Origin of the sequence: Pseudomonas sp. NPDC089406 (genome assembly GCF_044900265.1) — a bacterium.
Taxonomy (GTDB): domain Bacteria; phylum Pseudomonadota; class Gammaproteobacteria; order Pseudomonadales; family Pseudomonadaceae; genus Aquipseudomonas; species Aquipseudomonas fakonensis.
Genome location: NZ_JBJDNC010000032.1, coordinates 1 through 57,149, shown reverse-complemented (window position 1 = coordinate 57,149; position 57,149 = coordinate 1). Strand labels below are relative to the sequence as shown.

44 protein-coding genes (1 of these 44 running past the window's edge) are annotated in these 57,149 nt (G+C 65.0%); 22 read left to right on the top strand and 22 right to left on the bottom strand.

Translation table 11 applies throughout. The features are described from left to right. From ACI2KK_RS21145 to ACI2KK_RS21135, 3 genes are all read left to right on the top strand, one after another. Positions 1–1,821, top strand: the final stretch of a protein-coding gene (locus ACI2KK_RS21145; protein ID WP_404670443.1) for a neuraminidase-like domain-containing protein. 2,709 nt of this gene lie to the left of the window's left edge; only the last 1,821 of its 4,530 coding nucleotides appear in the window; its start codon lies beyond the left edge, outside the window; the stop codon is at positions 1,819–1,821. Positions 1,822–1,863: 42 nt separating this feature from the next. Further along, complete coding sequence (locus ACI2KK_RS21140; protein WP_404670442.1) at positions 1,864–4,443, top strand: hypothetical protein; 2,580 nt, start codon at positions 1,864–1,866, stop codon at positions 4,441–4,443. Positions 4,444–4,556: 113 nt separating this feature from the next. After that, on the top strand, positions 4,557–9,425 hold the full coding sequence (locus ACI2KK_RS21135; RefSeq protein ID WP_404670441.1) for a SpvB/TcaC N-terminal domain-containing protein: 4,869 nt from the start codon (positions 4,557–4,559) through the stop codon (positions 9,423–9,425). A gap of 107 nt (positions 9,426–9,532) precedes the next feature. On the opposite strand, the gene ACI2KK_RS21130 is transcribed toward ACI2KK_RS21135, so the two are convergent. The 3 genes from ACI2KK_RS21130 to xthA all read right to left on the bottom strand — a co-directional run bounded on the left by ACI2KK_RS21130 (position 9,533) and on the right by xthA (position 13,779). Continuing rightward, entirely contained in the window at positions 9,533–12,457 is a 2,925-nt protein-coding gene (locus ACI2KK_RS21130; RefSeq protein ID WP_404670440.1) for an RHS repeat-associated core domain-containing protein, read from the bottom strand. Positions 12,458–12,567: 110 nt separating this feature from the next. After that, on the bottom strand, positions 12,568–12,885 hold the full coding sequence (locus tag ACI2KK_RS21125; RefSeq protein WP_369991719.1) for a DUF2388 domain-containing protein: 318 nt from the start codon (positions 12,883–12,885) through the stop codon (positions 12,568–12,570). Between the two features lie 81 nt (positions 12,886–12,966). Beyond that, positions 12,967–13,779, bottom strand: a complete 813-nt coding sequence (xthA, locus tag ACI2KK_RS21120; RefSeq protein WP_217884973.1) for an exodeoxyribonuclease III — start codon at positions 13,777–13,779, stop codon at positions 12,967–12,969. A gap of 163 nt (positions 13,780–13,942) precedes the next feature. Here xthA and ACI2KK_RS21115 point away from each other — a divergent pair, with 163 nt between their 5' ends. Genes ACI2KK_RS21115 through ACI2KK_RS21105 form a run of 3 tightly spaced genes read left to right on the top strand, consistent with a single transcriptional unit; the run spans position 13,943 to position 20,050 of the window. Continuing rightward, positions 13,943–14,584 (top strand): GNAT family N-acetyltransferase, encoded by a 642-nt coding sequence (locus ACI2KK_RS21115; protein ID WP_404670439.1) that lies wholly within the window; start codon positions 13,943–13,945, stop codon positions 14,582–14,584. A gap of 52 nt (positions 14,585–14,636) precedes the next feature. Further along, positions 14,637–16,379 carry an autotransporter assembly complex family protein gene (locus tag ACI2KK_RS21110; RefSeq protein WP_404670438.1) on the top strand — a complete coding sequence of 581 codons (1,743 nt, stop codon included), beginning with the start codon at positions 14,637–14,639 and terminating at the stop codon, positions 16,377–16,379. After that, positions 16,376–20,050, top strand: coding sequence for a translocation/assembly module TamB domain-containing protein (locus ACI2KK_RS21105; RefSeq protein ID WP_404670437.1), 3,675 nt, complete (start codon positions 16,376–16,378; stop codon positions 20,048–20,050). The genes ACI2KK_RS21110 and ACI2KK_RS21105 overlap by 4 nt, the downstream gene beginning before the upstream one ends. Positions 20,051–20,135: 85 nt before the next feature. On the opposite strand, the gene alkB is transcribed toward ACI2KK_RS21105, so the two are convergent. Together alkB and ACI2KK_RS21095 are read right to left on the bottom strand one after the other, a co-directional pair. Further along, positions 20,136–20,780 carry a DNA oxidative demethylase AlkB gene (gene alkB, locus ACI2KK_RS21100; protein ID WP_404670436.1) on the bottom strand — a complete coding sequence of 215 codons (645 nt, stop codon included), beginning with the start codon at positions 20,778–20,780 and terminating at the stop codon, positions 20,136–20,138. A gap of 135 nt (positions 20,781–20,915) precedes the next feature. Next, on the bottom strand, positions 20,916–21,353 hold the full coding sequence (locus tag ACI2KK_RS21095; RefSeq protein ID WP_217843360.1) for a carboxymuconolactone decarboxylase family protein: 438 nt from the start codon (positions 21,351–21,353) through the stop codon (positions 20,916–20,918). Positions 21,354–21,562: 209 nt separating this feature from the next. Between ACI2KK_RS21095 and ACI2KK_RS21090 the strand changes: the two genes are divergently transcribed. Both ACI2KK_RS21090 and ACI2KK_RS21085 read left to right on the top strand, forming a co-directional pair. Next, a complete protein-coding gene (locus ACI2KK_RS21090) occupies positions 21,563–22,021 on the top strand; it encodes a nucleoside deaminase (protein ID WP_404670435.1) in 459 nt (152 codons plus the stop codon). Then, positions 22,018–23,214 carry a CynX/NimT family MFS transporter gene (locus ACI2KK_RS21085; RefSeq protein ID WP_404670434.1) on the top strand — a complete coding sequence of 399 codons (1,197 nt, stop codon included), beginning with the start codon at positions 22,018–22,020 and terminating at the stop codon, positions 23,212–23,214. Before ACI2KK_RS21090 ends, ACI2KK_RS21085 begins: the two co-directional genes overlap by 4 nt. Here ACI2KK_RS21085 and ACI2KK_RS21080 read toward each other — a convergent pair. After that, entirely contained in the window at positions 23,207–24,640 is a 1,434-nt protein-coding gene (locus ACI2KK_RS21080; RefSeq protein WP_404670433.1) for a PLP-dependent aminotransferase family protein, read from the bottom strand. The two genes, ACI2KK_RS21085 and ACI2KK_RS21080, sit on opposite strands and share 8 nt — an antisense overlap. A 158-nt stretch (positions 24,641–24,798) precedes the next feature. After that, positions 24,799–25,122, bottom strand: a complete 324-nt coding sequence (locus ACI2KK_RS21075; protein WP_404670432.1) for a hypothetical protein — start codon at positions 25,120–25,122, stop codon at positions 24,799–24,801. A gap of 250 nt (positions 25,123–25,372) precedes the next feature. Here ACI2KK_RS21075 and ACI2KK_RS21070 point away from each other — a divergent pair, with 250 nt between their 5' ends. Further along, entirely contained in the window at positions 25,373–25,954 is a 582-nt protein-coding gene (locus ACI2KK_RS21070) for a flavin reductase family protein (RefSeq protein ID WP_369991735.1), read from the top strand. 6 nt (positions 25,955–25,960) lie between these two features. On the opposite strand, the gene ACI2KK_RS21065 is transcribed toward ACI2KK_RS21070, so the two are convergent. After that, positions 25,961–26,683, bottom strand: a complete 723-nt coding sequence (locus ACI2KK_RS21065; RefSeq protein WP_404670431.1) for a DUF899 domain-containing protein — start codon at positions 26,681–26,683, stop codon at positions 25,961–25,963. Between the two features lie 516 nt (positions 26,684–27,199). After that, positions 27,200–27,859 (bottom strand): HAD family hydrolase, encoded by a 660-nt coding sequence (locus tag ACI2KK_RS21060; RefSeq protein ID WP_404670430.1) that lies wholly within the window; start codon positions 27,857–27,859, stop codon positions 27,200–27,202. A gap of 93 nt (positions 27,860–27,952) precedes the next feature. Here ACI2KK_RS21060 and lexA point away from each other — a divergent pair, with 93 nt between their 5' ends. Genes lexA through ACI2KK_RS21040 form a run of 4 tightly spaced genes read left to right on the top strand, consistent with a single transcriptional unit; the run spans position 27,953 to position 33,686 of the window. Continuing rightward, positions 27,953–28,570 carry a transcriptional repressor LexA gene (lexA, locus tag ACI2KK_RS21055; protein WP_404670429.1) on the top strand — a complete coding sequence of 206 codons (618 nt, stop codon included), beginning with the start codon at positions 27,953–27,955 and terminating at the stop codon, positions 28,568–28,570. Then, the gene (gene imuA / locus ACI2KK_RS21050) at positions 28,570–29,184 is read left to right on the top strand and encodes a translesion DNA synthesis-associated protein ImuA (RefSeq protein WP_404670428.1); all 615 of its coding nucleotides are present in this window, start codon (positions 28,570–28,572) and stop codon (positions 29,182–29,184) included. Before lexA ends, imuA begins: the two co-directional genes overlap by 1 nt. A gap of 6 nt (positions 29,185–29,190) precedes the next feature. Further along, complete coding sequence (locus ACI2KK_RS21045) at positions 29,191–30,609, top strand: Y-family DNA polymerase (protein WP_404670427.1); 1,419 nt, start codon at positions 29,191–29,193, stop codon at positions 30,607–30,609. Next, the gene (locus tag ACI2KK_RS21040; RefSeq protein ID WP_404670426.1) at positions 30,606–33,686 is read left to right on the top strand and encodes an error-prone DNA polymerase; all 3,081 of its coding nucleotides are present in this window, start codon (positions 30,606–30,608) and stop codon (positions 33,684–33,686) included. The genes ACI2KK_RS21045 and ACI2KK_RS21040 overlap by 4 nt, the downstream gene beginning before the upstream one ends. Positions 33,687–33,710: 24 nt before the next feature. Here the strand turns inward: ACI2KK_RS21040 and ACI2KK_RS21035 are convergent, their stop codons facing one another. Both ACI2KK_RS21035 and ACI2KK_RS21030 read right to left on the bottom strand, forming a co-directional pair. Continuing rightward, entirely contained in the window at positions 33,711–34,268 is a 558-nt protein-coding gene (locus ACI2KK_RS21035; protein WP_404670425.1) for a TetR/AcrR family transcriptional regulator, read from the bottom strand. A 216-nt stretch (positions 34,269–34,484) separates the two neighbouring features. Next, the gene (locus ACI2KK_RS21030) at positions 34,485–36,485 is read right to left on the bottom strand and encodes a U32 family peptidase (RefSeq protein WP_404670424.1); all 2,001 of its coding nucleotides are present in this window, start codon (positions 36,483–36,485) and stop codon (positions 34,485–34,487) included. 183 nt (positions 36,486–36,668) lie between these two features. Here ACI2KK_RS21030 and ACI2KK_RS21025 point away from each other — a divergent pair, with 183 nt between their 5' ends. Beyond that, the gene (locus ACI2KK_RS21025; RefSeq protein WP_404670423.1) at positions 36,669–38,405 is read left to right on the top strand and encodes a dsDNA nuclease domain-containing protein; all 1,737 of its coding nucleotides are present in this window, start codon (positions 36,669–36,671) and stop codon (positions 38,403–38,405) included. Between the two features lie 35 nt (positions 38,406–38,440). Here the strand turns inward: ACI2KK_RS21025 and ACI2KK_RS21020 are convergent, their stop codons facing one another. After that, positions 38,441–38,821: a RidA family protein gene (locus tag ACI2KK_RS21020; protein ID WP_404670422.1), complete on the bottom strand. Its 381-nt coding sequence runs from the start codon at positions 38,819–38,821 to the stop codon at positions 38,441–38,443. 167 nt (positions 38,822–38,988) lie between these two features. On the opposite strand from ACI2KK_RS21020, the gene ACI2KK_RS21015 reads away from it, so the two are divergent. Then, positions 38,989–39,684: a tRNA (adenine(22)-N(1))-methyltransferase gene (locus ACI2KK_RS21015; RefSeq protein WP_404670421.1), complete on the top strand. Its 696-nt coding sequence runs from the start codon at positions 38,989–38,991 to the stop codon at positions 39,682–39,684. 19 nt (positions 39,685–39,703) lie between these two features. Here ACI2KK_RS21015 and ACI2KK_RS21010 read toward each other — a convergent pair whose 3' ends face one another. Then, complete coding sequence (locus ACI2KK_RS21010) at positions 39,704–39,961, bottom strand: DUF2790 domain-containing protein (RefSeq protein WP_404670420.1); 258 nt, start codon at positions 39,959–39,961, stop codon at positions 39,704–39,706. Positions 39,962–40,076: 115 nt separating this feature from the next. Between ACI2KK_RS21010 and ACI2KK_RS21005 the strand changes: the two genes are divergently transcribed. Both ACI2KK_RS21005 and ACI2KK_RS21000 read left to right on the top strand, forming a co-directional pair. Then, positions 40,077–41,009, top strand: coding sequence for a LysR family transcriptional regulator (locus tag ACI2KK_RS21005; RefSeq protein WP_404670419.1), 933 nt, complete (start codon positions 40,077–40,079; stop codon positions 41,007–41,009). A 276-nt stretch (positions 41,010–41,285) separates the two neighbouring features. After that, a complete protein-coding gene (locus ACI2KK_RS21000) occupies positions 41,286–42,002 on the top strand; it encodes a DNA-binding protein (RefSeq protein WP_404670418.1) in 717 nt (238 codons plus the stop codon). 116 nt (positions 42,003–42,118) lie between these two features. Here ACI2KK_RS21000 and ACI2KK_RS20995 read toward each other — a convergent pair whose 3' ends face one another. From ACI2KK_RS20995 to ACI2KK_RS20985, 3 genes are all read right to left on the bottom strand, one after another. Further along, a complete protein-coding gene (locus ACI2KK_RS20995) occupies positions 42,119–42,673 on the bottom strand; it encodes a YbhB/YbcL family Raf kinase inhibitor-like protein (protein WP_404670417.1) in 555 nt (184 codons plus the stop codon). Positions 42,674–42,719: 46 nt separating this feature from the next. Beyond that, on the bottom strand, positions 42,720–43,046 hold the full coding sequence (locus ACI2KK_RS20990; protein WP_404670416.1) for a hypothetical protein: 327 nt from the start codon (positions 43,044–43,046) through the stop codon (positions 42,720–42,722). A gap of 111 nt (positions 43,047–43,157) precedes the next feature. Further along, a complete protein-coding gene (locus ACI2KK_RS20985; protein ID WP_217885002.1) occupies positions 43,158–44,468 on the bottom strand; it encodes an MFS transporter in 1,311 nt (436 codons plus the stop codon). Between the two features lie 576 nt (positions 44,469–45,044). Between ACI2KK_RS20985 and ACI2KK_RS20980 the strand changes: the two genes are divergently transcribed. Further along, the gene (locus tag ACI2KK_RS20980) at positions 45,045–45,920 is read left to right on the top strand and encodes an AEC family transporter (protein ID WP_404670415.1); all 876 of its coding nucleotides are present in this window, start codon (positions 45,045–45,047) and stop codon (positions 45,918–45,920) included. A 65-nt stretch (positions 45,921–45,985) separates the two neighbouring features. Here the strand turns inward: ACI2KK_RS20980 and ACI2KK_RS20975 are convergent, their stop codons facing one another. Together ACI2KK_RS20975 and ACI2KK_RS20970 are read right to left on the bottom strand one after the other, a co-directional pair. After that, entirely contained in the window at positions 45,986–46,180 is a 195-nt protein-coding gene (locus ACI2KK_RS20975; RefSeq protein ID WP_404670414.1) for a hypothetical protein, read from the bottom strand. Positions 46,181–46,276: 96 nt separating this feature from the next. Continuing rightward, positions 46,277–46,882 carry a hypothetical protein gene (locus ACI2KK_RS20970; protein WP_404670413.1) on the bottom strand — a complete coding sequence of 202 codons (606 nt, stop codon included), beginning with the start codon at positions 46,880–46,882 and terminating at the stop codon, positions 46,277–46,279. A 454-nt stretch (positions 46,883–47,336) separates the two neighbouring features. Between ACI2KK_RS20970 and ppk2 the strand changes: the two genes are divergently transcribed. Together ppk2 and ACI2KK_RS20960 are read left to right on the top strand one after the other, a co-directional pair. Further along, complete coding sequence (gene ppk2, locus ACI2KK_RS20965; protein ID WP_404670412.1) at positions 47,337–48,155, top strand: polyphosphate kinase 2; 819 nt, start codon at positions 47,337–47,339, stop codon at positions 48,153–48,155. Between the two features lie 14 nt (positions 48,156–48,169). Then, positions 48,170–49,900, top strand: a complete 1,731-nt coding sequence (locus tag ACI2KK_RS20960; RefSeq protein WP_404670411.1) for a SulP family inorganic anion transporter — start codon at positions 48,170–48,172, stop codon at positions 49,898–49,900. A 184-nt stretch (positions 49,901–50,084) separates the two neighbouring features. Here ACI2KK_RS20960 and ACI2KK_RS20955 read toward each other — a convergent pair whose 3' ends face one another. Further along, entirely contained in the window at positions 50,085–51,044 is a 960-nt protein-coding gene (locus ACI2KK_RS20955; RefSeq protein WP_404670410.1) for a ribonuclease Z, read from the bottom strand. Between the two features lie 182 nt (positions 51,045–51,226). Here ACI2KK_RS20955 and ACI2KK_RS20950 point away from each other — a divergent pair, with 182 nt between their 5' ends. Next, the gene (locus tag ACI2KK_RS20950) at positions 51,227–51,577 is read left to right on the top strand and encodes a hypothetical protein (protein WP_404670409.1); all 351 of its coding nucleotides are present in this window, start codon (positions 51,227–51,229) and stop codon (positions 51,575–51,577) included. Positions 51,578–51,941: 364 nt separating this feature from the next. Here the strand turns inward: ACI2KK_RS20950 and ACI2KK_RS20945 are convergent, their stop codons facing one another. Beyond that, the gene (locus ACI2KK_RS20945) at positions 51,942–54,077 is read right to left on the bottom strand and encodes a TonB-dependent siderophore receptor (protein WP_404670408.1); all 2,136 of its coding nucleotides are present in this window, start codon (positions 54,075–54,077) and stop codon (positions 51,942–51,944) included. A 220-nt stretch (positions 54,078–54,297) separates the two neighbouring features. Between ACI2KK_RS20945 and ACI2KK_RS20940 the strand changes: the two genes are divergently transcribed. Next, a complete protein-coding gene (locus tag ACI2KK_RS20940) occupies positions 54,298–55,311 on the top strand; it encodes a transporter (protein ID WP_404670407.1) in 1,014 nt (337 codons plus the stop codon). Here ACI2KK_RS20940 and ACI2KK_RS20935 read toward each other — a convergent pair. Both ACI2KK_RS20935 and ACI2KK_RS20930 read right to left on the bottom strand, forming a co-directional pair. Beyond that, positions 55,262–56,092: a phosphatase PAP2 family protein gene (locus ACI2KK_RS20935; protein WP_404670406.1), complete on the bottom strand. Its 831-nt coding sequence runs from the start codon at positions 56,090–56,092 to the stop codon at positions 55,262–55,264. The genes ACI2KK_RS20940 and ACI2KK_RS20935 overlap by 50 nt on opposite strands. A gap of 2 nt (positions 56,093–56,094) precedes the next feature. Further along, the gene (locus ACI2KK_RS20930; protein ID WP_404670405.1) at positions 56,095–56,775 is read right to left on the bottom strand and encodes a histidine phosphatase family protein; all 681 of its coding nucleotides are present in this window, start codon (positions 56,773–56,775) and stop codon (positions 56,095–56,097) included. Positions 56,776–57,149 lie beyond the last annotated feature (374 nt).

Below are 57,149 nucleotides of genomic sequence, written 5' to 3'. Positions count from 1 at the left end.
GCGGCGCACCCTGCATTTCGCCTGCCGGTCAACCGCCAGTTGCTGGACACCTGGAGCCTGCTGGAGCAGCGCTTCGCCAACTTGCGGCACTTCCTGACCATCGATGGCGTGCCCATGCGCCTGCCGCTGTATGCGCCAGTGGCCAACCCGTTCGACCTGCTCGCGACGCGCATGGGCGGGCAGGCCAACCTGTCGCACCTCATGGGGACCATGGCCAGGGTACCGGCCTACCGCTTCCGTACCTTGCTGGCCAAGGCGCAGGATACGGTGAACACCTTGATCCAGTTTGGCGAGATGCTACGGGGCTACCTGGAGTTGGGGGAGCGTACCCAGCTTGAAACACTGCAGTTCAAGCAGGCTGCGGAAATTGCGCATTACACCATCGACGTCCAGCAGCAGTTTCATCAGCAGCAGCTCATGCAAGAGCAAGCCTTGGGCGTGCAGCGCAAGGCCATCGAACAGCGCCAAGAGCATTATGCAGCGCTTTACGACGGCAATATCTCGGATGAAGAACTGGCCGCGATGTCGTTACAAGGGGTCGGCCGCCTACTGTCGGGTGTCGCCAGTGGCTTGATCGGGGCAGGTTATACCAGTGATGCGGTGCCGAACGTGTTCGGCCTTGCCAATGGCGGGTCGCGCATTGGTGGCCCGATGCGGGCTGCAGGGCTGGCCATCGAGTCCACCGCCATCGCCTCGCTTGGCGCCGGCGAAGTGGTGAGGGAGCGGGCCGGGTATGAGCGCCGCCGACAGGAGTGGCAACTGCACGCCAGGCAGGCTGAAAGGGAGCTTGATGCGATCGACAAGCAACTGGATGTTCAGCGGCTGGCCACGCAGGGCGCCGCAAATGCCTTGGCGCAGAGCCAGAAAGCGTTCAAGCATGCCGAGCAGTTGCATACCTTCTACTGCAACAGAACCAGCAGCGAGGCCCTGTATGGCTGGTTGCGGGCCCAGGCATTGGCCTGGCACCGGAGCCTGTTCGGCATGGCCTGCGAGCTGTGCTACAGCACCGAAGCTTGTTGGCAGTACGAAACCGGCAATTTCGCTAAGCCGATCATTCGGCCAGTGGCCTGGGATGACGGTCGCCATGGTTTGAACGCCGGGGGCAGTTTGAAGCTGGAATTGCAACGGCTGGAGGCCGAGTCGTTGTTGCGCAACGAGCGGCACCTGGAGATTCGCAAGACCGTCTCGCTGCAGGCGTTGCTTGAACAGGGACTGGTCAGCGACCACAGCGGCAGTGTGCTCGACGATTGGCAAGCGCTGCGCCAGGCGCTGCTGGAGCATGGCGAGCTGAGCTTCCGCTTGACCGAAACCTTGTTCAACAAGGATTACCCCGGCCATTACCTGCGCCGCCTGCACTCGGTAGCACTGACCCTGCCGGCCTTGCTCGGGCCCTACCAGAACGTGCGCGCCATGCTCACCCAGACGGCCAGCCGGCTGTTGGTCAAGCCGGACTTCGAAGGTGTGCTGCTGTTGTCACCGGACCTGGCAGGTGACAACGAAACCACCAGCGAAACCCATGTGAAGACCAGCTTGCGCCCCTCGCAGCAGGTTTGCCTGTCGGTGGCAAGCCACGACAAAGGCTTGTTCACCGGCGCTGAAACCGACGATCGCTACCTGCCCTTCGAGGGCACCGGCGCAGTCTCCGACTGGCGGCTGCGGTTCCCCCGTCACCAGGGGCAGGCCGAGCTGTTCGAGGGGCTGAGCGACATCATCGTCGACGTTTACTACTTCGCCCTGCATGGCGGGGAGCTGTTCGAAACGCAAGTCGAAGAGCTGCTCGCCAGGGGCGAGGCACTAAAGCAACCGCGCTCGCTTGCCTGAGCCGGTTGCATCACTTGAATACCCTTGCATACGGAAATGATCATGAACAAGAACACTGCACTGGCGGGCGCTGATACGCCTGGCCACCATTTACTCGAAGCACCTTCGTTCCCTGAAGGCAGCATCAAGCAGGACGGTAGCGGCGCCTGGCGCTGTAGAAACCTGGATTTCGCGCACTACCGGTCTGACGACGGTGGCACCTATGTAGGGCTGCGCGCGACCCAGCGTATCTGGCAGGATGTCGAGCTGCCGGTGGGCGCGCCGGCTGACGAGGAGCGTGCGGACTGCGTGCTGGGCTGCCGCTATAACGCCAGTTGGTTCGACGAGTGCACCTTGAGCGTCTACCAGCTCGAGGGCGATCAGGAACAGGCCGAGTTGTACCGCAAGCCGATGCGGGGCGACCCGCCAGGCCCGCAGGCGCCGACATTGGCAGACCCGACCTGGCACGAACTGACCCCGGATGCTGTTGCGATTCCATCTGGCGTGAAGCGTATTCGCGTTGCCCTGGAGACTCCCAGCACACCCCAGGCGGCCTTGCTGTACGTGCGTGATGTGCGGCTGACCTGGCGCCTGCCGGCGTTCGACAGTGCCGGTGAGATACGCCTGATCGTCGACCCGCAGGGCGCCAATATCCAGCAGGTGGCACCTCCATTCACACTGTGCCATGGCGCGACACATCGGTTGGAGGTCAAAGCGTCAGCGGGTGATACCTGGGACGGGCAGAAGGCAAGCCTGCTCTGGCGTAGCGAAGGCGTCGGGCTTCCGGTCGAGTACGGGGTTGAAGCTGACCCGGTGCTGAATATCGATGACTCCGACCAGGAGGATCGCTACCAGGTGCTGTCCAACGCAGCGCCTGCCAGCTGGCAACTGACTGCCGACAGCGACCCGCAAGTGTTGTCGGGGGCGTTGCCTGTCGGCCTGGGCAGCTACTGGCATGCACCGCTGCACGGCCTTGACTTGAGCATCGGCGATGGCCGGTATGAGGTGGTCAAGGCGGCCTGGGATGGCGTGGTGCCAATTGTCGGGGAGCAGAACAGTACGGTATTGACCGCCACCTTGGGCAACCCCTTCGTGCCTGCGCGGCTACCGCAGGGCAGGGAGGTGGCCTGGCTGCTCGATGGCCGCGAGTACCAGCGCACCATCACTGATGCTGACGGCGAGGCGAAGCTGGTTTATGCCCCCAAGGCCGGCGAGCAGGGGCCTGACAACCGGGTTGAGTTTACCGTGGCTTGTGTTGACGAATTGGGGCAGCACAGTCAACAGGTACTTGGCTTCCCGGTATTCGAAAAGGCGCCCTGGCTGGAGGAACTGGAGGTGTGGTTCGATGGCAAGCCAGTCAGCGAACTCGATGAGGCTGCATTGCACCTCAAGATGGCAGGTTCACACACACTAATGCTCAAACCCAGGCGTGCCGACAACTACTTCGACGGTAAGCCGATCAAGCTGCAATGGCCCGACGGCAGCGCAGCGCAACTGGGGGTAAGTTTCACGCCCGTCAGCGAGCAGACCATGACTTCGCAGGGCATCAGTTGGACGCTCCAGGGTGGCGACAGCCGTGGGCGTTTCGACTTGGCTCTGGTCCAGGCCAGACTGGCGATGCCTTTGACTTTGCATGGCACTCAGATGTCGGCAAATCTGCGGGAAGAGACTGAATTGCTGCTGGATGGCCAGCCCATCGAGCACGAATCGTCGCCGTGGTTCCGACGCAATACGCAACACCAACTGCAGATAGTTCCCAAAGATGGCGAACTTTGGGCCGGTCGTTGGCCAGCGGCCTGGATCACCTTCGAAGAAGGGAGTTTGGACGAGGCCAGTTTGAAAGCCGTGCCCAACTATGGCACCCGAAGAGTGTTGAATGACGATGGGCTCGGTTGGTCGCTGACGGGGGGCGCGTTGAGTGGCAAGTTTGGGCTGCAAGTCCACGTGGAAGGCTTCGCGCAAACCTGGCAACTGAGCGATAGCATGCTGGTATCTCTCAACATCAGCGATGAATACAAACTCAGTACGGTCTCGGGTGACCCACCTGTTTGTTTGACTGGCCAAGTCGATATCCGTATTACGCCCACTGAGGGGAGCCCGCTTCCAAACAAAATACCGGGGGCACAACTCCATCGAGGGTTGCCTGCCGATGTTCCAGTGGTTGCCTTACCCATTTTTGGTGCTGAGAACCCGTTGGCTTACTGGCTAGTCAATACTGCTGACCAGACCGGGGTCTTCGCGGTGTCGGTCTCGGTGCCTGGTTTTACCGAACATCTTGGCGTTACTGCCGTGGCGGTTCGCAGAAACCTGAACAGTGATGGATGGTTCACTTTCGACGGGGCGCGTGTGGCACCGGGGCAGCCGCTGACGTTCATTCGCGGCCGCCGGCATCAGATAGGTATTGTGTTGAACCCGAGCAGCAAATTGGGGCTTGCCAGGTTGCGTACCAGCCTCAGTAGTTGGCCAAGTGTCGGTGTCAGCATGGTGCCTGGTGATTCGGTTCAACGTGAACTGACTGCGCAAGGGATGACCTGGGATGTCACCGCAACGGGGAACGATTTCTCCCTGCGTTTTCACCTTCCGCCCATGAACGATTTACCGGACTTCCCGGTAACTGTTCGAACGGCTTCGATCAATATCTAACTCTACCCTTCGCCTCAACTTGAAGTTGCATGCCCAGGGGCGTCAGTGGTTGCTTGTTGACGGGTGACCGGAAGCTATTTGCCCCGTGGGCGTGCATCGCACGGGAACATTTTATGCCCGAACAAATGCATGCATTGGATTCACAACACCCTCGCACACCGTTTTACACCGCCCCCTCGCTGCCCAAGGGCGGCGGTACGGTGGCCATCGGCGCTGGCATGTTGTCCGCCGGCGGGCCTGATGGCGCCGCTGGCTGGCAACTGCCGCTGCCATCCCCGGCTGGCAGGGCCCTGTCTGCCAGCCTCGAGCTGCACTATTCATCCTCTGGTGGCAACAGTGCGTTCGGCGCTGGCTGGGACTGCCCGCTGCCTGCCGTGGCGCGCATGACCCGTTTCGGCTTCCCGAATTATGATGCCAGTGACCGCCTGCTGGGGCCGACGGGTGAGGAAATTCTGCTGGCCGGGCCCTCGCGAAGGGTCACCGGGTTGCCCTTTTCCGGGGGTGACCTGAGTTACACCGTCACCCCCTGGCGGGCACGCTTGGGCAGCCTGGCCTATCGCCTGGAACATTGGGTGGCAGAAGGCGCCGCTGGCGAGCCGGGTTTCTGGTTGCACTTTCTGCCCGATGGCAGCCTTTCGCTGTACGGCTGGTCGGCTGCTGCCCGGCTGCATGACCCGGCCAACCCTGGCCATGTTGCGCAGTGGTACCTCGAAGAAACCGTGTCTGCCCGCGGCGAACATGTGGTGTATCGCTATCGTGGCGAGGACGGCAGCGGCTGCAGTGCCCAGGAGCTGGCAGACCACCCCCTGGTGACCCATGTTTACCCGCAGGCGGTATACGCCATGAACACCATGCCCTCAGAGGCGCTGCTGATTCCGCAAGGTGCGTTTCGTGAGGCCGATTTTCTCACCTTCACCCTGTTCGACTACGGTGAGCGGGGCGCCGACCCGTCCAAGCCACCTGCGTTGGAGCCCATTCAGGAGTGGCCGGTGCGCAAGGATTGCTGTTCGTTCTGGCGCCTGGGTTTCGAGGTTCGCTTGCGCCGGTTATGCCGCGATGTGCTGCTGTGGCACCGCACGGCGCGCATGCAGGGCCTGGACGACGACACCCCCGAGCTGGTGTCGCGCCTGCACCTGGCTTATGACAGCAGCGAGGTGGCCAGTGTCCTGGTGTCGGCATCGCAAGTGACCCATGACCCTGCCACGGTCATGCCGCCCCTGGAGTTCGAGCTGAGCCGCCCGGGCGGTGTTGCGCCCGGCTGGGAGCAGGTGGCGGCGCTGGAGGGCTTCTGGTCGCCGGCCTGGCAAATGGTCGACTTGTATGGCGAAGGGCTGCCGGGCTTGCTGTACATGGATGACAGCGCCTGGCGCTATCGTGCCCCGCAGCGTCAACAACCTCACAACCCCCGGCAGCCGGACGCCGTGACCTGGGGCGAGCCTGCGGTGCTGCCGCTGCGCCCTGGTGATGCCAGCGGTGCGCTGGTCGACCTGGACGGCGACGGCCGGCCTGAATGGCTGGTTACCCGCAATGGCCTGCGTGGCAGTTTCACCCTGGCCCCGGATGGTAGCTGGGGCGGATTGGTGCCGTTGTCGGCGCTGCCTGCCGAGTTCGAGCACCCATTGGCACAACTGGTCGACCTGGGGGGGGATGGGCAGCAGGATGTGGTGCTGATAGGGGCTTCGGGTGCCGACAGCCTGCGCCTGTACCCCGCTGCCGGCCTGAAGGGCTGGCCTACCGTGGTGACGCGCCAGTACCAGGGGCGCGAGCCACTGCCGTCGCTGGCCGACGGGCAGCACCAACTGGTGACCTTCAACGATCCGTTCGGTAGTGGCCAGTCGCACTTGCTGCGCATTTGCGGCAGCGGGGTGACCGCGTGGCCATCGCTGGGGCACGGGCGTTTCGGCGAGGCGATCAGCATTGCAGGTTTTGCCGTGAACGATTTTTCTGCCACGCGGGTGTTGCTGGCGGACACCGATGGCGCCGGCAGCATGGACATTCTCTACCTGCAAGCCGACGGCATCCGCGTGTTCGTCAGCCAATGCGGTAACCGCTACGCAGAGGGCCCATTCATCCCGGCGCCGCCCGGGGTGGTGCTCGACAGCACATGCCAGTTGCAGGTAGCGGATTTGCGCGGGCAGGGTACGGCGGACCTGCTGCTGACCGTGCCCCATGGCAAGTCGGGCAATGCACCGCGCAGTTGGTCGTACCGTTTCAACGATACCCGGCCTTGGTTGTTGAGCCGCATCACCGACAATGCCGGCACTTGCACCCTGCTTGAGTACCGCAGTTCGGCCCAGGCCTGGCTCGACGAAAAGGCCGAGGTGCTGCGGCGCACCGGGCAAGTGCCGGTCAGTTACCTGCCGTTCCCGGTGCATACCCTGAGCCGGGTCACCACGCTGAACCAGATCACCGGGCAGTGCCTGGGCAGCCAGACCAGCTACGCAGGAGGCGTCTGGGATGGCCAGGAGCGTGAGTTCGCCGGCTTTACCCGGTTGGTGCGCACCGATACCCACCAGCGCGCCGGGCAGAGCGCCGCTGAGCTATCGCCACCGGCGCGCACCTGCATGTGGTTCCATTCGGGCGTCGAGGCGCACGACGGGCAGGCGCAAGGCGCTTTTACCGACATGGACCAGGGGTTCGCCGCAAAGCCTGTACGCTTCACCCGCTGGACCGATGCCGGTGAGCAGCCGTTCGACCCTGAGCCAGCACTGCGCACCTGGCTGTACCGCGGCTTGCGTGGCCAGCCGATGCGCAGCGAAGTGTACGGCGAGGATGGCCAGGCACTGGCCGGCGTGCCTTACCAGGTGACCCGGCCGCGACTGCAGGTGCGGGCCTACGCCAATGCCGACAGCCAGCGCCCTTCGGCGCTGGCCAGCGTCGCCGAGACATTGACCTTCGCCTGCGAGCGTATTGCCCAGGACCCCGTGGTGGCACAGAGCCTGGTACTGGAGACAGACGGCTATGGCAACGTGTTGCAGAGCGTCGATGTTCATTACCCGCGCCAGTTGAGCCCGCAGGCACTGAGCCAGGAGGAGGGCGCGCGGCGCATCTACCCCGAGGCTTTGCCAGCTGGCCTTATCGATGCGAGTTGCGACCCGCAGCAGTACGACTGCTGGGCCAGGCTGACCCGCACCACCCTGCATAACCTCGATAGCGGGGATGACTTCGTTATCGGCTTGCCAGCCACTGTACGCACCGACGCGATCCACTTCAGTGAGGCGCAAGTCCCTGAGGACGGGTTCAGCGTTGAGGCACTGCTTGACGTGGGCTTGCCTTTGGATGAGCCGGAGCGGGTTACCCTGGCGGGCTTCGAAAAAGTGATCTGGCGCGGTGTGGACGGTATCAGCGTGTCACCCGTGCCGTTGCGCCAGGCGCTGGTGGCCTGGACGCGTACGGCGATGCTGGACGATGCCTCGCTCGATGCGTTGCGCCCTGGTTTCGAGCAGACCCTTGGCGCGCTGGTCGAACGGGCCTTGGACGATCAGGTTGCGGACCTGCCGCTGTTGACCCGGTTGCGCAGGCGTTTGCCCGATCCCCCCAGTGCGGCCGCCCTCTATCAGGTGATAGTGGCCTACCTGGAGGCGGCGCCGCAGGATGAGGCAGGCTGTCAGGCGTTGTGCGGCGAGTTGGAGCGCCCGGCGGCGCAGCCGGCATTCTGGCGTGCATTGCTGTGGGCTGTGCGCCAGCCTGGCATATGGCCTGGCGACCTTGAGGCGTGGCTGGATAGTGTCCGTTCGGCACTTGAAGGGCGGCTGCAGGAGGAGTCGCTGGAAGCACTGCTGGCCCGTGGCGGCTATATCGCCATGCGCCGCCCGGCCGACGCGCAGGAGTTGTCTGACCCCCATGATCCCGAGGGGCTCGGCGCGCCCGGGCTGCCTCACAGCCCTGTGGTCGAACAGGTATACGCGGGGCACCATGGCATCAGCCTTTATCAGGGGGAAGCGCACTTCTGGTTGCCCATGAGCGTGCAGGAAAGCACGCTCATGGGGCCTAACCAACTGCGTTACAGCGCTCATGACATCACCGTGCACGGTGTAACAGATGCCGCAGGCATTGTTTTGAGCGTAGAGGCTCATGACTGGCGGTTCCTGCAGCCGGTGCGGCTGGTCGATGGCAACGACAACGTCAGCGAAGTGACGCTGGATGCCTTGGGGCGGGTGCGCCATATGCGTTTTTTCGGCAGCGAAACACCGGCAGGCAGCGATACCCCGGTAATGACCGGCTACCACCCGGATACGCTCTTCGAGCCACCTGCCACGGTCGAGCAGGCGTTGGCGCTCAATGAACACAAGGGCGTGCCGGTGGCCGAGGCTTTCACTGTGGTCGCCGACAGCTGGATGCCCCTGGCGCTGCGCGCCGACGGCAGCGTAGAGCCTGAGCGGCGTTGCGGCGAACTGGCCTGGCAGCGTGACGTGCAGCGCTTGCGCGCCGATGGCCTGGTGTTGGAGGCCGTGATGGCGGGCCGTACGCCGCCGCATGTCATACAGGTATCGACCGACCGCTACGACAATGACCCGCAGCAGCAGGTGAGGGTGCAGGTCACCCTGACCGGTGGCGGGCAGTTGCTGCAGGCGGCCATCCTCAACCCTTCCGGTGATGCGCTGGTGCGCACCGAGGCGGGTGGGCTGAAAACCGATGACCAGGGCAGGGCGGTGATAGAGCCTGCGCCGGTGCGCTGGGCGGTGAGCGGCAAGACCGAGTTCGATGACAAGGGGCAGCCGGTGCGTACCTGGTTGCCGTTCTACCTCGATGACTGGCGCTGGGTGAGCGACGACAGCGCCCGGGAAGGCACCTATGCCGATACCTATGTGTACGATGCACTGGGGCGCCAGACCAAGGTGGTGCGGGCAGCAGGCGAGGAGGTCGACGGCCAGTGGGTTCATTATGAACAGCGGGTGCAGGTGTATCCCTGGTTCACGGTGGCCGAGGACGAGAACGATACCTGGCAGCAAGCCAGTGAGCCGGTGTCGAGTGTCAATTAAACGAGTAATGGCCAGCGCCGGCTGGCCGTGAGCCCCTCCCCGGCGATGGCCTGCCTGATTGGCCGGGCCGTCACCGGGGAGGGCTTTGAGCGCGTGTCCCGGACAGTTCAGGCAGCTCGTTTTGCCTCGGCTGCCGAGCGTTGTCTGACCAGGTCCAGCGTTGTCATCTTCAGTTTCTCCAGTTCGCCCCTGGCCATTGCCAGGTGTTCATTGAATCTCGCCTGGGACTTGATCTTTTTTCTAAAGGGCAGGTGAGAGTTGACCGTGATCACATGATCCCTCTGCTCCAGGGGCTTGTTGATTTCACCTTTCGGGTACGAGCCGATCGTGTGGAAAGCACCGTTGACACTTTTCTCCATGTCGTCGAGTGTCCGATGTACTGTCTCTATCGCTGCGGGCAACTGGGCAAGGATATCGTCCTTACCAACGTTCTTTGCATCCTTCAGTGCTACCCCAAGCTTTGCCATAGCCACAACCGGGACGGGTACGGGAATACCCAGACCCAAGTGTCCAACGGCAGCGTTTGCCACTTCATTCATGAAGGTATCGGCAGTGAGAGCCTTGAGGTTCCCGGCTGAGAGCTGGTCCTTGAAGTACGCCTTGATACGTTCGCGCTTGCGTTGTTTTTTCTCGAGGATTTGTTCGTTCATGTCAAGCCTGGGCGCCAGATCGCCGTCTGCTATCAGCCCGCCAATCAATGAGCCGGCTGCTGCGCCCGCTGCGGTGCCCACTGCCCAACCGGCGATCGACCCAGACCCCGGGAAAACAGCCGTACCGGCGACCGCGCCAAGCTCGCCGGCGAGCTTGCCAGCGGCCATGACTAGCGTTTCCTTGGCGACCGTTTTCATGACCCCTTGAAACACTGCCAGCTTTTTCGATTCGATGAATGCTGTGAGGTCTTCAAGCGTATTCTGAATGACCAGGCTGGCGCTCTGGACTGCACGATAGTTGCGATGGAACTGGTCCTGCGCATCCAGCCCGGTGGCGTCGCTGAGGGTCACGGGGTTGTTGTGCACCATCCGGTAGAGGTTCAGGCCGTCCAGTGCCCCTGCCGGGTCGGCGTTCAGCCAGCGCCCGCTCCAGGGTTGGTAGTAGCGATGGCCGTAGTAGTACAGGCCTGTGGCGTCCTGTTCCTTGCCGGCATAGCGCACGGTTTTGTATGCAGCTTCCACCTCGCTGCGCGCCTGCCATACCGCAGTGCCGCCAAAGGGGTAGTACTCCTCCTGGCTGATGACCTGCCCCTGTGCGTCCAGCTCCAGGCCGCTGCTGTCGATCAAGTCGCCGTAGCTGTAGCGTGGCGCGCCGTTATCGAGGCCCTCGGGCAGCCCGGATTCCCAGTACAGCACGCGTACCTGGGCTCGCCCTGCTGCGGCGAAGGTCACCACATGCAGGGTTTGCTGTACGGTTTCGTCGTTGAGCCAGGTGCGCACCTCCAGGCCTGGCAGGTACACCACCTGCTGGTGCAGCGTGCTGTTGGCAGCCAGGCGCCGGGCGGTCTTCTCGACGCGCTGGCCGCCGGCGTCGTAACGGTAGCTTTCGTGGTCGTCATCTGGCCCGTTGCGCGATACCAGAGCCACCTGCTGCAGCTCGTCGCGCGGCGTCCAGGCCAGGGCTTGGCCCGGTTGCAGCTGCCTCAAATTGCCGGCGGCATCGAAGAAACCATCGACCGCGTCCGGGTCTTCGCTCAGGTTGGCCGGTACGGCGCGGTTGCTGCGCTGCGAGACGGTCATGGTCACGCTGTGGCTGGCACCCGAGGCGGTGGCACCATGGACGATACGCGTCAGGTTGTCGGCGCGGTCGTAATGGTAGGTGCGGGCATAAGGTGTGAGGCTGTTGTCGTTGGCGGGGAGTTGCAGGGCAGGTGGGCGTTTGCCGATGCCGTTGGCGAGGGCGGCCATTTCGCGGCCACTGGCAGCCACCAGTTGGTAAAGGCTGTCGTAAACATAGAGGTTCTCGGGCACCACCTTGCGGTTGCGCCAGAAGCGCGTCGCCTCGGCATCGTTGTGCACGCCGAGCACGTTGCCCACCGGGTCGTAGCGGTAGCGCAGGTCCTGCAGCACGCGGGCGCCGCTGGCGTGCCCGGCGGGGCGCTGCACATGGATACGGGCCAGGCGTGTGGTGCGCGGGTCGTAGCTGTAGGTGGTGACCACGCCATTGCCCTGTTGCTCGCGCAGGGCCTGCCCGCTTGCACTGTAGGTGGCCGATTGCAGGATCACCTGTTCCACGCCGTTCTTGAGGGTAAGCCAGCTGCCGCACAGACGCCCGGCCAGGTCGTAGGCCATGCGCTGCGCATGGCCTTGGGCATCGCGCTGCACAATCAGCGCGCCGGTGGCGTCGGTCAGGCTCTGGGTGGTGAAACGAGGCGCCGCCAGCTGGGCTTGCCAGGCGCTGATGTCATCGCCCTGCCAGTGCGCTTCGCGGCCAGGCTGAAGCAGGCTTCGGCCCTGCTCCAGCACCGCGCCGGCAAGCCCGATGCTGAGGGTTTCAGCAAGGCCGGCAGTATCGAAATGGCTGGTGCACACCCCGGCCAGGTTACGCCCCCTGGCGGCAGCGCTGTTGTCGCCGTACAGCAGGCGCTCGGTGACTTGCGCGGTTGCGCCCGGGGTTTGTTGCTCCTGAGCGGTCAAACGCCCGGCGAGTGGCGCCTGTTCATAGTGCCAGCGGCGCAGTACGCCGCTGGCGCCGACCCTGGACAGCGGCCGGCCATTGATGTCGCCGAGGGTATAGGTAGTGCCGGCATCCACGCTGTCGGTGCGCAGTATCTGCCCGGCAAGGCTTGGGTGGTAGGTGAAGTTGGGCGCGATACCCGGCTGCGCTTGCTGGCGTTCATGCAGGCGCGGGTCGATGCTGCAGACCAGCTGGCCGCGGGGGTCGAATTGATGGCGGGTGATGCGCGGGTCGGTAAGGGTGGGGGTGTCGGGGTGGCGATGGTAACGGACTTGCCGAATGGCCAGGCCGCGGTTGTCATTGATCGACACCGTGGGGGTGCCGCTGTGCAATGAGCGGTGTAATGAATTGACGCGTGAGGTCATGCTGATGGTTCCTTGAGCATGCTGGGGTTGGGTTTACCTGAGGTTCTTGCAAACCTAGTGGCAAACCCTTGCGCAGCACACTCAAGGAACGACGGGTTGACGCCTTGGTATCAGTGGCCTGCCACCGGGTCGTCCTGCGACAGCAGCGCCCTGGCCAGCTCTTCATCGCTGACCTGCATGCCAGGGTTGGCCTGGCGCGCCTGTTCCAGCGCCGACTCAAGGTAGGCACCGCGAATGGCGCCACCACTGGCAACGAAGGCACTCAGCTCGTCACGGGCAGGGATGATCCGTTTGTCGTCCTTGAAGGTCGAATACAGCGAGGCGGAAACACCTGCCGACGTGGCGACGTCACCGGCATCGACACGAGCCAGCGCGGCACCGGCGGGGAGCAGGAGCAGTAACGACGGAACGAGCAGTAAGTGGCGCATGGTGTGACCTCCGGTAGGGTATTGCCCAAGGGAACTACTGCATGTTGGTTGGAGCAGCATGCCGGCCCTTGAGTTCCATGCTCAGCTTAGTTCCAGCCAGATCGGAGCGTGGTCCGAAGGTTTTTCCATGCCGCGCAGCTCGTAGTCCACGCCTGCGGCCTTGACCCGTGGCAGCAGCCCTTGCGAGGCCATGATCAGGTCGATGCGCAGGCCGCGCTTGGGTTCGTCCTCAAAGCCCCGGCTGCGGTAGTCGAACCAGCTGAAGCGGTCGGCCACTTCCGGGTGCAGGTGGCGGAAGCTGTCCACCAGGCCCCAGCCCTTGAGGCGTTCCATCCATTCGCGCTCTTCGGGCAAGAAGCTGCACTTGCCGGTCTTCAGCCAGCGCTTGGCGTTGTCGGCGCCAATGCCGATGTCGCAATCTTGCGGCGAGATGTTCACATCGCCCATCACCAGCAGTGGCTGGTCATTCTTGAATTGGCTTTCCAGCAAGGCCTGCAGGTCGGCGTAAAAGCGCTGCTTGGCAGGGAACTTGGTGGGGTGGTCGCGGCTCTCGCCCTGCGGGAAGTAACCGTTCATCACGGTGATCGGGGTGCCGTTGGCGTCGGCGAAGGTACCCCAGATGAAGCGCCGCTGGGCATCTTCTTCATCGGTGCTGAAGCCCTTGTGAATCTCCAGCGGCGCCTGGCGCGACAGCAGGGCCACGCCGTAGTGGCCCTTCTGGCCGTGGTAGTGCACGTGGTAGCCCAGCGCCTGAACATCGGCGAGGGGGAACTGGTCGTCGCTGACCTTGGTTTCCTGCAGGCCGATCACGTCCGGCTGGTGCTTGTCGATCAGCGCCGCCAACTGATGCGGGCGGGCGCGCAGGCCGTTGATGTTGAAAGAGACGACTTTCATGGAAAGGCATTCCTGGTAAAAGCCACGGATGCTAGCCGACATCGGCCGTCGCGGCCAGCATGGCAGGCCAGTATGGGCGCTGCTAACGTGCTGGAGGAGGTGAACGATGCACGGTTCAAAACCTCCAAGGCCCTGTATGCCCATTCCAGGAGGACTGCCTGCCATGCCCGACGCCCCGGCTCGTATCTGCCAGCTCGACGAGGGCTATGCCCGAGAAGCGCGTTCGCTGCTCTACCACGCCTACCGGCATGAGCCGACCTACGCCTGGCTGTTCGACGCCCAGCGCCCAGGTTATGAGCGGCGCCTGCGGGTGGTGATCCGCGAGTGGCTGCGCCAGCATTTCTACCTGCAGTTGCCCGCCATCGGCTTGCTGGTGGAGGATCGCCTGGTGGGCGTGGCACTGATTGCGCCGCCGCTGCGCCGCCTGGGGGTGGCCGACAGCTGGGCCTGGCGCCTGCGCATGATCCTCGGCACCGGCCTGCGCTGCACCCGGCGCTACCTGGACTACCAGGCGGCGCTTACCGGCTGCCTGCCCAGCGAAAAGGTGCATGTACTGCCGTTTCTGGCGGTGCACCCGCAGTTCCAGGGCCGGCACCATGGCGAGCAACTGTTGCAGGCGGTGCACGACTGGTGCGCCGAAAGCCCGGATACCCAGGGTGTGGTGCTGGACACCGGCAACGAGCACTACCTGGCGTTCTATCAGCGCCAGGGCTACGAAGAAATCGGCGAAGTGGCCATAGGGCCCGTACGGGAGCGTGTCTTCTTTCATCCCAACCCTTTGTCATCCAAGGTGACAACAGTGTGACCGAAGGTTCCGACGGCCCCCTGGGCCGCTTCGCTCTGGTAGCATGCGCGGCATGACGTACAAAGGACGACTTGGCTGGGGCCTGCTGTTACTGGCCGCCAGCTCCATGACATGGGCCCAGAGCGAACTGCTGGTGCGGGTAAAACCCGCCAACAAGGCGCTCAAGGGTAATATCGAAAACTACATTGGCAGCCTGGGCGAGCGCGACGAAGACGCCTTGCTGCGCTTTAGCCGTGGTGCCGAGGAGCAGGCGCGCAAGGCCGCGCAGGCGCTGGGCTACTACCAGGCGCAGATCGAAACCCAGGTGAACCCGCCGGCCGAGGCGGGCAAGGCGCCGCAACTGGTGATTCGGGTCGAGCCCGGTGAGCCGGTGCGCCTGCGCAACGTCACCGTGCGCATCGACGGCCCGGCCAGCCAACTCAAGGCCTTCCGCATCCCCGACAGCCGCGCCCTGCGCCCTGGCGAGCCGCTCAACCACGGCCATTACGAAGATGCCAAGCGGCTGATCCAGAACCAGGCCTCGCGCTATGGCTTCTTCAGCGGGCGTTTCGAGCGCCAGCGCCTGGCGGTAGACCCGCGTGCCGGTGTCGCCGATATCGAACTGGTCTACCAAAGCGGCCCGCGCTACACCCTGGGCGCGGTCAGGTTCGCTGGCGACACGCCGCTGGACGAGGACCTGCTGCAACGCATGGTGCAGTTCAAGCCAGGCACCCCCTACGACTCGGAACTGATCGCCGAGCTGAACAACGACTTGCAGTCGAGCGGCTATTTCGAAGGTGTGCGCGTGGATGCCGCGCCAACCGCCGCGGTGGCGCAGGTGATTCCGGTCGATGTCCAGCTGGACACCCGCAAACCGCGCACCATGGGCCTGGGCCTGGGTTTTTCCACCGATGTGGGGCCGCGGGCCAAGGCCAACTGGACCCGCCACTGGGTGAACGCCCAGGGCCACAGTTATGGTTGGGAAACCGAGCTGTCGGCACCGCGGCAGAACGTCGGCCTGTGGTACGACGTTCCGCTGGACCCGCCGCTGACCGACAAGCTGCGCTTCGCTGGCGGCTACCAGAACGAAGACATCGCCGGCACTGACACCGTGAGCAAGCTGCTCACCGTGGGCCCCGAATGGCACAGCAAGCTGCCCAGTGGCTGGCAGCGGGTGGTCTCGCTCAAGTACCAGCGCGAAGAGTACCGCCTGGGCGATGACTCGGGCCTGAGCAACCTGCTGATGCCGGGGGTGAGTTTCAGCTACCTGCGCAGCGACAACCGCATTGACCCGCACCATGGCTACCGCCTGCAGTTCGACCTGCAGGCGGCCAAGGAGGGCCTGGGCTCGGATACCAACCTGATTCATGGCAACGTACTGCTCAAGGGCCTGACCACCCTCGGCGAGCGTCACCGCCTGCTGGGCCGTCTACAGTTCGGCGGCAGCGCCACCAACGGCTACCAGCAGAACATCCCGCCATCGCTGCGCTTTTTTGCCGGTGGCGACCAGAGCGTGCGCGGCTACGACTACCAGTCGCTGTCACCGGAAAACAACAAGGGCGACAAGATCGGCGGCCGCTATCTGGTGGCCGGCAGCGCCGAATACCAGTACTCGATTGCCGAAAAATGGCGCGTGGCAACCTTCATCGACCAAGGCAACTCGTTCAACTCGCTGGAGCTGCCCAGCCTCAAGACTGGCGTCGGTATCGGCGTGCGCTGGGTTTCGCCGGTGGGGCCGCTGCGCCTGGACCTGGCCCGGGCACTGGACGATGACGGCGGTTTTCGTTTGCACTTCTCCATGGGGCCCGAGCTGTGATGCGAGTGTTCAAATCGACCCTGCTCGGCCTGGGCGTGTTGCTGCTGTTCATCGCCCTGGCGCTGGCCTGGGTGTTGGGTAGTCAGGCGGGTAGCCGCTGGGCCCTGGGGCTGGTGCCCGGGCTTGAAGTGAGTGATTTCAGTGGGCGCCTGGGCAGCAGTTGGCAAGCCAGCCAGTTACGCTGGCAAAACGGCGATGATCAGGTAGTGCTCGAGGCACCACAACTGAGCTGGTCGCCCGCCTGCCTGCTGCGTGGCGCCTTGTGCATCGACCGCTTGCAGGCCAGCCGTATCGACATGGCATTCGCCCCCGGCCAGCAGCCAGCGGACAACACCCCGTTCAGCCTGCCGGCCATCAACCTGCCGCTGGCCATCGAGCTGGGCGAGGTCAAGGTCGGGCAATTGCGCCTGGACGGCAACGACCTGCTGGGCGACCTGCAACTGGCGGCGCACTGGACGGCGACCGGCCTGCGGGTGGACAACCTGCAACTGCGCCGGGACGATTTGCAACTGAACCTGCAAGGCGAGCTGCAACCCCAGGGCGACTGGCCATTGCAGCTGCAAGGTTCGTTGCAACTGCCCGAAGTGGATGGCCAGGCCTGGCAGTTGGCGCTGGCCCTCAAGGGCGAGTTGCAAAAGACTCTGCTGCTGGACGCCACCAGCAGTGGTTACCTGGCGGCGCGGCTCAAGGGTGAAGTGCAGGCCCTGGCCGAGCACCTGCCGGCGAAGCTGAGCATCCGCGCAGAGGCGTTCAAGCCGGCGGCGAGCCTGCCGGACACCCTGCAGCTCAACCAGTTGCAGCTGGACGCCGAAGGCGACCTGGCCGCAGGCTATCGGTTGTCCGGTAACGCATCGCTGCCGGCTGAACAGGGGCCGGTCGCGCTGCAACTGGCAGGCAAGGTGGATGCCAAGGGTGCGCGCCTGGAGGCGCTGGATCTGACCGCCAGCGACACCCAGCACCTGAAACTGCAGGCCAGCGCCGACTGGCAACAAGGCCTGAGCGCCGAGGCCACGGCCGACTGGCTGGACTTCCCCTGGCTGCGCCTGTACCCGTTGCAGACGCCGCCGCAGGTAACGCTCAAACGCTTCACTGCACAGGTGAAGTACCGCGATGGCAACTATAACGGCGCCTTTGAGGGTGACCTCGATGGCCCGGCCGGTGCATTCAAGCTGGCCAGCCCGTTCGACGGTGACCTTGCCCAGGTGCGCCTGGCGCAGCTGGCGTTGACTGCAGGGCAAGGCAAGGCCGCCGGCAGCGTGGCATTGCGTTTTGCCGACAGCCTGGCCTGGGATGTCGACCTGCAACTGTCGGCGCTTGACCCGGCCTATTGGCTGGCCGAGCTGCCCGGCACCCTGGCCGGGCCCTTGCGCAGCCAGGGCGAATTGAAGAACGAGCAGTTGCAGCTCAAGGCACAACTTGACCTGAAAGGGCGCTTGCGCGGCCAGCCGGCCATGCTCAAGGTGGATGCCGACGGTGCGGGTGAGAACTGGACCTTGGGCAGCCTGGCCGTGCAACTGGGCGACAACCGCATCAATGGCAGCGCCAGCCTGCAGCAACGCCTGGCCGGGCGCGTCGACCTCGAGCTGCCACGTCTCGGCCAGCTATGGCCGGGCCTGCAAGGGCAGGCCAAAGGCCGCCTGGACCTGGCCGGCACCCTTGCCGCGCCGCAGGGCACGCTGACCTTGCAAGGCCAGCAGCTGGCCCAGGCCGACAACCGGCTGCAGCGCCTGGCCCTGGACGCGCGCCTGGACAGCGCCCAGCGCGGTCAGCTCAAGCTCGACGCCAGTGGTATTCGCCTGGGTGACACCGCACTGGGTGAGCTCAGCGTGCAGGGCAAGGGTGATATCCGCCAGCAGGCGGCAACCCTGGCGCTGAATGGCCCGCAGTTGAAGCTCGACCTGGCCGCGGACGGCACCCTGGGCAAAGGTGACTGGCGCGGCCGCCTGGCCAGCGGGCGCATCCAGGCCGGTGGCCAGGACTGGCAGTTGCAGGCGCCGGCAAAGCTGCAGCGCCTGGCCAGCGGCCAACTGGACTTCGGCGCCCATTGCTGGCGCTCGGGGCAGGCCAGCCTGTGCGGTGAGGACCAGCGCCTGGCCCCCGAGCCGCGGTTGCGCTATCACCTCAAGCAGTTCCCGCTGGACAGCCTGGCGCAGTGGTTGCCCAAGGATTTTGCCTGGCAGGGCCTGCTCAATGCCGACGTCAACCTGGATATCCCCGCCAGCGGGCCCAAGGGCAGCATCCGTATAGATGCCGGCGGCGGCACGTTGCGCGTGCGCGACAACGGCCGTTGGGTCGACTTCCCTTACCAGGTGCTGCGCCTGGACAGCACGCTCGCGCCGCGTCGGGTCGATACCCGCCTGGACTTTCGTGGCGAGCGCCTGGGCGAGCTGGCCCTGAATACCCGCCTGGACCCGCTGGGCCGCAACAAGCCGCTGTCGGGTGATTTCCGCCTGGCCGGGCTGGACCTGTCCATCGCCCGGCCGTTCCTGCCGATGGTCGAGCGCCTGGCTGGCCAGCTCAACGGCAGCGGTCGGCTGTCGGGCAGCCTGATGGCGCCCCAGGTCAGCGGTAACCTCGCCCTCAGTGGCGGCGAGGTCAGCGGTGCAGAACTGCCGGTGAGCTTGCAGCAACTGGCCGTTCAGGCGCAGATCGACGGGGAGCGGGTGCAGTTGGCAGGTAACTGGCGAAGCGGCGACGCCGGCCATGGGCAGTTGGCCGGGAGCCTGACCTGGGGCCAGGCACTGGCAATGGACCTGCGCCTGCAAGGGCAGCAGTTACCCGTGACCGTCGAGCCCTACGCCACCCTGGAGGTGGCGCCCGACCTGGTGATCCGTTTGCTGGACGACAGGCTGGCCGTCACCGGCAAAGTGCTGGTGCCCAAGGGCAAGATCGTGGTGCGCGAATTGCCGCCCTCGACGGTCAAGGTGTCCGACGACACCGTGATCGTTGGTCAGCAGACCGAGCAGGGCAAGCCGCCCATGGCGGTGGCCATGGACATCGATGTCGAGGTAGGGCGAGAGAAACTATCGTTCAGCGGCTTTGGCCTGACGGCCAACCTGCTTGGGCATGTACATATTGGCGACAACCTCGATACCCGTGGCGAGCTGAGCCTGGCCGACGGCCGTTACCGTGCCTACGGCCAGCGCCTGACCATCCGCCGTGCGCGCCTGCTGTTCGCCGGGCCCATCGACCAGCCCTACCTGGATATCGAGGCGATCCGCCAGGTGGACGATGTGATTGCCGGTATTCGCCTGAGCGGCAATGCCGAACAACCCACTACCAAGGTGTTCTCGGAGCCGGCCATGAGCCAGGAGCAGGCGTTGTCTTACCTGGTGATGGGCCGGCCGCTGGGGGCCTCGGGCGAAGACAGCAACATGCTGGCCGAAGCGGCCCTGGGGTTGGGCCTGGCTGGCAGTGCCGGGCTGACTGGCAGCCTTGCGTCGAACCTGGGTATCGATGACTTTCAGCTCGATACCCAGGGTTCGGGTAACAGCACCAGTGTGGTGGCCAGCGGTAACCTGACCGAGCGCCTGAGTTTGCGTTATGGGGTGGGGGTGTTCGAGCCGGCCAACACCATCGCGTTGCGCTACAAGCTCAGCCGCAAGGTCTACCTGGAGGCTGCCAGCGGGTTGGCCAGTTCGCTGGATATCTTCTATAAACGCGATTTTTGAGGGTATGCCCGGTTTGCCGGCGCTGGGCTGCGGGAACGGCTAATAGTTTGTGGCGCTGTTGTTCTGTGGGGTGAGGACGAAAAGATCACCCTGCCTTGCGCAGGGTAAGGTTGATCCGCCGCTCCCCCAAACGTGCATGCACGCCAGGCTTGATCGGCAGCACGCCATGGAACCGAAGCCTGTCCTCACCCCCCCAGACCAGCACGTCACCATGGTTCAGCGCTATACGCCGGGCAGGTTCACTGCGCTGCAAACCGCCAAGCAGGAACACCGCAGGCAACCCCAGGGAAACCGACACGATGGGTTGGCTGAAGTCACGCTCATCGCGGTCCTGATGCAGGCTCAGGCGATCGCCGGGCCGGTAGTGGTTGACCAGGCAGGCATCTGGCACGAAGCCCTCGAACCCGGCCAGCGCAGCCGCGCGGCTGGCCAGCGCCTGGAGCACCAAGGGCAGGGGCGGCCAAGGCTGGTTGCTCTGTGGGTCGAGCGCGGTGTAGCGATAGCCATGCTCGTCGCTGACCCAGCCCAAGGCCCCGCAGTTGCTCAGGGCCACGGCCATCGGCAAGCCGCCAGGGGTACGCATGTGCCGCAGCGGCGCCGCCTTGAGCACCGGGCGCAGGGCGTTCAGCAGCAGTTCGACTTCGGCCAGGGCGAAGCCCGGCAACAGTGTGGTATGGGGAGCCAACTGCTGAGGTTCGGGGCCGAACAGGTCTAGGGGCGACTGGATCATGGGCGTGGGCTGGGCAGGGATGTGCCTGGCAGTGTACGAGGGATCAGCAGCGTTGGCCTGGATTATCGTGGTGCAAGCGCCGTGACCTGACGGCGCTGTGTTGAAAATCGCAAGCCATCCATGGCACCCCTGTGCTCAGGCCGGCACCATCGCAAAGCCCACGCCAAAACGGTTCCAGGCATTGATGGTGGCAATGGCCAAGGTCAGGTTGGCGACTTCCCTGGCGTCGAAGTGCTCCAGCAATGCCTCGTATTCAGGCTGCGGGGCGCCACGCTCGGGCAGGCGGGTCAGGCTTTCGAGCCAGGCCAGGGCCGCACGCTCGCGCGGGGTGAAGTAGCGGGTTTCGCGCCAGACGCTCAGCGTCTGCAGGCGGGCCTCGGTTTCGCCGGCTTTACGCGCATCGTTGGCGTGCAGGTTGACGCAATAGGCGCAGCCGTTGATCTGCGAGGCACGCAGGCGCACCAGTTCGAGCAGCGAGTGCTCAAGGCCCGAGGCCAGCAAGGCTTGCTCCAGGCCGATCATGGCTTTGTAAGCTTCCGGGGCGTGCTTGGCCCATTCGATACGTTCGTGCATGGTGCTTCTCCGGCAAATTCAAACTGTGAAATTGAGCGTGTGGCACTACCTTAGCGCCAGCTGGCCCCCGGCCGAATAGCCAATCCCGCGCTTTGCCAGGAGGCCAATGCGCGTATTCAGGTGGCCACTGGGTTGCATCCAATCTCTTCATTTCTGCCAGGGCAGGGCAGGCGGGATAATGGCCGGGTGTTTTGCAGAGAACCTCAGCCATGTCCCACGAACCATTCATGCGCGAAGCCCTTGAGCTCGCCCGTGCCAATATTCACGCCGGTGGCCGGCCCTTCGGCGCGGTGCTGGTGTACCAGGGCCAGGTAGTCGCCCGCGCCGTCAACGAAATCCACAGCACCCAGGACCCGACCAGCCACGCCGAGATGCAGGCCATTCGCAAGGCCGCCCAGGCATTGGGCCGCCCACGTCTGGACGGCGCCGAGATCTACGCCAGTGGCCACCCGTGCCCGATGTGCCTGGCGGCCATGCACCTGTGCGGTATCGAGCGGGCCTGGTTTGCCTACGACAACGCCGAAGGCGAGCCCTATGGGTTGTCTACCGCGGCGGTCTACGCGCAGATGGCGCGCCCGCCGCAGCAGCAAAGCCTGCCACTGCGCCCGTTGAAGCCCGCCGGCGAAGCGGGCCTGTACGCCGAGTGGAAACAGGCTGGCCAGGCATGAGGGGTGCACTGAACCTGCTGCTGGTGGTGCTGCTGGCGCTGAACCTGCGGCCGATCCTCACCAGCATCGGGCCGTTGCTCGAGCCCATGCGCCAGAGCACCGGGCTGGGTTACCAGCAAGCGGCCTTGCTGACCGCCTTGCCGGTACTGTGCATGGGGCTGGTACCGCTGCTGCAGCCTTGGCTGCGGCGCTGGCTGAGCGAGCATGGCGGCATGCTCGCCGGGCTCTCGGCCATTGCCTTGGCCTGCCTGTGGCGCCTGCAACTGGGCAGCGCCTGGGCATTGATTGCCAGTGCGGTGCTGGCCGGGCTGGGGGTGGCGGTGGTGCAGGGGATGATGCCGGGGCTGGTCAACCGCTGGTTCCCGGGGCGGCTGCCGGCAGCCATGGGCATCTATTCGGCGGCGCTGATGAGCGGCGGCGGCCTGGCGGCGTTGTTGGGGCCATCGATCAGCGCGCACTTCGGGCATTGGCAGGTGGGGCTTGGGGTATGGGCCGCCCCCGCACTGCTGGCCGTGCTGGCCTGGTTGGCCCTGCGGCCGCGCCAGCCGTTGGCGACCCTTGCTGGTAGCGCCGGCGGCCACTGGTTCGGCAACCGCCGGGCATGGTTGCTGGCGTTGTACTTCGGGCTGATCAACGGCGGCTACACCAGCATGGTGGCCTGGCTGCCGGCCTATCACCTGGAGCATGGCGGCACGGCTCAGGGTGGTGGTGAGCTGGTGGGCCTGATGACCGTGTTCCAGGTGGCCGGTGCGTTGGGGCTGCCACTGCTGCTGCGTGGCCTGCCCGACCGGCGGCCGGGGCTATGGCTGGCGCTGCTGATCCAGTTGGGCGGCTTTAGCGGCCTGCTGCTGGCCCCCGCCAGCGCCATGGGCCTGTGGGTGGCGATGATCGGCCTGGGCCTTGGAGCGTGCTTCAGCCTGAGCCTGACGCTGACCCTGGAGCACCTGCGCACGCCAGCCGAGGCGGGCAGCCTTGCGGCGTTCGTGCAGGGCGTGGGCTTTATCGTCACCGGCATCGTGCCCTACATCACCGGCTGGCTTCGGGATGTCAGTGGCGACTTTCAGGCGTCGTGGACGCTGCTGGCCTGCACCGTGCTGGCCATGCTGGTGGTGACCGTGCGCTTTGCCCCGGGTGGTTATCGGCAAGCAATCGCCCGCCCAGGGCCGCAGCGCGAACCGGCGCCTGTCAGCTGAGGCTTTGCAAGGTATCGGCGACCCGGTCCAGTGCCGGGTCGATGTCCAATAGCTCGATGGCGCCGAAACCCAGGAGCAAGCCCGGTTGCACCGGTGCTTCACTGAAGAACGGTGCCAGCGAGTAAAGGCCGACCTCAACCTTGCGCGCCAGGTTGATCAACTGCTCGACGTCCAGCCCCGGGCGGGCCAGGGCGCTCAAGTGAAAGCCGGCACTGGCCGGTACTGCGCTGAACCAAGGCGCCAGGTCGCCATCCAGGCGCGCCAGAATGCGTTCGCGCCGAGCACTGTAGACCTCGTGGCAGCGGCGGATGTGGCGGTTCAGGTGGCCTTCGCCGATGAACCGGGCAAGCGCCCACTGCTGCAGGCTCGGGCTGTGCCAGTCGGTCAGGTGCTTGGCCACGCAAGCCGCCTGCATCACCGCCGGTGGCAGCACCGCGTAGCCCAGGCGCAGTTCGGGCAGCAGGGTCTTGGAGAAGGTCCCGACATAGGCCACCAGGCCGTGTCGGTCCAGGCGCTGCAAGGCCTCGGCGGCTGGCCCCTGGTAGCGGAACTCGCAGTCGTAGTCGTCCTCGATCACCAGTGCGCCCAGCTCGGCGGCGCGGGCCAGCAATGCCTGGCGGCGTGCCTCGCTCATCGGCATGCCCAGCGGGAACTGGTGCGAAGGGGTGACATAGATCAGCCGGGTGCCGTCGGCGATCTGCTCAACGCACAGGCCCTGGCCATCCACCGGCACCGACTGCAGCTGTGCGCCCAGGGCCAGGAACAACTGGCGGGCCGGCGGGTAGCCGGGGTCTTCCATGGCTACCTTGCTGCCAGGTTCCACCAATACCCGGGCGATCAGGTCCAGGGCCTGTTGGGCGCCGTTGCACACAAGCACATCGGCGCCGGTGCAGTGCACGCCACGGGCGTAGGCAATGTGATGGGCGATGGCTTCACGCAGTTCGGGCAGGCCCTGCGGGGAGAACTGCCGGTCGGTGTGGCGCTGGCTGCGGCGCAACGCGTATTGCAGGCAGCTACGCCAGTGGTCGTAGGGGAACTGCGCCTTGCTCGAGGCGCCGCCGACGAAGTCGTAGCGCGAGGGCGCATCCAGTGCCCGGCGGCCCAGCACCGTGGCGCGCTGGTGCCAGCGCTCGAGGGATTCGGCGGCGGCCAAGGGGACGTTTTCGTTGGCGTTGTGCTGCACCGGCAGGCGTGGGGCGATGAACGTGCCACGGCCGACCTTGCCGCTGAGCAGGTTGTCGTAGGTCAGGCGTGAATAGGCCTCCGCCACCGTCTTGCGTGACACGCCCAGTTGCTCGGCCAGCAGGCGGGTGGGGGGCAGTTGGGTACCTGCCGCCAGATGGCCGCTTTCAATGCCGGCGCGCAGTTGCTGGTAGAGCTGCTCGGTGAGGCCTTTGCGGCCTTCGAGGCGGATGTGCAGTTCCATGTGGCGGGTCCGGCGCGGCTGGGAGCTGCAAAGCTTCGAGGTTTGTGCTGGTGGGCGCAAGTGGGGCGCGCGGGCTTGTAGGAGCCGGCTTGCCGGCGATGAGGCCGGCACAGGCAGTACAAGGCTATCGTACCCACAAAGTCGAACACGCCAGCGGCTCACAACCGGGCAGTACTCACGGTGATGTAGCTTTTGTCGGGCAGGGCAATGCGGATCACGGTCTCGTCATCCGGGGCTTTGCGTCGTTGCTGAATGCTGACCCCTTCTATGGCGGCGGCGCGCATGCGCTCGGGCAGGGCGCGCCCGGTCACATCGAACAGGGCCTCGCTGGCCAGCAGTTCGACCTGCTCGATCAGCAAGCGCGTGGGTTCGTCGGTGGCGCAGAAAAAGCGCACGCCTGAAAGGTTGGGGTTGTTGTCGGGGTTGCTGAAATCATGGGCCAGCAACTGGCGCAAGGTGGTACGCAGGGCAGTGGTGGGCATGCTGGGGCCTCGTCGGGTTGGGGCTGGCCGCTGACGGCGGCCGGGACGACATCCAGGTCCGATCATGAAGTGCCGCACGAGCGGCAAGGTGTAGGACGCATCCTGTTGCGTGCTAGGAAGCTTCCTAAGCTACCTAAACCGAGCTGTTGGCTGCCTTGACCCGGGTCAGCCTGGCCGCAGGCCCTGGCGCTGCGGCACAATGCTGAACTTTCAAATCAGGCCGCGCCGCCGTTTGCACCGAGGTAACCCCATGAACGAACACTTCCAGCCCGTGCCCTTGAACAAGGCCTACCGCCTGCTCAACCACGGCCCGACCGTACTGGTGTCGGCCAGCCATGCGGGGGTCGACAACGTGATGGCGGCCGCCTGGGCCTGTGCTCTGGACTTCGACCCGCCCAAGGTCACGGTGGTGCTGGACAAGATCGCCCGCACCCGCCAACTGGTCGAGGGCAGCGGCTGGTTCGTGTTGCAGGTACCCAATGCCGCCCAGGCAAGGCTCACTCACCAGGTGGGCCATCACAGCCTGTTCGACCAGCCCGACAAGTTGGCGCGTATCGGCGTGGAGCTGGCCCGGGTGGAGGGCTTCGAAGCGCCACTGGTCAACGGCTGTTCGGCCTGGCTGATGTGCCGGGTGATCGATGAGCCGCACAACCAGCAAACCTATGACCTGTTCATCGGCGAGGTGGTCGCCGCCTGGGCCGACGACCGCGTATTTTGCGACGGCCACTGGGCCTATGAGCACGCCGGGCCCGACTGGCGCAGCCTGCACTACGTGGCGGGCGGGCACTTCTATGCCATCGGCGAGCCGCTGGTGGTCGACCCGGACGCCTGAGCCGCTTCAGTCGCCGCAGCAGTGCGGTTTGGCGGCCGGCTCATCGTAGCGGTCATGGTGGCGTACCCAGTCCATGGTCCCGCCCTCGTTACGCCCCAGCGGGGCCAGGTCGAGGAAGTTGTAAGTGTTGACCAGAATGTCCAGGCCGCGGGCGTAGGTGGAGTAGGTGTGGTAGAGGGCGCCGTCGCTGTCGCGGTAGAACGCGCTCAGGCCGGGCAGCTCGCTTTCCTCGCCCGCGTAGGGTTCGTAGTTGTATTCGCCGCGACCATCGCTGGCAACGCTCACACCGAAGTCTTCGTTGAAGCGGCTGCCATGGGACGAGTACCAGGGGAAGCGCCAGCCCATGCGTTGGCGAAAGGCCTGGAACTCATCTAAGGGTGCCCGTGATACCGCCACCAGCGATACATCGTGGTGGGCCAGGTGCAGGTTGGCGCCGTCGAAGTGGTCGGCGAGGAACGAGCAGCCCGGGCAGCCCTCCTGCCAGCCGTCGGCGAACATGAAGTGGTAGACCAAGAGCTGGCTACGGCCGGCGAACAGGTCGGCCAGGGTCAATTCGCCGTCAGGGCCATGAAAGCGGTAGTTCTGTTCAACCTTTACCCAGGGCAGGGCGCGGCGGGCAGCGGCGAGTTCGTCGCGCTGGTGGGTGAAGGCTTTTTCGTGCAGCCAGAGCTGGCGGCGGGCGGTCAGCCATTGGTCGCGGGAGGCGACCGGGTGCTTGGGGGTGGTCATGGGGTGGGCTCCGCGGGTGGGGGTTCAGCTAGTGGTCGGGTGGGGGGCGGCGGAATCGACAGGGGGGAGTGGGTGGGCGATGAGTGGTTGGGGGATTGGATGCGGGCAAGAGGTTTGGCTTTAAGTTGCATGAAGGCTGCCGGGTGTTCGCCACAGCCTTTGCAGCGCCTGTGAGATCGAGCGCCGCCCGCGCGGCGCATCGCGACACAAGGCCGCTCCTGCATCTGTTTCGGGCCAGTCATGCCTGTGAAAGTATCGGCGCCTGCCTTGGTGCATGTCATGAGTCATATGGAGCGGCGGCAATGCCCACGCCGATATCGCGTCGAGCCAACAAGGCGGACCAGGTGATGGCACAGAACAGACTGGCCCGAAACAAACTGTAGGAGCGGCCTTGTGTCGCGATGCGCCGCGCGGGCGGCGCTCGATCTGGTAGGCGCTGCAAGGGTTGTGGCGAGCACCTGGCAGCCCATACGAGGACCTTGAACGGGAAAGGCCTTTGGTAACCCCAAAAAAAACCTACTCCTCCATCCCCCCAATCAACGCCCACAACCGCGGATCATCAAAATCCTCAATCACCAGCTGCGCCCCAGCCTCATGCAACCTCTCGGCACTCTGCGTGGTCGCCAGCCCCACGGTATAGATACCAGCGCCACTGGCCGCCTGTACGCCCGGCAAGGAATCTTCGAAAGCCAGCGCCTGGGCGGCGTTGGCCCCCAGCTTCTGCAGCCCGGTGAGGTAGGGTAGCGGGTCGGGCTTGGGCCGTGCCAGCTCGTCGCTGACCAGCACATGGTCGAACCACTCGTTCAGGCCCATGGCCCCCAGCATGTGCTCGGCATTCAGCCGCGGCGCGTTGGTCACCACGCACATGCCAATGGCCTGCAGACGTGCATGGTTGAGCAGGCGCAGCAGGCCGGGCAGGGGCTCGAGGGTGGGGGACAGCTCACGGAACAACGCCTCCTTGCGTTCGGCCAGGGCCTGGCGCTGGGCGGCGCTGGCGGCGGGAAACAGCTCGGCGAACAACAAGCCGTTGGAGCGCCCGCTGATCTGGCTGTTGAACTGCGCCTGGGTCAGCTGGCGGCCGTCATGGTCGTGCAGCAGCTTGCGAAAGGCCTGCAGGTGCAAGGTATCGGTATCGGTGAGGGTTCCGTCGAGGTCGAACAGCAGGGCGGTGAGCATCGGGCATCCTGGCGTTGAAGAATCAATTCAGCAACATCATAGCCAAACCTGTGGATGAAGGGGGCTGTTCAGTGTTTCAGAAAAAGAGTACAAATGTGCTCCATGGACAACCTGACCCCCAAACGCCGCGCCATCCTCGAATTCATTCGCGAGCGCATCACCGAGCAAGGCCAGCCGCCGTCGTTGGCCGATATCGCCGAGCGCTTCGGTTTTGCCTCGCGCAGCGTGGCGCGCAAACACATCACCGCCCTGTGCCAGGCCGGCTACATCGACGTCACCCCCAACCAGGCGCGTGGCATTCGTCTCGCCGAACCGCTGCGCCGCCCTGAAATCCTCGAGCTGCCGGTACTCGGCCAGGTGGCCGCCGGTGCGCCCATCGGCCCCGACCTGGGCATCCACGAACAACTGCTGCTCGACCCCAGCCTGTTCCGCCGCACCCCCGACTACCTGCTCAAGGTGCGCGGCGACTCGATGGTCGACGACGGTATCTTCGACGGCGACCTGGTGGGTATCCGCCAGCAGGGCGATGCCCGTGACGGGCAGATCGTGGTGGCCCGGCTGGACGGCGAGGTGACCATCAAGCGCCTGCAACGCACCCGCGAGGGTTATCGCCTGCTGCCGCGCAACCCCAACTACCAACCCATCGACATTGGTCCGGAACATGAGTTTTTCATCGAGGGCGTGTTCTGCGGCCTGCTGAGGCGTGACTGATGGGCGCGGTGGTCAGCCTCGATCGCCTGCTCGACCAGCGCCAGGTCTGGCGGGGGCGGCAGGCGCAATCTCGCCCGCTCGGCCTGCAGCCCAGCGGCCATGCCACGCTTGATCAACACCTGCCCGATGGCGGTTGGCCGTCCGCGGCGCTCAGTGAGCTGCTGCTGGCCAGCCCAGGCTGTGGCGAGTTGCAACTGCTGTGGCCGACGCTTGCACGTTTGACTGTAGCGGGCGAACGGGTGGTGCTGGTGGCGCCGCCGTTCATTCCCTACGCGCCGGCCTGGCAAGCGGCAGGTGTCGACCTGCGCTGGCTGGTACAGGTGGAAGCCGAGGCGGCTGACGCCTTGTGGGCTGCCGAGCAATGCCTGCGCTCGGGAAGTTGCTCGGCAGTGCTGTGCTGGCCACAGCGGGCCGATGACCGCGCCCTGCGCCGCCTGCAGGTGGCGGCCGAAACCGGCGAGGCACTGGCTTTCGCCTGCCGCCCGCAGCAGGCTGCGCACAACCCGTCGCCAGCGGCCCTGCGTATTGCCATCGACGCGCGCCCGGCGCAGTGGCGCGTGCTCAAATGCCGCGGCGGCCTGCCGCCGGCCGCACCTATTGCCTGCAGAGGCTGATGGCACATGCTCTGGGCCTGCATCCTGTTACCGCAGCTGGCGCTGGACAGCATCCTGCGCGAGCGTGACGACCCCGATACGCCTTTGGTGTTGATTGGCGGCCCGGCGCAGCGTCGTGTGCTGCAGGCGGTCAACCCCGCAGCGGCCAAGCTGGGCCTCAAGGCGGGCCAGGCACTCACCGCCGCCAGGGCGCTGGCTGACGGGTTCACCTGTATCGAACCAGACCCTGCGCGCATCGAGCACCTGCAGCAATTGCTGGCCGCCTGGGCCTACCGTTTCAGTGCCCAGGTCAGTGTGCATTACCCGCGGGCGCTGTTGATCGAGGTGGGCTCGAGCCTGCAACTGTTCGGGCCCTGGCCGTTGTTCCAGGCCCGTCTGCGCGACGAGTTGGCCGGGCTGGGCTTGCGCAACCGCATTGTACTGGCCAGCAACCCGGTGGCGGCGCGAATGCTGGCCAATGCCCACGACGGGTTGGCTGCCAGCACGGTCGATGAAACCCGCGAAGCCTTGCTCAAGCTACCTGTCGAACGTGCAGGGCTGCCACCAGACGCCTGCGAAGCCTTTTTACGCATGGGCCTGCGCAATCTCGGCCAGGTCCAGGCATTGCCGCGCGATGCATTGGCCCGGCGTTTCAACCTGCAGGTGCAGTTGCACCTTGACCAGTTGTTCGGCCTGCGCTCGCTGGGGCTGGATTACTACCAGCCGCCCGACCGTTTCGAGGCGCGGCTGGAGCTTAACTTCGACGTTGAATCGCACCAGGCGCTGTTGTTTCCGCTGCGCCGCTTGCTCAACGACCTGGCGGCCTTTCTCGCCGGGCGCGATTGTGGCGTGCAACGTTTTGCACTGCATCTGGAGCATGCCGAAGGCCCGGACACGGTGCTGCAGGTCGGCTTGCTGGCCGCCGAGCGGGATGCGGCGATGCTGTTCGAACTGGCCCGCGGGCGCCTCGAGCCGCTGCGCATTCCGGCGCCGGTGCGCAACCTGCGGCTGGTCGCCGCCGACCTGCCAGCGTTCGTGCCGCAACACAGGGCGTTGTTCGAGCCGCGTGCACAGCAGGCCCAGCCCTGGGAGCAACTGCGCGAGCGCCTGCGGGCTCGGCTGGGCGACGAGGCGGTCAAGGGCTTGCAGGCCGCAGATGACCATCGCCCGGAATGTGCCTGGCATGGGGCGCCGCAGGGCGGGCCGGCGGCGCTGCTGGTTGCCCCGGGCAGCCGCCCGGGGTGGTTGCTGGCAGAGCCGCTGGCGTTGCCTGAAACCGGCTTGCAGTGGCTCGGCCAGGCTGAGCGTATCGAATCGGGGTGGTGGGACGGCGGCGATGTGCGCCGCGACTACTACCGTATCGAAACCCGCGACGGCCTGCGTGGCTGGGCCTACCGTGACCTGGCCCAGCCCGGGCCGTTGTGGTTGCAAGGCTGGTTCGCATGAGCGCGCCGCATTATGCCGAGCTGCACTGCCTGTCCAGCTTCAGCTTCCAGCGTGGCGCCTCCAGCGCCGATGAGCTGTTTCGCCGGGCCAGCGAGCAGGGCTATCAAGCGTTGGCGATTACCGACGAATGCACCCTTGCGGGTATCGTGCGCGCCTGGCAGGCGGCCAAGACGCACGGGCTGAAGCTGATAGTCGGCAGTGAGGTACGCCTGCAACAAGGGCCGAAACTGGTTTTGCTGGTGGAAAACCTTACCGGCTACCAGAACCTCTGCGCCCTGATCACCAAAGGCCGAAGGCGAGCCGAGAAGGGCAGCTACCAACTGCTGGCGCAGGACCTGGCCGACCACCACGAGGGGCTGTTGGCCTTGTGGGTACCCGAACCTGCCTTTGACCGCGCCACAGGGGAGCGCTTGCTCGAACTGTTAGGCAAGCGCCTTTGGCTTGCCGTGCACCTGCACCGTGGCGCCGATGATGCGGCGCACCTGGCAGGGCTCCAGGCCCTGGGCGAAGCGTTGGGCATACCATTGGTAGCTTGCGGCGATGTGCACATGCATGCCCGCGGGCGCCGGGCCCTGCAGGACTGCATGAGCGCCATCCGTGCCCATTGCAGCGTGGCCGAGGCCGGGCGCTACCTGTTCGCCAATGGCGAGCGCCACCTGCGCACGCGGGAGCAACTGGGCGAGCTGTACCCTGCGTCATTGCTGGCACAAACCCAGGTCATCGCCCAGCGCTGTACGTTCGACCTCGGCGAGCTCAACTACCAGTACCCACGTGAGCTGGTGCCCGAAGGCCATACCCCCGCCAGTTGGCTGCGGCATTTGTGCCAGTGCGGGCTGCCCAAGCGTTGGCCGCAGGGGCCGAGCGAGCAAGTGCACGAGGTGCTGGCCAATGAGCTGGCGCTGATCGAGGAGCTGGGCTACGAGAGCTACTTCCTCACCGTGCACGATATCGTCGCCTTCGCCCGCAGCCAGCACATTCTCTGCCAGGGGCGGGGCTCTGCGGCCAATTCGGTGGTGTGCTTCGTGCTGGGCATCACCGAACTGGACCCCATGCAGCACCGTTTGCTGTTCGAGCGCTTTTTGTCGCGCGAGCGCAACGAGCCGCCGGATATCGACGTGGACTTCGAGCACGAGCGCCGCGAAGAGGTGATCCAGTACGTGTTCCGCCGCTACGGCCGGCACCGCGCTGCGCTTACCGCCGTGGTCAGCAGCTACCACGCTGCCGGTGCGGTGCGCGATGTGGCCCGGGTGCTGGGGCTGCCGGCCGACCAGGTGGATGCCCTGGCCAAGTGCTGCGGGCGCTGGAGCGACCGCATCCCCGACGCCGAGCGCCTGGCCGAGGCCGGTTTCGATGCGCAGAGCCCGTCGCTGCGGCGCATTCTGGTGCTGGCCGGCGAGCTGATCGGCTTCCCTCGGCACTTGTCGCAGCACCCGGGTGGCTTCGTCATCTCGCAGCAGCCGCTGCACGAACTGGTGCCGGTGGAGAATGCGGCCATGGCCGAGCGCACAGTGATCCAGTGGGACAAGGACGACCTGGACATGGTCGGCCTGCTCAAGGTCGATGTGCTGGCCTTGGGCATGCTCAGCGCCCTTAGGCGTTGCTTCGACCTTCTGGCGTTGCACCGCGGCCGCGCCCTGACCCTGGCCAGCATCCCCGCAGAGTGCCCGGCCACCTACGCGATGATCAGCCGCGCCGAAACCATGGGCGTGTTCCAGATCGAGTCGCGGGCGCAGATGGCCATGCTGCCGAGGCTCAAGCCGGCCACGTTCTACGACCTGGTGATCGAGGTGGCGATCGTGCGCCCTGGGCCTATCCAGGGCGATATGGTGCACCCGTACCTGCGCCGGCGAATGGAGCTTGAGCCAGTCACCTACCCGTCGGAAAAGCTCAAGGAGGTGTTCCAACGCACTCTGGGCGTGCCGCTGTTCCAGGAACAGGTGATGGAACTGGCCATGGTGGCCGCCGACTACACCCCGGGCGAGGCCGACCAGCTGCGCCGCAGCATGGCGGCCTGGAAGCGCCACGGCGGCCTGGAGCCGCACCGCGTACGCTTGATCGACGGCATGCTGCGCAATGGCTACGAGCTGGCCTTTGCCGAGCGCATCTTCGAGCAGATCAAGGGCTTTGGCAGCTATGGCTTCCCTGAATCCCATGCCGCCAGCTTCGCCCTGCTGTGTTACGCCAGCAGTTGGCTGAAGTGCCACGAGCCGGCGATCTTCACCTGTGCCCTGGTCAACAGTTGGCCGATGGGCTTCTACAGCCCTGACCAGCTACTGCAGGAGGCCCGTCGGCAGGGCATCGAGGTGCGCCCGGTGGATGTACTGCACAGCCAGTGGGATTGCACCCTGGAGCCGCTTGAAGGCAATCAGTTGGCCATCCGCCTGGGGTTGCGGCAGATCCGCGGCTTCAACGAGGCCGACGCCCTGCGCCTGGAGCAAGCCCGCGCGCAAGGGCCCTGGCAGGATGTCGAAGACCTGTGCCTGCGCGCTGCCCTGGACAGCCGTGCCCGGGCGAAACTGGCCGATGCCGGAGCCCTGCGTGGCTTGGCCCGTGACCGCCACCAGGCGCGCTGGCAAGTGGCTGCGGTGCAGGCGCAATTGCCGTTGTTCGCACAGGTGCAGCCAACAGCCGAGGCGTTTGTCGACCTGCCCGCCCCGACGGTGGGGGAGGACCTGCTGGCCGATTACCAAACCCTGGGCACCACGCTGGGCCCGCACCCGTTGACCTTGCTGCGCTCGCGTTTACGTGCCCTTGGCTGTCGCAGTAGCGCCGAGCTGGCCGGCGTGGGGGATGGCGACAACATCGCGGTGGCCGGCATCGTGGTCGGCCGGCAGCGGCCGCAGACGGCCAGTGGCGTGACCTTTGTGACCCTGGAAGACGAACACGGCCTGGTCAACGTGGTGGTCTGGCGTGACCTGGCCGAACGCCAGCGCAAGGCATTGGTCGGCTCGCAGTTGCTCAAGGTGAGTGGGCGGCTGGAGCACAAGGACGGGGTGCGCCACCTGATTGCGCGGCGCCTGGAGGATGTGAGCGTGTTGTTGCAGGGGCTGGCCGTGCGTAGCCGGGATTTTCATTGAGGCCTGCCCGCTCCCTGGCGCTGATCAACTGCTCGCCCTGGCCCCGCTCAGGAACAACTGCTCCAGCGCCTGGGCCGAGTTGGCGCTGGCGGCGCGGCCACGGCGCTCGGCATCGACCATGCCGTAGATCATGCTCAGGAACATTTCGGTGAATACCGCAGCGCTGATATCGATGCGCAGCACACCCGCCTGCTGGGCGCGCAGGAAGAACGCGTCCATGGCCCGGGTGTAGGCCAGCCAGCGGCGGTCTTCGCTGTCACCCAGCAGGGTGTCGGGGCGGTATTGGAACATCAGGAAAACCAGCATCTCGCGGTGCTTGAGGTGCTCGCCGATCAGGTGGCGAATGGCAGCCTGCGGCTCGGCACTGGCCAGGGCGGCGTTGTCGATGACCTGGTTGAGTACCCGTTCGCCATGCTGCTCGAGCATTGCCACCAGGTTTTCACGGGTGCCGCAGAAGCGGTGCAGGGTGGCCTTGCTGACGCCGGCGGCTTCGGCCAGCTCCTTGAGGGTGGCGCGCGGGTGGACCACGATGGCGTTGGCCAGGGCCTTGATCAGGCGTTCGTCGTGGGGCGTGGGTTGCATTTAGGTGCCTCGCGTGGGTCGCATGCGAGGTATTGTGCAGGAAATGCAATTATGTGTCTCGTTTGAGACTTTTGTGCTTCTGTGCCGGCCTCTTCGCGGGTAAACCCGCTCCCACAGGATTGGCATGGCCTCAAGGCCTGTGCTGTCCCTGTATGAGCCGGCTTGCCGGCGATGAGGCCGGCACAGGCTGTGCGCATCGCCCGCGCCGGCGCACGATCAATGCGGCGCGCGCGGGATGGTCTTGAGCAGGTCTTCGGGGCTGATGTGGCCAACTACCTGGGCCACCGCGCTGCCAGGGGTCGGCAGGTCGATGATATGGCCCTTCATCTTGCCGATCACATGCATCTCGCACGGCTTGCAGTCGAACTTCAGGGTCAGTACTTCATCGCCCTGGATCAGTTGCATCGGCGCCACCTTGGTACGCACGCCGGTCACACCTTTGGCCTGTTTCGGGCACAGGTTGAACGAGAAGCGCAGGCAGTGCTTGGTGATCATCACCGGCACTTCGCCGTGCTCTTCGTGGGCCTCGTAGGCGGCGTCGATCAGTTGCACGCCATGGCGATGGTAGAAGTCGCGGGCCTTCTGGTTGTAAACGTTGGCCAGGAACGACAGGTGTGACTCGGGGTACACCGGCGCTGGTGTGGTTTCGGCCTTGCGGCTGCCGCGCGGGTGGGCGGCGATGCGCGCTGCGGTGAGCGCCTCGATGGCTTCGCGGCGCAGGGCCTTGAGCTGCGAGTTGGGGATGAAATACGCCTGTGGCGCGTCCAGCTCGATGGCGTTGGCGTGGTACATGGTGGTGCCCAGCTGGCCGAGCAGGTCATGCAACTGGTCCAGCGCCTGCTGCGGCTTGTTGGCGGCGCCGAACGGGCCGTCCAGCGCCACTTGCACGCTGATGCCTTCTTCGCTGCTGGCGGTCAGCATCAGGCGCTGCTCGCGCAGCACGGCGTGCCATTCGATGCCCACCCGGCGCTCGGCCGAGGTGCGTTGCAGCGCCTGCTGCCAGTTGTGGTCGAGGTTGCGCGACAGCGGGTGGTTGGGGCGCAGCTTGTGCAGGCCCTCGGGCATCTCGTTGGGTTCGACGCGGTAGCGGTAGCGCTTCTGGCCGTCTTCTTCGGACTCGCTTTTGAGCTCGGCGATGTTGGCCCGGAAGCCTACCACTTCGCGCTTGACCAGCACGTTGAGGCCGTCGCCGTTGCTCAGTGGCACCTCGGTGGCTACCAGCAGGTCACGCTTGCCGACCTTTTCCACCACACCCACGGCAAGGCCGGTGAAGGTCGGCGAGTCGAAGGCGCCAATGTCGATCTTGCGGTCGCTGACGAAGTAGTCGGTGCTGCCGCGGTGGAAGGTCTTGTCCGGGTCGGGCACGAAGAAGTGCTCGGTGCGACCGCTGGAGGCGCGGGCGTATTGCGGGCGGTCTTCCAGAATGGCGTCGAGCTCTTTGCGGTAGTGGGCAGTGATGTTCTTCACATAACCCACATCCTTGTAGCGGCCCTCGATCTTGAACGAGCGCACGCCGGCGTCTACCAGGTCGCGCAGGTTGGCGGTCTGGTTGTTGTCCTTCATCGACAGCAGGTGCTTTTCGAAAGCCACCACGCGGCCCTGGTCATCCTTGAGGGTGTACGGCAGGCGGCAGGCCTGGGAGCAGTCGCCACGGTTGGCGCTGCGCCCGGTCTGGGCGTGGGAGATGTTGCACTGGCCGGAGAACGCCACGCACAGCGCGCCGTGGATGAAGAACTCGATCGCCGCATCGGTCTCGCTGGCGATGGCGCGGATTTCCTGCAGGTTCAGCTCGCGGGCCAGCACCAGCTGGCTGAAGCCGGCCTGGTCGAGGAACTTGGCGCGCTCCAGGGTGCGGATGTCGGTCTGGGTGCTGGCGTGCAGCTCGATTGGCGGGATATCCAGCTCCATCACCCCCAGGTCCTGCACGATCAGCGCGTCGACGCCGGCGTCGTACAGCTGGTGGATCAGCTTGCGCGCCGGCTCCAGTTCGTTGTCGTGAAGGATGGTGTTGATGGTGGTGAATACGCGGGCATGGTAGCGCCGGGCGAACTCGACCAGCTCGGCGATATCGCCCACTTCATTGCAGGCGTTGTGGCGCGCGCCGAAGCTCGGGCCGCCGATATAGATGGCGTCAGCGCCATGCAGGATCGCCTCGCGGGCGATGCTCACGTCACGGGCAGGGCTGAGCAGTTCCAGGTGGTTCTTTGGAAGGGACATGTCGTTATGGTTCGGGCGGTCACGGTAAGGCGGGCATTGTAGCGGTGAAATGGTGGGATGGCACCTTTGCCTGCTCGGAGGTGGCCGGCGTGGGCCGATACCTTCATGCATTACGCCCCAACTTATCGAGCACGCTTGAAATCATGTGGTTACGCCTCATCTTGGATCAACAGGAGGAAGGCTTTGACTATCAAACATCTCAACAGATTACCCCCCCTTTCAGAACCGAATGCGAAACCCGGCCGGCCTGGCGACAATGCCCCTGACATTCAGCGGCGCTATCGATACCAGAGCGCAGTGGGCGCTTTGTTGTTATGCGACGCAGTGCGTACCGACGAATACCGCGAATTCTGGTTCGAGCATAAGGACGATATTCTGGGCGTGCGCAGTGACGGGGGCGTTGACGTATTCCAGGTGAAAACTCGCCTCGCTGCCGTGAAATGGACCGCCCGGGACCCGGAAATGGTCAAGACGCTGGCTCACTTCGGGCAGTTGGAGCAGCGTTGGGGCCAGAGCATTGAACGTTACTTGATCTACAGTAACGTGGCTCCCTACCTCCCCGGCGAATCTGGCACAGATGAAAAACGCAAGAGCAAGAGCCTGCCGCTGCTCAAGCAATGGGTCAACGCGGGTGCTGCCGGTACAGAGGGCTGTCAGGAGGCGTTCGACGCTCTGATTGACAAGACCGGGCTTGATGCCGAGGTGCTTGCAGCGGTACTGGGCAAGTTGCACTTCATGGTGGGGCCGGCGCTTGAGTCGTTGCACGAAACGATTGCAACGGGGCTTGCCGGGGTCCAGGCGTTAGGCGAGTTGTCGGTAGGTGAATTGAACCGGCTTGCCAAAGCACTGTTGCAAAATGTCGAAGATGCGGCCGGCTTCGGCTTGCCGGGAAACGATGTATTTACTTCGGTGATGTCAGAAGACGGCAACGCACAGCGACAGATCGACAACAAACGCATCGAGGTTGTGCTGATACGCATGTTGTTCAGCCGCTTACTGGTACGCAAGCGAAGACGTGCAAGGTTGCACAAGGCAGCCTTCATTGCTGGAGTCTGTGCCTTGGCAGGCACTGTGATCTGGTTGAACCATAGACCGCAGTCACAGAGCTACCTGGAGAAAGCGTTCGACACGATGTTGTCATCACGCAATGGCGCGTTGCCTCCCGAGTTTCCTCAGGCCGTGTCCGCAGTGCGTTCGGCGTCAGTGATTCTCGATGGCTTGAGTCTGGATGGCGCCATGTTGCAGTGCCAGGATTTGTCTCGGTTGCAGATGATCAGGATGAGTGCCCGTGCGTTGCATGGGACCGGTGTCAATTTCAATGGCAGCCTCCTGTCGATGAGTGACCTTTCGGCAGGCGAGTTGAATTCCAGCTCCTTTGCCGGGGCAATTCTCGAAGATGCCCGTTTCGAAAAATCGAACATGCTGTCTGCGAACTTCACAGGCGCTGCCGCTCGGCGAGCGGACTTCTCCGGAGCCTCGCTCACCGCTGCATCGTTTGCCTCGGCAAAACTATCGAGCGCCAACTTTACCGGTGTGGACCTCAGGCTCGCAGAATTTCAGGGTGCTGATCTGACGGGGGCGAACCTGCAAGGTGCCAATCTGGCGCAGGCCGATCTAAGCGATGCCAACCTCAAGGGGGCCAAGGGGCTGGATCAGGCGATGCTCGACCAGAGTTGTGCGGCGGCGGGGCAGTTGCCTCAGCTCGATGCAGGTATGAAGGCCACTATGCCGGCTTGTTTCAATAACGCACAAGAGCGGGAACAGCGTGATGCCATGCGCAAGGTGACCGCTGCCATCGGCCAACTGACCGTGATGGGTGGTTATTGCAAAGACGGCAAGATGATGGTCAGGCCTGCCAACGGGTCGGGCATACCGGAATACGAAGTGCCCTTCTATCTGGAGCTGCGCCCCAGACAATAGGAATGGCGGCTGATCGTCGACCGCCGCCCTGGCGTTCAGCGCTTGGCCGCCATTGCTGTCACTTCCACACGCATGCCATCAAACGCCAGCGACGCCACGCCCACCGCAGCACGCACCGGCCACGGCTTGCTGAAGAAGCGCTGGTACACCTCGTTGAACACCGCGCGGTCAGCCATGTCGGTGAGGTAGATGGTCAGGTGCAGCACGCGGTCCATACCGCTGCCGGCTTTTTCCAGAGCCACTTTCAGCGCTTGCAGGGTGGCTTCGCACTGGGTCTGGATATCGCCCAGCTCCAGGCTGCCGTCGGCACGCACCGGGATCTGGGTGCTGACCAGAATGCCGTTGTACTCGGCCACGTCCGAGGAAATGGAGTCGGCGTCCGGGTCGGGGGTGTAGATGATGTCTGCGTTTGCCATGGGTAGTTTGCCTTGCTACGGAAGGAAAGCGCCAAGCCTACGCGAGCCGGCAAGGTGGGTCGAGCCGGGTGCCGGTCGTGCGGATTTGTAATACCCGCCCGCGCCGGGCAGAATCGCGCCCCCAATCCGGCCGTAGCCGCCGGGCATGCAGCAGAACGAGGCAACCGTTGAACCAGAACACTTTGTCCATGCGCCTGGAGCGGGTGGCGGCGTACATCCCGGCCGGCGCGCGGCTGGCCGATATCGGCTCGGACCATGGCTACCTGCCAGTGGCGTTGCTGCGGCGCGGGGCGATCAGCGCTGCGGTTGCGGGCGAAGTTGCGCTTACGCCGTTCCATGCCGCCCAGCGCAGCGTGCGCGACAACGGCTTGGAGTTGCAGGCTACCGTGCGCCTGGCCAGTGGCCTGGCGGCCATCGAGCCGGGCGACGGCATTACGGCAGTGAGCATCTGCGGCATGGGCGGCGAGACCATCCGCGACATCCTGGAAAGCGGCAAGGCGTACCTGGCCGGCCACGAGCGGCTGGTGTTGCAGCCCAACGGTGGCGAGCACCCGCTGCGCCAGTGGCTGGCCGACAACGGCTACCGGATCGTGGCCGAAGAGGTGCTGCGGGAGAACCGTTTCGACTACGAAGTCATCGTCGCCGAGCGGGGCGAAGGGCAGGGCTACAGCCCCGAGCAACTGTACTTCGGGCCATTGCTGATGGCCGAGCGCAGCCCGGCGTTCGTGGTCAAGTGGCAGCGCATGCTGCGCCAGAAGCAGCAGGCGCTGGCCAACTTTGCGCGGGCCAAGGCAGCGGTACCGGTGGAGAAGGTCGAGGCATTCGAGCGCGAGCTGGGCTGGATTAACGCCGTTCTCGGTTAACGGCGCCTACAGGGGCATTTTATTGCTGCGAACAGGTGCCCATTTCGCGGTAATCCACCGCGTGGGTCTGGCCCTGGTGGTCGATATAGACCATGTGCGCCGTGCCCACCTGGCAGTCACGGCCGGGGCTGGCCGGGGTCAGCGAGATCACCTTGGCCACGTCCAGCGGCATGCCGTACTGGTAGTCGACTTCAGCAGGTGCTGCGCCGCTGTCGGCAAAGGCACCGAAGGAGGCGAGGGTGGCGACGAGGGTGACGAAAGCAATCGAACGTTTCATGGCAGGCTCCGGGTGTTTCGGGAATGCCTAATGATCCATTCATTTGTGTTTCACAATAAATGGGCTGCTCCGTGATAGATTCTTGCCTTTAATGTAGGAATGAGAGCGCCAGCCCATGGACATGCTGCATGCGATGCGCACCTTCGCCCGAGTCGTCGAATGCGGCAGCTTTGCCGCCGCTGCCAACGCCCTGGATATCTCGGCAGCGCAGGTGTCGCGGATTGTCGCCGAGCTTGAAAACCAGCTGCAGACCCGCCTGTTGCACCGCACCACCCGCCGTCTGCGCATGAGCGAGGCGGGCGAGCGCTTTCTGGAGCGTTCGCGGCAGATCATGCTGCTGACCACCGAGGCCATGGACGAGGCCCGCGGTGCGCACTTGACCCCGCGCGGCCGCCTGCGGCTGCACTGCACCCACGGCCTGGGCCTGCTGATGATGCCGCTGGTGGCGCGCTACAACGCCGCCTGCCCCGAGGTGGTAATGGAGTTGACGCTGTCGCAGCGCAACCCCGACCCGCTGGCCGAAGGGCATGACGTGGTGATCACCATCGGCCAGGGGCTGCCGGACTCGCAGCTGATCGCCATCCCCCTTGGCAGCATCCACAGCATTCTCTGCGCGTCGCCCGAGTACCTGGAGCGCCATGGCGTGCCCAAGCGCCCGCAAGAGCTGCACCAGCATGTGTGCCTGCGCACCGTCGACCCGCTGTTCGAGGAGGACTGGTCGTTCGGCGAGGCGCCGGACACCTGCGTGATCGTGCCCCAGGACACCTTCCTCACCAACGTCGCCGACGCCATGCTGCGGGCCACCGAGCTGGGCATGGGCGTGGGCTTGCTGCCGTACTACTCGGCCAGCCAGGCGATCCAGGAAGGGCGCCTGTGCCGCCTGCTGGCGCCGCACCGCCTGCGCCAGCGGGAGATCTACGCCATCTACCCGTCGCGGCATTACCTGGATGCCAAGGTGCGCACCTGGATCGACTACCTGAAAGAGCAACTGCCGCCGCTGTTTGCCGAGCACATGCAGGTGGTGGAGCAGCCGGAGTACTGGCGTTAGTTGGGGGCTGCTCGGTTTCTGGAAGCTGGCGCGGTCTCTGTAGGAGCGGCCTTGTGTCGCGATTGGGCTGCATAGCAGCCCCAGGGTCTCGACCTCATGCAAGATCGCCGGGGCTGCTGCGCAGCCCAATCGCGACACAAGGCCGCTCCTACAAAGACCGCGCCGTTTTCTGATTAATTACGCGACATGCTTTGCCCCTTGTGCCTGGCTGGCCAGCCTTGCACAATTACCGCCATTTTTCGTGGTACATACCACGTGTCAACAGCGGAGCGCAGCATGTCCCGGGCAGGTATCAGCAAAGAAGCAGTGCAGCAGGCAAGGGATGCGCTGGTGGCCCGTGGTGAGAACCCGAGCATCGACGCAGTACGTATCGAGCTGGGTAACACCGGCTCGAAATCGACCATTCACCGCCTGCTCAAGGAACTGGACCAGCCTGCGCCGAGCCTGAACGACAAGGCCTGCCTGAGCGTCCCGTTGACGCGCCTGGTCGAGCAATTGGCAACGCAACTGCAGGCAGAGGCCCAGGCGCGTGTCGATGCCGCCCAAGCGCAGTTGGATGAGCAGCACGAGCAGTTGCAGGCCCAGCTGGAGCTGGCCCAGCGCGCTCTGGCCGCAGCACACCAGCAATACGAAGTGCAGATGGCCGCCTTGCAAAGCCGCCTGGATGACAAGGCCGCGCAGATCCTTTCCATCGAGGCCCGCCACGAGCAGGAGCAACAGCGTCAGCAAACCCAGGTGCGCCAGCTGCAGGGCCAGTTGCACACGCTGCAACAGGGCGCTATCGCCCGTCAGGAAGAATCGACCCGGCTGAACCGCGAAAATGGCAGCTTGCTGGCCGAGCATCGCCAGGCGGTGGATGCACGCAAGTTGTTGGAAACCCAGCTCGAGCAGCGCGATGCTCAGGTGCAGGGGCTGCGGGCCATGCTGGCCCAGGCTCAGGGCGCTGGGGATGAACTGCGTAGGCAGTTGGCCGGTATCAGGCCGGGGGCATGACGCTTACCTGCAGGGGGCGATGTTTTTGTTGTGGCGGATGGCCTCATCGCCGGCAAGCCGGCTCCTACAGTGATCGCATGCCCCTCAGGCTGGTACAGCCTTACAAAACCGGCGCCTCAATGCCCATACCGCCCCACCAGGCTCTGCGCACCCAGCGCATGCCCTTGCAAGGCGTCCATCAGTTGCTGGCGGTCCAGGCCTTCGGCCAGGTTGCCCGGCGCCAGGTCGGTGGCGATCAGGGTCAGCGCGTAATGGTGCGGGTTGTCGCCAGCCGGCGGGCAGGGGCCACGGTATTGCAGCGTACCGCGGGAATTACGCCCTACCTTGAGTAGCTGGCTGCTTTGCCCGGCAGTGCCTTCATCCAGCCCGCCGCTGGCCGGATCGATGTCGTAGGCCAGCCAGTGCACCACGCCCAGCCCCTTGCCGCCGTCGGGGTCGAACATCACCAGCACCAGCGAGCGGGTGCCTTGGGGCAGGTTTTTCCAGCTCACCTGCGGGGTCTTTTCTTCACCACTGCCGCAGGCCGGGTCGGGCCCGACCTGTTGCAGGGCAATCACACCGCCGTCGGTGAACGACGACGAACTGATGGCCAGCGCCGGGCTGTGGTTGACCTGCGCGGCGTGGGCGGTGAAGGGTAGAAGAGCCAGCAGCGGCCAGTACTTGAGCTTCATGGCAATCGATCCTTAGCCGTCTTTAACAGAAGCACTGGAGTCTAGTTCAACGGCTGTCCTGGTCCTCGGCGGTGCCGCCCGAAGCGCCGGCGCCGGTGCCGGTGGCTTCGCCGGTGCTGCCTGAACCGCCTGCAGGGCCGTCGGCGGCATCGGAGTTGGTGCCGGTATCGCTGCTGTCGTTATCCTTGGTGCCACCCTGGCTGTTGACGCTGCTACCTTCACCGGCAGTCTCGCCTTTGGGGTGGTCGCCCTTGGAGTGTTCGGCCTGGGGCTGGCTGCCGGTGTTGTTCATGTCGGTGGCGGCATAGGTGCCGGCCGAGGCGAGGCCCAGTGCGAGGGCGAACAGCAAGGCAAGGGGGCGGGTGCTGACCATGGTCATTCTCCTGTGGGATGAACTGTCATGGTTTGGGCTGTGAAGGGGTGGCCGAGGTGCCCGTCGAGCGACGGGCGGTCGGCAGCGGGGCCGCGTGGCGGCCCCGAGCGATCAGTCGAGCGGCGCCTGGCGTGGGCCTGAGTGGGCGCTGGTGGAAGGCTCCATCGCTTCCAGGGTCGGGTGTTCCTGGGCTGCGTGCATCAGGTCCTCGGTCACCCGCAGCTCCGCGCCGCTTGGCGAGAAGGTCGCAGTCGGGGCGAAGGGGGCCGGGTGCTCCGGCGCAGGGCGCTTGCCGCGGCGCCACATGAAGAAGCCGACCATGGCCAGGTTGATCGCCGCGAAGGCCCAGAACAGGCCGACTTCACCATAAGAAGTCATCATCGGCGAGATGGCCAGCGGCGCCAGGGCCGAACCCAGCGAGTTGATCAGCAGCAGGCCCTGGATCATCGGCACCAGTGCATCGGCCGGCGCGCGGTCGGCGGCGCTGCTGACCGCTACCGGGTACAGTGCGAACACACCGCCGCCCAGCAGGAACAACAGCGCCGGCAGCACGATGGTATCCACCGGCAGCACCACGATCACCAGCGACAGCACGGTGCACATGGCGGCCAGGGCAATCAGCACGTCCTGGCGGTCCTTGCGGTCGGACCAACGGCCCACCGGGTATTGCAGCAACATGGCGCCGAGGATCACCCAGGCCATCATGGTGCCGACTTCGCCTACATCCAGGCCCACACGCTGCAGGTACAGCGGCAGTAGCGCATAAATGCCGGCAATGATGATCCCCGAGCCGAAGCAACCCACCAACCCGGTAGGGGCCACGCCCAGCAACTGGCGCGGCTTGAGCGGCTCGACCTGCTCCAGCAGGGGGGACACCCGCGGCAGGATCACGATCGGCAGTACCGACAGGGTGGCGAGCATGCCCGCCAGCATGAACGGTGCGCTGTCGCCCAGGGCGGTGATTTCGCCCAGCGCGGCCTGGGCAATCACCCCGGCGCCGTAGAAGGCAATCATGTACAGCGCCAGCAGGCGGCCGCGGATCTTCGCGTCGCCGGCCAGCAGCAGCCAGCTTTCGATCACCAGGAACACACCCACCGCGGCCCAGCCGTTGATCAGGCGCAGCACCGACCACCAGGTGGTGTCGTAGAACAGCCCCTGCAGCAGGATGGTGGCGCCGATCAGTGCGGCGAAGCTGCTGTAGGCGCGAATATGGCCGATGCGCAGGATCAGCCGGTCGTTGAACACCGCACCCAGGGTCAGGCCGATGAAGTAGGCCGAGGAGACGATACCGATGGTGGTGGCTGATTCACCAGCCGCGCCCAGGCGCAGGGTGGTCAGCGACGACAAAAAGCCATTGCCCAGGGCAATGATGAACAGGCCGAGCAGGGGTGCCAGCGCCATCGCCAGCAAACGCGGAGACATACGTACCTCAAGGTTGGAAAAAGCGGGTATGCGCCTTTTCGTTTGCGCGGGGTGTGCGCTGTGGCCTGGGGCGGGGTGCGAGCTAGGCAAGAGTCAACCGCTGGGCCTGTTGCGGGAAGGCCGGGCGGGGGCGGTTGAGCCTGTTTGCACATGCGCGATGTGGCGAAAGGCACGGACGCTGTCTTTGCGCGAAGCTGGCCACCGGGTAGGGCGACGGGCGAAAAGGAAGCGCGATTTTACGGGCTGTGGCGGTTTTGCCAAGGGGGAGCGAGGTGCGACCAGAGGCCGCAGGGTTGGGTGAGGGTTTGGTCAGGTGATGTCTGATTTGATTTTTATTTTAATTAATGTTTATAAGTAATTGATAAATATAGGTTGTGTGTATCTCTAAAGATCTATCGCGGGGCAAGCCCGCTCCCACAAGCCATCTTTTGATTTTTAGGTTTATGTATGTGATTTAAATTATTGATATTAAAGAAAATAGAATAGGGCGGTCCAAGATAGGCTCGGTTCTGCATACCCACCGCCCCAAGCCCTGCGCATAATGCCTTGCCGCCATTGCCAAGGAAGCCTCACCCCATGCTGGCCTCGCTGTTCGCCGTCCTGGCCCCTGTATTCATCGTCGCCGCCATCGGCTTTGCCTGGGCCCGCCGGGGCCTTGCCTACCCAACCGAGTTCATCGCCCAGGTGGTGATGACCGTTGGCACCCCGGCGCTGGTGCTGTCGACCCTCAACCGCACCCAGCTCGACCCCAGTGCCTTCAGCAGCATGGCCCTGGCCTGTTGCCTGTGCCTGCTGGGCATGGCCGTAGCGGGTTACCTGGTGTGCAGAATCTGCGGCCAGCACTGGCGGGTGCTGCTGCCGGCGTTCATGTTCCCCAACACCGGCAACATGGGCCTGCCCATCAGCCTGTATGCCTTCGGCGAGCATGGCCTGGCCCTGGCGGTGGCGTTCTTTCTGACCTTGTCGATCTTCCAGTTCACCGTGGGTATTGCCATTGCCGGCGGTGCTGCTTCGCCAAAGGCCTTGTTGCGCAACCCCATCGTCATCAGCCTGGCCGGGGCCATGCCGCTGATCTTTCTGGATGTCGAGCTGCCGCGCTGGCTGGCCAATACGGCCGACTTGCTGGGTGGCATGACCATCCCGCTGATGTTGCTGACCCTGGGCGTGTCGCTGGCCAGCATTCGCCCACGGCATATCGGCAGCGGCCTGTTGCTGGGCGGGCTGCGCATCGTGCTGGGGGCGGTGGTGGGTTGGGGCGTGGGGGCGTTGCTGGGGCTGGAGAGCCTGGAGCGGGCGGTGCTGGTGGTGCAATCGGCGATGCCGGTGGCGGTGTTCAACTACCTGCTGGCGGTGCGCGCCAACCGGGAGCCGGAGCATGTGGCCAACCTGGTGATGTGCTCGACGTTGTTGTCGTTTGCCTGGTTACCGGCGGTGTTGGCGTGGTGGCTGTGAGGGCCCTATCGCCGGCGAGCCGGCTCCTACATGAGGAGCCTGGTTGCCGACGATAGGGCCGTTGATCAGCTGGCAGGCTTTTCGGCCTGGCGCTGCGCACCGGCCTTGTCTTGCACCAGCGCCTCTTGTTTTTGCGCCTGTTCGCGCTGCTGCGCCCACTGGTCGCTGCGCTCCTTCAGGCGCTCGGCGCCGCCTTCGGCAAATACCGAGGTCACGGTGCTGGCGGCAAGCAGGGCAAGGGCAATGGAAAGGGTTTTCATGCGGGGTACTCCATCATCTGTCAACTTGAAAAACGGCCACTGGCCAGTTGCGGCGCATGATGGAGCCCGCGGATTTTCCCAGCATTAAGGCTGCGTTCAGCCTTCGTGCGCCCAACCCTGGTCGGTCTGCACCATGCCCTGGGTCACCTCGACCGGCTGCGCGGCACTGGCGGCGGCCTGGGCGAGGCCTTTGATATCGGCTTTCAGTGCCGGGTCGTCAGCCCAGGCCGGCAGTTCGCCGACGCTGTAGCGGAAGGTCACTTGTGTGCGTTTGCTGCCATCGCGTTCCACAGGGGGCGTGAAGCGTTCGATCGCCGTCACCTGGGCTTTGCCGAAGCACAGCCCGCCCTTGCCATCTTGCCCATCGGCCTTGTACAGGGCGCGGCCTTTTTCGGTCAGCTCATAGCGGTAGTAGATGTCGGTGCGCGCGGGTTGCCAAAGGCGTTCGGGCACTTCGGTGCGGCTGACTTCCTGCTCGCTGACCACACCGACCCTGGCCAGGGCGCGCAACGCCTGGTTGGTGCCGTCGACATCGAAATCGCGGGTACGGGTGGGGAAGGTGGTGGCCACGAAACAGCGCGGGTACTGGGTGTCGAGCCAGGCCTGGGCGGCCTGCTGCAGGCTGGCTTCGGTGGCTTTCTGGCCGTCGGAGCAGCCGAGCAGGCTGGCCAGCAGGGCCAGGGGAATGAGCTTCCTGTCCATCGTAAGGCTTCCTTGAATTGCCATGGTGCGGATGAAAACGCCAGCCTTGGCCGGCGGGGGCGGATTAAAACCCGTGGGCCAGAGCGGCTGCAATCGTGGCAAGTGGACATGCCGGCGGGCTTTGTGACGGGGGTCGCAAGCGTTTGCGCCCAGAGCGCAGCTGATTTTTATAAGCTGGCGTAATTCCTATGGGAGCGGGTTTAGTCGCGAAGCAGGCGACGCAGTGGATGGCACCGGCTTTGCCGGTGTTCGCGGCTAAAGCCGCTCCTACAGGGATCGTATAGCCTTCGAGGAGCCGGCTTGCCGGCGATGAGGCCGGCACAGCCAGCTCAAGACAGTTGCCCCTGTAACGTGGGCGCCATGTCGGCAGGTGCGGCAACCGGCAAATCGCCAGTGTTCGACCATACTGCTCAGATTCGCCTCGGCGCCGCCGGGGCCCCTGGGGAGAACGGCGATGGCCAAGAGTGCGGGCAACAAGCACAAGCACGAAGATGGGCACAGGCTCGAGCGCAAGGCTTACGAAAGCGAGCTGAAAAAACTGCATGTGGAACTGGTGAAGCTGCAGCAGTGGGTGGTGGAGCAGGGCCTGAAGGTGTGCATCGTGTTCGAGGGCCGCGACGGCGCCGGCAAGGGCGGCACCATCAAGGCCATCACCGAGCGGGTCAGCCCGCGGGTGTTCCGGGTGGTGGCGCTGCCGGCGCCCACCGAGCGGGAAAAGACCCAGATGTACGCCCAGCGCTACCTCACCCACCTGCCGGCGGCCGGCGAAGTGGTGATCTTTGACCGCAGCTGGTACAACCGCGCCGGCGTCGAGCGGGTAATGGGCTTTTGCAGCGACGAACAGGCGCACAAGTTCCTGACCGTGGTGCCGATGTTCGAGCGGATGATGATCGAGTCGGGGATCATTCTCATCAAGTACTGGCTCGAAGTCAGCGCCGAGGAGCAGACCCGCCGCCTGCAGGACCGCATCCGCGACGGGCGCAAACTGTGGAAGCTATCGCCCATGGACCTCAAGTCGTACAACCGCTGGGACGACTACACCCGCGCCCGGGACGACATGTTCGCCGCCTCCGATTCGTCCTGGGCGCCCTGGTACATGGCCCGCTCGGAAGACAAGCGCAAGGCGCGGCTGAACATCATCAGCCACCTGCTGCAGCAGATTCCGTACAAGGACCTGAGCCACAAGCACAAGATCGAGCTGCCCAAGCGCGGCAAGATCGGCAAGTACAAGGCCCAGCCGTACCCGTTCAAGATGGTCGCCGAGCGCTTCTGAGCCGGGAGGGCGCCATGCACCACCGCGCCACGGGCAAGGCACCGGCAGCCGCCTGGCTGCGCTGGCTGCCGGGCCTGCAGATGTTGCGCCACTACTCGCCAGGCTGGCTGCCCAAGGACTTGCTGGCCGGCCTGGTGCTGACCGCCATGCTGGTGCCGGTGGGCATTGCCTATGCCCAGGCTGCCGGGGTACCTGGTATCTACGGGCTGTACGCGACCATTGTGCCGCTGCTGGCCTACGCGCTGTTCGGCCCCAGCCGTATCCTGGTGCTGGGGCCGGACTCGGCGTTGGTGCCGATCATCCTGGCGGTAGTGGTACCGCTCTCGGCGGGCGACCCGCTCAAGGCCATCACCCTGGCCAGCGCGATGGCCCTGGTGTCGGGGCTGATCTGCATCGCCGTGGGGCTGTTGCGCCTGGGGTTCATCACCGAGTTGTTGTCCAAGCCGATCCGCTACGGCTACATGAACGGCATCGCCCTGACCGTATTGATCAGCCAGGCGCCCAAGCTGTTCGGCATCTCCAACCCTGGCAACGGGCCGCTGCGTGATGTGTTGCAGCTGGGGCGCTCGTTGCTCGACGGCAAGGCCAACTGGCATGCCTTCGGCCTGGGGCTTGGCGCGTTGCTGATCATCCTGCTGCTCAAGCGTTTTGAGCGGGTGCCGGGGCTGTTGATCGCGGTGGTGGCGGCAACGCTGGTTTCGGCGCTACTGGGGCTTGAGGCCAACCATGGGGTCAAGGTGGTGGGTTCGTTGCCGGAGGGGCTGCCGGGGTTCGCCCTGCCTCTGATCGACTTCAATGAGCTGACTACGGTGCTGATCGGTGGCGCCGCAGTGGCCTTGGTGTCGTTTGCCGACACCAGCGTGCTGTCGCGCACCTATGCCGCCAAAACCCGCACGCCGGTGGATGCCAACCAGGAGATGATCGGCCTGGGCCTGGCCAACCTGTCCACCGGGTTGTTCCAGGGCATCCCCATCAGCAGCAGCTCGTCGCGCACGCCGGTGGCCGAGGCGGCTGGCGCCCGTTCACAACTGACCGGAGTGTTTGGTGCCATCGGCGTTGCGCTGTTGTTGTTGCTGGCGCCGAACCTCTTGCGCCACCTGCCGGAAAGCGCGCTGGCCGCGGTGGTGATTGCCGCGGCCATCGGCTTGTTCGAGTTCAAGGACCTGCGGCGCATCTACCGTATCCAGCGCTGGGAGTTCTGGCTGTCGATCAGCTGCTTTGTAGGTGTGGCGGTATTCGGCGCGGTGCCGGGCATCGGCCTTGCCGTGCTGATTGCGGTGATCGAGTTCCTGTGGGATGGGTGGCGGCCGCACTACGCGGTGCTGGGGCGGGTGGACGGGGTGCGTGGCTACCACGATGTGGGGCGCTACCCCGATGCCCGGCGCGTTCCGGGGCTTGTGTTGTTCCGTTGGGATGCGCCGCTGTTCTTCGCCAATGCCGAGCTGTTCCAGCGCTGCGTACTCGATGCCGTGGCCCGGTCGCCCACGCCGGTACGCCGGGTGGTGGTGGCGGCGGAGCCGGTTACCAGTGTCGATGTGACCTCGGCGGACATGCTGGTGGAGCTGGAGCAGGCCTTGCGTGCAGCGGGTATCGAGTTGCGTTTTGCCGAGGTGAAGGACCCGGTGAAGGACAAGTTGCGAAGGCTGGAGGTGTTGGCTGCGATCGGCAGTGAGGTGTTCCAGCCGACGGTGGGGGCAGCGGTGGACAATTACCTGCAGGAGCATGGGGTGCAGTGGGTGCCTTGAGTGGGGATGTAAAGACTCACAGAGCGGCACGACTGTAGGAGCGGCCTTGTGTCGCGAGAGGGCTGCGCAGCGGCCCCGGCGATCTTGCATGATGTCGAGATCCTGGGGCTGCTGCGCAGCCCTTTCGCGACACAAGGCCGCTCCTACAGAGGCCGCGTTTGATCAGCGACTTGAGGCCTTGCGCTCAGACCACTTCCACCAACACCCCATCACGGCCCAGGTGGTAGCGCTGCAGGTCGCGCGCCAGGGTCAGGTTGCCGTGGTACTCGGCCAGCGCCTCGTCGCGTATCTCTGCGATGCTGTTACCGCGCCCGGGCACGGCCTGGTAGCGCGCGCTGAAGTGGGTGAGCACCAGGTTACGCACCTGCGCCGCCTCGGCAAACTGCGCCACGGCTGCTGCGGTGCTATGGCCGAAGTTGCTCTGGCTGCGCGCGATCACAGGTTGGGTGAAGGTGGCCTCGTGCACCAGCACGTCCACGCCCTGGGCCACTGTAGCCAGCAGCTCGGGGCGGTCGTTGTCGCCACAGACGATGATGCGCTGCGGCGCACGGGTGGGTTGCAGGTAGGCCTGCGGGTCGAGCGGGCGGCCATCGTGTTCCACTGCCTCACCGCGGGCCAGCTGGCCCCACAGCGGCCCGGCGGGGATGCCGTCGGCCTTCAGGCGTGCGGTATCCAGCCGGGGTTCGGGGTCGCGCTCGCTGAACACATAGGCCCAGGACGGCACGCGGTGTGAAAGCTCCACGGTCGATACGCTGACATTGCCGCTGGCCATGGTGCTGAAGCTTTCCAGTGCCTCTATCTGCAACTCGAACGGCAGGTAGGTTTCGCTCACCGCCAGGCTTTGCCGTACCCAGGCCTGCAAGGCGGCGGGCATGACCAGCGTCAGTGGCTCGCTGCGCCCGGACATGCCGGCGCTGGCCAGCAGCCCCGGCAGGCCGAAGCAGTGGTCGCCGTGAACGTGGGTGATGAAGATGGCGCGCAGATCGCGCACCGATAGCGGGCTGTGCAACAGCTGGTGCTGGGTGCCTTCGCCGCAATCGACCAAGTACCAGCCGTGGCCGGCGGATTCGATGACGGCGGTGGCGCTGACGTTGCGGGCCTTGGTGGGCACACCGGACGAGGTGCCCAGAAACTGCAGGTCCATGCCTGACTCCTTGACGTGAAGACTGTCCTGCCTCGCAGGGCGAGGCGCGCGGAGGCTAGCATGCCGGGGGCGATGGGAACAGGTTCGCGTGCAGGTGGCGGCGTGTGTTGCCTGATCCGGCCTCATCGCCGGCTTGCCGGCGATGAGGCCAGTACAGGCAGTACAAGCAATCAAGCCCCGCCGTGGTCGTCCCCCACATCATGGCCAGCGCCATCGTCGGCACCGTGGCCGACGCCGTGGGCTTCGCCTGCGGCGTGGTTGGCTTCGTGATTCGCCTCGTGGTTGGCTTCATGGTTGGCTTCGTGGTTGCCACCATCATCGGCGCCCCCACGGCCGGAATTGCCGTGGCCGCCACCTTCACCACCATGGCCGCTGCCACTACCTCCGTGACCGCCGCCATTGCCGCCACCGTGACCACCGCCGCCACCTCCACCGCCGTGGCCGCCACCACCGCCGCCACCGCCACCATCCTTGGCCATGGCGCTGGAAAAACCACCAAGGCTGGTGGGCACGAAGGTGAACGAAACCGATAGGACGCCGCCAATCGCCAGCGCCAATAAACAATGCTTCAGCTGCATGATGATCTCCGCTCAGCGTTGCCTGGTTGTGCCTGTAGGGAAGGCCATTACCGGCGGACCTCAGTGTGGTCCTGTGAGCACGATCCTTCGACGCCAGTCGGCCCGCGGTGCGGCGAATGCCGCTTCGCCAGTTGAGCGTAGTGATGTAACAGGTTGTTACAACTACCGGTTATCAGGTTTGCCGGGGGGAGGAGGGGTGGCTGTACCGGCCCTATCGCCGGCAAGCCGGCTCCTACAGGGTTACGCGATAGCCAGCATTGGCGCGATCCACTGTAGGAGCCGGCTTGCCGACGATGAGGCCGGAACAGGCCCGGCAGCATCAGAAGGTGTACGACACCCCAGCCTGCACGGTGCGCGGTGCCCCAGGGTAGGCATAAGTGTTGAACGCGCCTTCGTCATACTCTTTGTTGAACACGTTCTTCACATCCAGGTTCAGGCGCACGTGTTCGTTGAGTTTGTAGAAGCTCAGCAGGTCGACCACGGTGTACTGGTCCATGTTGTAGGTGACCGCTTCGGTCTGGCCGTTGCGATCATCCACGTATTTCACCCCGAAACCCAGGCCCAGGCCTTTGGCGAAGCCGTCCTGGAACTCGTAGGTGTTGAGCAGGCTGAAACTGTTGCGCGGAATGTTGGCCAGGCGCGTGCCGGTCGGCAGGCGGTTGTCCTTGGTCACCTCGGCGTCGACGTAGGCATAGCCGCCGATCATCCGCCACTCGGGGGTGATGTTGCCGGCAATGTTGATGTCCAGGCCACGGCTGCGAACCTGGCCGGCGGCAATGCTGAAGGTCGGATCGTTCGGGTCGCGGGTCAGCACATTTTCCTTGACGATGTGGTAAATCGCCGCGTCCACGCTGAGCTGGCGATCCAGCGCTTCCCACTTCACGCCCAGTTCGTAGGACTTGCCTTTTTCCGGCTCGAAACCGCCGCCGGCGGCCGGGGTGCCGCTGTTGGGTTTGAACGAGCGCGCGGTATTGGCGTACACCGCAACGGTGTCGGTCAGGTCGTAGATCAGGCCGAAACGCGGCGTGGCAGCGTTCTGGCCTTTGCTGAAGTCACGGTCGGTTGGCAGCTTGTCGTCGTACTCATGCTCGAAGCGCTCCAGGCGCACACCAGCCAGCGCTTTCAGGCGCTCGGTCAGGGCGACCTGGTCCTGGATGAAGAACGCCCAGGTTTGCAGATTTTCCTTGTCCCAGGTGGTGGTGCGCGTCAGCGCAGGGCGAGCCTGGCCCAGTACCGGATCGTAGATGTCGATCGGGTAGGTACCATCGACGCCGGAGGAGCGGCGGATGATCGAGTTGTAATCGTAGTTCTCGTACTCGACGCCCGTCAGCAGCGTATGGGCAAAGCCTGCGGTGTCGAAGTGGCCAGTGAGGTTCAACTGCCAGTCGCGGTCAGTCCACTCAAGCTTGCGATAGTTGAAGTTGCGTTCCAGGGTCCGGCCATCGGCCGGTGCCTTGTTGGCCTCCACCGCATTGCCCTTGAGCGAGCCGTCGAGGAACTGGAACCCGCCGCCCAGCGTCCAGTTGTCGTTGAGCAGATGCTCGAAGCGTATCTGCGCCATGTTGTTGTCGTTGTGCAGCAGGTTGTCGCTGCCTTTTTCCCAGATGTAGGTGTCGCGCGAAGCACTGCCTTTCTGCGTCGCATAGCGCGTCAGGCCGCGGTCCAGCGGGTGGTTGTTACGCATGAAGTCGCCTTCGAAGACGATCTTGGTGGCGTCATTGACCTGCCAGCTGATCACCGGTGCTACGTCGTAGCGTTCGCTGTCGACGTCATCGCGGAAGCTCTCGCCGCCTTCGCCCAGTACGTTCAGGCGATAGGCCAGGCTGCCGTCCTGGTTCAGCGGGCCGGTGGCGTCGAGGGTGGCGCGGTGCATGCCCTGGTCGTCGAACTGGCTGCCCAGGGTGACCTTCTGCTCGGGCAGCGGCTGCTTGCTGACCACGTTGAAGGTGCCGCCGGGGTCGCCACGGCCATACAGCGCGCTGGCCGGGCCGCGCAGCACTTCAAGGCGCTCGACGGTGTTGGCGTCCGGGGCGTTGGGGTAGCCGCGGTTGATCGGGAAACCGTTGCGGTAGAACTCGCCGGTGGTGAAGCCGCGCACGGTGAAGGTGGTCAGCCCCTGGCCGCCGAAGTTGTTGGCCCGGCCGACGCCGCCGGCGTAGTCCAGGGCATCCTGCAGGCGGGTGGAGGCGGTGTCTTCCAGGACATCCTTGGGTACTACGCTGACCGACTGCGGGGTTTCGTGCAGGGCGGTGTCGGTGCGCGTGGCGCTGGCCGAACGGGTGGCGCGGTAGCCGTCCACCGGGCCGTCGGCGCGTTCATAGTCGCTGGCGTCAGCGTTGATGTTCACCGCTTCGAGCTGGATGCCGGCGGAGGTATCCACGGCAGGGGCTTGCGCAGCCCAGGTCAGCAGGGGGGCGGCGTGGAGCAGGCACAGCGAAACAATCCTGTAACGCATCGGTTCAGGTCCTGGAAGAAGAGGGCATGGGGGGTGTAAACGCGGCGCGATATTATCTGGTAACAATTCCCATTACCAGATGTTTTGGCATACCGAATGCCAATTGTGACGAGCGTGCCAACTGGGGCGACGGCGCTGTGTAGAAGCGTCACGCAACTGTCATGTGGCTGTCTCTAAGATGGCGTTATTTCCACCGGGACTCGCCGAGGCGCGCCACCGCATGCTCCCCACCCATTCGCAGCACCACGAGGCCGACCTGCACGGCCTGCTTTACGGCTATGCCTTCCGCCCGGGCCAGCCCGGCCGCGAGATTGACTCCAGCCAGGCCATGGCGCATTTGCAGGCGCCGCCGGGCGATGAGTTCTTGTGGTTGCACCTGAACCTGGCCCACGCCGCCTGCGAGCGTTGGATGAAAAGCCACCTGGACCTGCCGGAGACCTTCTTCGAGACCCTGCGCGAGGGGTCGCGCTCCACTCGCATCGAACATACCGACAATGCCTTGCTGGCGGTGGTCAACGACATGGTGTTCAGCTTTGGCCTGGTGTCATCCGATGTGTCCACCCTGTGGGCCTGTGCGCGCAGCCGCCTGCTGGTGAGCGCGCGCCTGCAGCCGTTGCATTCGGTGGACGAGTTGCGCTCGTCGGTCAAGCGCGGCGAGCGTTTTGGCTCCACGGTGGAGCTGCTGGTGCACCTGGTGCGCGACCAGGGCGACCTGCTGACCCAGGTGGTGCGCGAGTCCACCCTCAAGGTGGACCGCATCGAGGACCAGCTGCTGTCGCTGCGCCTGTCCGACAACCGCGCCGAACTGAGCAGCCTGCGCCGGGTGCTGGTGCGCCTGCAGCGGCTGTTGGCGCTGGAGCCCGGCTCGCTGTTGCGGCTGCTGAACCGCCCGCCGGCGTGGCTGAGCGAGCAGGATACTCACCAGCTGCGCGCCTCCACCGAAGAAATCGCGGTGATCATCAACGACCTCACCAGCCTGGTGGAGCGGATCAAGCTGTTGCAGGAAGAGATCGCCGCCAAGCTCACCGAGGAGAACAACCGCACCTTGTTCACCCTGACCGTGGTGACCGTGCTGGCCTTGCCGATCAACATCATCGCCGGTTTTTTCGGCATGAACGTGGGGGGCGTGCCGCTGTCCGACGACCCCCACGGGTTCTGGGTGCTGGTGGCGCTGGTGGTGACCTTTACCGTGATTGCAGGGCGCTGGGCGTTTCGCAAGCGTGGCGATTACTGATGCGCCCAGGCGCGGCCTGCAAGGCCGGGCGGCCGTAGCACAGCAGCGCGCTCGACCAGCAGCTCAACCACACCACGATACCCGCCCAGAAGGTGTGCGACATGTAGTGCCAGCCCTGCAGCACGCGGGTGGTGCCGTAGAGCATGCCGACGCCGAGGATGGCCAGCAGCAGGGCGCGGGCATGCGCCCAGCGGTGGCGCAGGGCGACGAAGTACAGCGCCAGCAAGGTGAAGCCGCTGGAAGCATGGCCACCGGGCCAACAGCGGCCGTCGCCGGCTTTGCTCAGCAGGCTGAACTGCTCGAACCATTCCAGGTGCGGTTGGCTGCCGCCGTACAGGGTGGTTTCCACCGGGCAGTAAACGCCGGTGTGGCTTTTCAGGTAGTGGATTACCGTGGTGCTCAGGGCGAAGGCCAGTACCACGTACCACAGGTCGCGCTGGTGGCGGTTGCTCAGGCGCAGCAGCGGGGCCAGCCGGGCAGCTTCGAGCAGGGCTGTGGCTCCGGCCGAACGCGCGACCAGCAGCCACAGCAACGAGAGCAGGGCGCCGATCAGGGCCAGTTCACCGGTCCAGTCGGGCAGTATGCGTGGCCATTTGTGGGTGAGCTTTTCGAACAGGGCGTCGTGCTGGAACAGGAAGTGGCCTGTAGCCGGGTCGTACAGCAGGTTGCTGAACCAGCGGTCCAGGGTGGTGAGGTCGAACAGCAGCCATACCAGAACTGCCAACAGCAGTGGCAGGCCGAGGTTGCTCAGGTAGAAGCGTTGGCGGGCGGACAAGGCCATGTTCAAGCCTCCTTGGCATGGCTGAGCTGGCGCCACTGGCTGGCGTTCAGGCGGCCGAGGATATGCGCCTTGCCGTCGCTGCCTTCGCCCAGCAGCAGTGCGCTGGCGTAGCCGATCGAGCGTTCGTTGCCGGCCACGCCGAACTGGCGTTCGAGGTGGTCGATGCAGCCGCTGTGGGTGACCAGCACGAGGTTGTGCCCGGCGCGCTTGTGCGCCAGGGCGGTGCTGGCGAAGGTGGCGTCGCAGCGGGCCAGCCAGTCCTGGCTGGGGATGGCCTTGCCGAACATGAAGCTTGCGGTCTGGCGGGTGCGGACTTCGGGGCTGGCGAGGATATCGCTGCCTTGCAGGCCCAACTGCACCAGGCCCTGGCCTACGCCGATGGCGGCCAGGCTGCCGTCCACGGTGATGCCGGTGGGGTCGCCCAGGCAGGTGGCATGGGAGCGGTCGCAGCGTTCGGCGTGGCGTACCAGGACGATCACCGAGCCTTTGGCCCAGTCGGCGTAGGCGCCGCTGCGGGTCATCTGGCGTGGGCTGCCGAGGTCGGTGATTTGCGGGCGGGCGCTGTACCACAGGGTGGTGGTGGCCGTGGCCAGCAGCATTGCGGCCAGGGCGATGAAAAGGGTTTTTGGCCGGGGCAGGCGGCGGGTTGGGTAGGGGGTGGTTGTCAGGGTGCCTTGCAGCATGCTTTCACTCCGTGGGGGTGTTTCGCGAGTGGCGGCACTTTAAGGTGGGGGATGTCGGGGAAAGGTTGGTTAAATGTCAAAATTATGCGGTGTGGGTTAATTTTGCGGTCGGCTGGTGATGGTGTCTGCTCGTGTGGTGTGAACTCTTTAAGTTCTATTGGTTGGTATTGAAATTTGTATGCGCATTCATTTGCTGTGGTGACGCTTATTCACCTTTCCGCCCTTACGGCGGGTAACTTTTTGAAGCATCAAAAAGTCACCAAAAAATGCCCGCTCCATTCATCCGGCCCCTGCGCTGCGCTCCGGGGTTCCCTCACTCCGGGCTTGCTCCGGGGGTACGCGCCGACGGGCCGTCCCTGGCCCGATCGGCGCTC

Excerpts from the sequence above, each read along its gene's own strand:
- ACI2KK_RS20930 (WP_404670405.1), bottom strand. The coding sequence starts at position 56,775 with ATGCTGCAAGGCACCCTGACAACCACCCCCTACCCAACCCGCCGCCTG.
- ACI2KK_RS20940 (WP_404670407.1), top strand. The coding sequence starts at position 54,298 with ATGCTCCCCACCCATTCGCAGCACCACGAGGCCGACCTGCACGGCCTG.
- ACI2KK_RS20935 (WP_404670406.1), bottom strand. The coding sequence starts at position 56,092 with ATGGCCTTGTCCGCCCGCCAACGCTTCTACCTGAGCAACCTCGGCCTG.
- imuA (WP_404670428.1), top strand. The coding sequence starts at position 28,570 with ATGGGCGCGGTGGTCAGCCTCGATCGCCTGCTCGACCAGCGCCAGGTC.
- ACI2KK_RS21035 (WP_404670425.1), bottom strand. The coding sequence starts at position 34,268 with ATGCAACCCACGCCCCACGACGAACGCCTGATCAAGGCCCTGGCCAAC.
- ACI2KK_RS21125 (WP_369991719.1), bottom strand. The coding sequence starts at position 12,885 with ATGCGCCACTTACTGCTCGTTCCGTCGTTACTGCTCCTGCTCCCCGCC.
- ACI2KK_RS20995 (WP_404670417.1), bottom strand. The coding sequence starts at position 42,673 with ATGAAGCTCAAGTACTGGCCGCTGCTGGCTCTTCTACCCTTCACCGCC.
- ACI2KK_RS21000 (WP_404670418.1), top strand. The coding sequence starts at position 41,286 with ATGTCCCGGGCAGGTATCAGCAAAGAAGCAGTGCAGCAGGCAAGGGAT.
- ACI2KK_RS20960 (WP_404670411.1), top strand. The coding sequence starts at position 48,170 with ATGCACCACCGCGCCACGGGCAAGGCACCGGCAGCCGCCTGGCTGCGC.
- ACI2KK_RS21040 (WP_404670426.1), top strand. The coding sequence starts at position 30,606 with ATGAGCGCGCCGCATTATGCCGAGCTGCACTGCCTGTCCAGCTTCAGC.
- ACI2KK_RS21005 (WP_404670419.1), top strand. The coding sequence starts at position 40,077 with ATGGACATGCTGCATGCGATGCGCACCTTCGCCCGAGTCGTCGAATGC.
- ACI2KK_RS21030 (WP_404670424.1), bottom strand. The coding sequence starts at position 36,485 with ATGTCCCTTCCAAAGAACCACCTGGAACTGCTCAGCCCTGCCCGTGAC.
- ACI2KK_RS21065 (WP_404670431.1), bottom strand. The coding sequence starts at position 26,683 with ATGACCACCCCCAAGCACCCGGTCGCCTCCCGCGACCAATGGCTGACC.
- ACI2KK_RS20985 (WP_217885002.1), bottom strand. The coding sequence starts at position 44,468 with ATGTCTCCGCGTTTGCTGGCGATGGCGCTGGCACCCCTGCTCGGCCTG.
- ACI2KK_RS21095 (WP_217843360.1), bottom strand. The coding sequence starts at position 21,353 with ATGCACGAACGTATCGAATGGGCCAAGCACGCCCCGGAAGCTTACAAA.
- ACI2KK_RS21130 (WP_404670440.1), bottom strand. The coding sequence starts at position 12,457 with ATGACCTCACGCGTCAATTCATTACACCGCTCATTGCACAGCGGCACC.
- ACI2KK_RS20945 (WP_404670408.1), bottom strand. The coding sequence starts at position 54,077 with ATGCGTTACAGGATTGTTTCGCTGTGCCTGCTCCACGCCGCCCCCCTG.
- ACI2KK_RS21110 (WP_404670438.1), top strand. The coding sequence starts at position 14,637 with ATGACGTACAAAGGACGACTTGGCTGGGGCCTGCTGTTACTGGCCGCC.
- ACI2KK_RS21010 (WP_404670420.1), bottom strand. The coding sequence starts at position 39,961 with ATGAAACGTTCGATTGCTTTCGTCACCCTCGTCGCCACCCTCGCCTCC.
- ACI2KK_RS21090 (WP_404670435.1), top strand. The coding sequence starts at position 21,563 with ATGTCCCACGAACCATTCATGCGCGAAGCCCTTGAGCTCGCCCGTGCC.
- ACI2KK_RS21060 (WP_404670430.1), bottom strand. The coding sequence starts at position 27,859 with ATGCTCACCGCCCTGCTGTTCGACCTCGACGGAACCCTCACCGATACC.
- ACI2KK_RS21045 (WP_404670427.1), top strand. The coding sequence starts at position 29,191 with ATGCTCTGGGCCTGCATCCTGTTACCGCAGCTGGCGCTGGACAGCATC.
- ACI2KK_RS20955 (WP_404670410.1), bottom strand. The coding sequence starts at position 51,044 with ATGGACCTGCAGTTTCTGGGCACCTCGTCCGGTGTGCCCACCAAGGCC.
- lexA (WP_404670429.1), top strand. The coding sequence starts at position 27,953 with ATGTGCTCCATGGACAACCTGACCCCCAAACGCCGCGCCATCCTCGAA.
- ACI2KK_RS21085 (WP_404670434.1), top strand. The coding sequence starts at position 22,018 with ATGAGGGGTGCACTGAACCTGCTGCTGGTGGTGCTGCTGGCGCTGAAC.
- ACI2KK_RS21070 (WP_369991735.1), top strand. The coding sequence starts at position 25,373 with ATGAACGAACACTTCCAGCCCGTGCCCTTGAACAAGGCCTACCGCCTG.
- ACI2KK_RS21115 (WP_404670439.1), top strand. The coding sequence starts at position 13,943 with ATGCCCGACGCCCCGGCTCGTATCTGCCAGCTCGACGAGGGCTATGCC.
- ACI2KK_RS21140 (WP_404670442.1), top strand. The coding sequence starts at position 1,864 with ATGAACAAGAACACTGCACTGGCGGGCGCTGATACGCCTGGCCACCAT.
- ACI2KK_RS21135 (WP_404670441.1), top strand. The coding sequence starts at position 4,557 with ATGCCCGAACAAATGCATGCATTGGATTCACAACACCCTCGCACACCG.
- ACI2KK_RS20970 (WP_404670413.1), bottom strand. The coding sequence starts at position 46,882 with ATGGACAGGAAGCTCATTCCCCTGGCCCTGCTGGCCAGCCTGCTCGGC.
- ACI2KK_RS21080 (WP_404670433.1), bottom strand. The coding sequence starts at position 24,640 with ATGGAACTGCACATCCGCCTCGAAGGCCGCAAAGGCCTCACCGAGCAG.
- ACI2KK_RS20975 (WP_404670414.1), bottom strand. The coding sequence starts at position 46,180 with ATGAAAACCCTTTCCATTGCCCTTGCCCTGCTTGCCGCCAGCACCGTG.
- ACI2KK_RS20990 (WP_404670416.1), bottom strand. The coding sequence starts at position 43,046 with ATGGTCAGCACCCGCCCCCTTGCCTTGCTGTTCGCCCTCGCACTGGGC.
- ACI2KK_RS20980 (WP_404670415.1), top strand. The coding sequence starts at position 45,045 with ATGCTGGCCTCGCTGTTCGCCGTCCTGGCCCCTGTATTCATCGTCGCC.
- ACI2KK_RS21075 (WP_404670432.1), bottom strand. The coding sequence starts at position 25,122 with ATGCCCACCACTGCCCTGCGTACCACCTTGCGCCAGTTGCTGGCCCAT.
- ppk2 (WP_404670412.1), top strand. The coding sequence starts at position 47,337 with ATGGCCAAGAGTGCGGGCAACAAGCACAAGCACGAAGATGGGCACAGG.
- ACI2KK_RS21020 (WP_404670422.1), bottom strand. The coding sequence starts at position 38,821 with ATGGCAAACGCAGACATCATCTACACCCCCGACCCGGACGCCGACTCC.
- xthA (WP_217884973.1), bottom strand. The coding sequence starts at position 13,779 with ATGAAAGTCGTCTCTTTCAACATCAACGGCCTGCGCGCCCGCCCGCAT.
- alkB (WP_404670436.1), bottom strand. The coding sequence starts at position 20,780 with ATGATCCAGTCGCCCCTAGACCTGTTCGGCCCCGAACCTCAGCAGTTG.